54 protein-coding genes (2 of these 54 cut by a window edge) are annotated in these 57671 nt (G+C 54.8%); 28 read left to right on the top strand and 26 right to left on the bottom strand.

Translation table 11 applies throughout. The annotated features are described in order from the left end of the window. Positions 1–177, bottom strand: partial view of a LysR family transcriptional regulator gene (locus Q0835_RS07825; RefSeq protein WP_298959963.1) — the 5' portion only. Its footprint begins 738 nt before the window's first position; the window shows 177 of its 915 coding nt (coding positions 1–177); it begins with the start codon at positions 175–177; the stop codon falls past the left edge of the window. A gap of 109 nt (positions 178–286) precedes the next feature. Here Q0835_RS07825 and Q0835_RS07820 point away from each other — a divergent pair, with 109 nt between their 5' ends. The 5 genes from Q0835_RS07820 (at position 287) to Q0835_RS07800 (ending at position 5673) form a co-directional block, all read left to right on the top strand. Further along, positions 287–1414, top strand: a complete 1128-nt coding sequence (locus tag Q0835_RS07820; protein WP_298959961.1) for an enolase C-terminal domain-like protein — start codon at positions 287–289, stop codon at positions 1412–1414. Then, positions 1411–2655, top strand: a complete 1245-nt coding sequence (locus Q0835_RS07815; RefSeq protein WP_298959959.1) for an FAD-binding oxidoreductase — start codon at positions 1411–1413, stop codon at positions 2653–2655. Before Q0835_RS07820 ends, Q0835_RS07815 begins: the two co-directional genes overlap by 4 nt. A gap of 50 nt (positions 2656–2705) precedes the next feature. Beyond that, complete coding sequence (locus Q0835_RS07810) at positions 2706–3686, top strand: TRAP transporter substrate-binding protein (RefSeq protein ID WP_298959956.1); 981 nt, start codon at positions 2706–2708, stop codon at positions 3684–3686. Positions 3687–3824: 138 nt separating this feature from the next. Further along, the gene (locus Q0835_RS07805) at positions 3825–4358 is read left to right on the top strand and encodes a TRAP transporter small permease (RefSeq protein ID WP_298822506.1); all 534 of its coding nucleotides are present in this window, start codon (positions 3825–3827) and stop codon (positions 4356–4358) included. Between the two features lie 4 nt (positions 4359–4362). Then, entirely contained in the window at positions 4363–5673 is a 1311-nt protein-coding gene (locus Q0835_RS07800) for a TRAP transporter large permease subunit (protein ID WP_298959953.1), read from the top strand. Between the two features lie 86 nt (positions 5674–5759). Here Q0835_RS07800 and Q0835_RS07795 read toward each other — a convergent pair whose 3' ends face one another. Next, entirely contained in the window at positions 5760–6608 is an 849-nt protein-coding gene (locus tag Q0835_RS07795; RefSeq protein WP_298959950.1) for an enoyl-CoA hydratase/isomerase family protein, read from the bottom strand. Between the two features lie 321 nt (positions 6609–6929). On the opposite strand from Q0835_RS07795, the gene Q0835_RS07790 reads away from it, so the two are divergent. Together Q0835_RS07790 and Q0835_RS07785 are read left to right on the top strand one after the other, a co-directional pair. After that, positions 6930–7838 (top strand): LysR family transcriptional regulator, encoded by a 909-nt coding sequence (locus tag Q0835_RS07790; protein ID WP_298822502.1) that lies wholly within the window; start codon positions 6930–6932, stop codon positions 7836–7838. 150 nt (positions 7839–7988) lie between these two features. Beyond that, positions 7989–8987: an aldo/keto reductase gene (locus Q0835_RS07785; RefSeq protein WP_298822500.1), complete on the top strand. Its 999-nt coding sequence runs from the start codon at positions 7989–7991 to the stop codon at positions 8985–8987. Between the two features lie 73 nt (positions 8988–9060). Here Q0835_RS07785 and Q0835_RS07780 read toward each other — a convergent pair whose 3' ends face one another. From Q0835_RS07780 to Q0835_RS07755, 6 genes are all read right to left on the bottom strand, one after another. After that, on the bottom strand, positions 9061–10533 hold the full coding sequence (locus Q0835_RS07780) for a hypothetical protein (protein ID WP_298959947.1): 1473 nt from the start codon (positions 10531–10533) through the stop codon (positions 9061–9063). Between the two features lie 270 nt (positions 10534–10803). Further along, the gene (locus Q0835_RS07775; protein ID WP_298959944.1) at positions 10804–11580 is read right to left on the bottom strand and encodes an ABC transporter ATP-binding protein; all 777 of its coding nucleotides are present in this window, start codon (positions 11578–11580) and stop codon (positions 10804–10806) included. Then, complete coding sequence (locus tag Q0835_RS07770; protein ID WP_298822497.1) at positions 11577–12476, bottom strand: ABC transporter ATP-binding protein; 900 nt, start codon at positions 12474–12476, stop codon at positions 11577–11579. The genes Q0835_RS07775 and Q0835_RS07770 overlap by 4 nt, the downstream gene beginning before the upstream one ends. A 2-nt stretch (positions 12477–12478) precedes the next feature. Further along, positions 12479–13405: an ABC transporter permease gene (locus tag Q0835_RS07765; RefSeq protein ID WP_298822496.1), complete on the bottom strand. Its 927-nt coding sequence runs from the start codon at positions 13403–13405 to the stop codon at positions 12479–12481. Beyond that, positions 13405–14379: an ABC transporter permease gene (locus Q0835_RS07760; RefSeq protein WP_298960174.1), complete on the bottom strand. Its 975-nt coding sequence runs from the start codon at positions 14377–14379 to the stop codon at positions 13405–13407. Before Q0835_RS07760 ends, Q0835_RS07765 begins: the two co-directional genes overlap by 1 nt. A gap of 330 nt (positions 14380–14709) precedes the next feature. Further along, positions 14710–16308 carry an ABC transporter substrate-binding protein gene (locus Q0835_RS07755; protein WP_298959941.1) on the bottom strand — a complete coding sequence of 533 codons (1599 nt, stop codon included), beginning with the start codon at positions 16306–16308 and terminating at the stop codon, positions 14710–14712. Between the two features lie 216 nt (positions 16309–16524). On the opposite strand from Q0835_RS07755, the gene Q0835_RS07750 reads away from it, so the two are divergent. Beyond that, complete coding sequence (locus tag Q0835_RS07750) at positions 16525–17463, top strand: LysR family transcriptional regulator (RefSeq protein WP_298822493.1); 939 nt, start codon at positions 16525–16527, stop codon at positions 17461–17463. 65 nt (positions 17464–17528) lie between these two features. Here Q0835_RS07750 and Q0835_RS07745 read toward each other — a convergent pair whose 3' ends face one another. Next, complete coding sequence (locus tag Q0835_RS07745) at positions 17529–18218, bottom strand: SDR family oxidoreductase (RefSeq protein ID WP_298959939.1); 690 nt, start codon at positions 18216–18218, stop codon at positions 17529–17531. A 197-nt stretch (positions 18219–18415) separates the two neighbouring features. Between Q0835_RS07745 and Q0835_RS07740 the strand changes: the two genes are divergently transcribed. After that, positions 18416–19111, top strand: a complete 696-nt coding sequence (locus Q0835_RS07740) for an FCD domain-containing protein (protein ID WP_298959936.1) — start codon at positions 18416–18418, stop codon at positions 19109–19111. Positions 19112–19167: 56 nt separating this feature from the next. Here the strand turns inward: Q0835_RS07740 and Q0835_RS07735 are convergent, their stop codons facing one another. Further along, on the bottom strand, positions 19168–20940 hold the full coding sequence (locus Q0835_RS07735) for a TRAP transporter fused permease subunit (RefSeq protein ID WP_298959930.1): 1773 nt from the start codon (positions 20938–20940) through the stop codon (positions 19168–19170). Positions 20941–20995: 55 nt separating this feature from the next. Continuing rightward, entirely contained in the window at positions 20996–21952 is a 957-nt protein-coding gene (locus Q0835_RS07730) for a TAXI family TRAP transporter solute-binding subunit (protein ID WP_298822489.1), read from the bottom strand. 570 nt (positions 21953–22522) lie between these two features. Between Q0835_RS07730 and Q0835_RS07725 the strand changes: the two genes are divergently transcribed. After that, entirely contained in the window at positions 22523–23527 is a 1005-nt protein-coding gene (locus Q0835_RS07725; protein ID WP_298959928.1) for a hypothetical protein, read from the top strand. Positions 23528–23695: 168 nt separating this feature from the next. Here Q0835_RS07725 and Q0835_RS07720 read toward each other — a convergent pair whose 3' ends face one another. Genes Q0835_RS07720 through Q0835_RS07695 form a run of 6 tightly spaced genes read right to left on the bottom strand, consistent with a single transcriptional unit; the run spans position 23696 to position 29645 of the window. Continuing rightward, positions 23696–24589 carry a DMT family transporter gene (locus Q0835_RS07720; RefSeq protein WP_298959925.1) on the bottom strand — a complete coding sequence of 298 codons (894 nt, stop codon included), beginning with the start codon at positions 24587–24589 and terminating at the stop codon, positions 23696–23698. Between the two features lie 2 nt (positions 24590–24591). Continuing rightward, positions 24592–25470 (bottom strand): ABC transporter permease subunit, encoded by an 879-nt coding sequence (locus Q0835_RS07715; protein ID WP_298959922.1) that lies wholly within the window; start codon positions 25468–25470, stop codon positions 24592–24594. Beyond that, entirely contained in the window at positions 25467–26474 is a 1008-nt protein-coding gene (locus Q0835_RS07710) for an ABC transporter permease (protein WP_298959919.1), read from the bottom strand. The genes Q0835_RS07715 and Q0835_RS07710 overlap by 4 nt, the downstream gene beginning before the upstream one ends. Continuing rightward, the gene (locus tag Q0835_RS07705; RefSeq protein ID WP_298959916.1) at positions 26468–27274 is read right to left on the bottom strand and encodes a dipeptide/oligopeptide/nickel ABC transporter ATP-binding protein; all 807 of its coding nucleotides are present in this window, start codon (positions 27272–27274) and stop codon (positions 26468–26470) included. The genes Q0835_RS07710 and Q0835_RS07705 overlap by 7 nt, the downstream gene beginning before the upstream one ends. Before the next feature lie 9 nt (positions 27275–27283). After that, positions 27284–28087 carry an ATP-binding cassette domain-containing protein gene (locus Q0835_RS07700; protein ID WP_298959913.1) on the bottom strand — a complete coding sequence of 268 codons (804 nt, stop codon included), beginning with the start codon at positions 28085–28087 and terminating at the stop codon, positions 27284–27286. Next, positions 28077–29645, bottom strand: a complete 1569-nt coding sequence (locus Q0835_RS07695) for an ABC transporter substrate-binding protein (RefSeq protein WP_298959911.1) — start codon at positions 29643–29645, stop codon at positions 28077–28079. Before Q0835_RS07695 ends, Q0835_RS07700 begins: the two co-directional genes overlap by 11 nt. Before the next feature lie 193 nt (positions 29646–29838). Here Q0835_RS07695 and Q0835_RS07690 point away from each other — a divergent pair, with 193 nt between their 5' ends. Beyond that, positions 29839–30303 carry a GNAT family N-acetyltransferase gene (locus Q0835_RS07690; RefSeq protein WP_298959908.1) on the top strand — a complete coding sequence of 155 codons (465 nt, stop codon included), beginning with the start codon at positions 29839–29841 and terminating at the stop codon, positions 30301–30303. A gap of 164 nt (positions 30304–30467) precedes the next feature. Here the strand turns inward: Q0835_RS07690 and Q0835_RS07685 are convergent, their stop codons facing one another. Continuing rightward, complete coding sequence (locus Q0835_RS07685) at positions 30468–31478, bottom strand: class 1 fructose-bisphosphatase (RefSeq protein WP_298959905.1); 1011 nt, start codon at positions 31476–31478, stop codon at positions 30468–30470. A 252-nt stretch (positions 31479–31730) separates the two neighbouring features. Between Q0835_RS07685 and Q0835_RS07680 the strand changes: the two genes are divergently transcribed. Genes Q0835_RS07680 through Q0835_RS07670 form a run of 3 tightly spaced genes read left to right on the top strand, consistent with a single transcriptional unit; the run spans position 31731 to position 33777 of the window. Beyond that, a complete protein-coding gene (locus Q0835_RS07680) occupies positions 31731–32339 on the top strand; it encodes an ATP-binding cassette domain-containing protein (RefSeq protein WP_298959902.1) in 609 nt (202 codons plus the stop codon). Next, entirely contained in the window at positions 32336–33142 is an 807-nt protein-coding gene (locus Q0835_RS07675) for an ABC transporter permease (protein ID WP_298959899.1), read from the top strand. The genes Q0835_RS07680 and Q0835_RS07675 overlap by 4 nt, the downstream gene beginning before the upstream one ends. Then, positions 33139–33777 carry a glutathione S-transferase family protein gene (locus Q0835_RS07670; RefSeq protein ID WP_298959897.1) on the top strand — a complete coding sequence of 213 codons (639 nt, stop codon included), beginning with the start codon at positions 33139–33141 and terminating at the stop codon, positions 33775–33777. Before Q0835_RS07675 ends, Q0835_RS07670 begins: the two co-directional genes overlap by 4 nt. 78 nt (positions 33778–33855) lie before the next feature. Here the strand turns inward: Q0835_RS07670 and Q0835_RS07665 are convergent, their stop codons facing one another. Then, positions 33856–34548 (bottom strand): aspartate/glutamate racemase family protein, encoded by a 693-nt coding sequence (locus Q0835_RS07665; RefSeq protein WP_298959894.1) that lies wholly within the window; start codon positions 34546–34548, stop codon positions 33856–33858. A 48-nt stretch (positions 34549–34596) separates the two neighbouring features. Between Q0835_RS07665 and Q0835_RS07660 the strand changes: the two genes are divergently transcribed. Further along, positions 34597–35070, top strand: coding sequence for a hypothetical protein (locus Q0835_RS07660; RefSeq protein ID WP_298959891.1), 474 nt, complete (start codon positions 34597–34599; stop codon positions 35068–35070). Here the strand turns inward: Q0835_RS07660 and Q0835_RS07655 are convergent. After that, a complete protein-coding gene (locus Q0835_RS07655; RefSeq protein ID WP_298959888.1) occupies positions 35067–36356 on the bottom strand; it encodes a cyclic nucleotide-gated ion channel in 1290 nt (429 codons plus the stop codon). The two genes, Q0835_RS07660 and Q0835_RS07655, sit on opposite strands and share 4 nt — an antisense overlap. A gap of 214 nt (positions 36357–36570) precedes the next feature. Between Q0835_RS07655 and Q0835_RS07650 the strand changes: the two genes are divergently transcribed. Next, entirely contained in the window at positions 36571–36696 is a 126-nt protein-coding gene (locus Q0835_RS07650) for a hypothetical protein (protein ID WP_298822473.1), read from the top strand. A gap of 86 nt (positions 36697–36782) precedes the next feature. Here the strand turns inward: Q0835_RS07650 and alaS are convergent, their stop codons facing one another. Then, positions 36783–39440 (bottom strand): alanine--tRNA ligase, encoded by a 2658-nt coding sequence (alaS, locus tag Q0835_RS07645; protein WP_298959885.1) that lies wholly within the window; start codon positions 39438–39440, stop codon positions 36783–36785. A 318-nt stretch (positions 39441–39758) separates the two neighbouring features. Then, positions 39759–40829, bottom strand: a complete 1071-nt coding sequence (gene recA / locus Q0835_RS07640) for a recombinase RecA (protein ID WP_298822471.1) — start codon at positions 40827–40829, stop codon at positions 39759–39761. A gap of 316 nt (positions 40830–41145) precedes the next feature. Between recA and Q0835_RS07635 the strand changes: the two genes are divergently transcribed. Together Q0835_RS07635 and Q0835_RS07630 are read left to right on the top strand one after the other, a co-directional pair. Continuing rightward, positions 41146–42069 (top strand): carbohydrate kinase family protein, encoded by a 924-nt coding sequence (locus tag Q0835_RS07635; protein ID WP_298959882.1) that lies wholly within the window; start codon positions 41146–41148, stop codon positions 42067–42069. 105 nt (positions 42070–42174) lie between these two features. Next, the gene (locus tag Q0835_RS07630; RefSeq protein WP_298959879.1) at positions 42175–43107 is read left to right on the top strand and encodes a pseudouridine-5'-phosphate glycosidase; all 933 of its coding nucleotides are present in this window, start codon (positions 42175–42177) and stop codon (positions 43105–43107) included. 4 nt (positions 43108–43111) lie between these two features. On the opposite strand, the gene Q0835_RS07625 is transcribed toward Q0835_RS07630, so the two are convergent. Then, positions 43112–45532 carry a DUF3772 domain-containing protein gene (locus tag Q0835_RS07625; protein WP_298959875.1) on the bottom strand — a complete coding sequence of 807 codons (2421 nt, stop codon included), beginning with the start codon at positions 45530–45532 and terminating at the stop codon, positions 43112–43114. A gap of 338 nt (positions 45533–45870) precedes the next feature. Here Q0835_RS07625 and Q0835_RS07620 point away from each other — a divergent pair, with 338 nt between their 5' ends. The 4 genes from Q0835_RS07620 (at position 45871) to Q0835_RS07605 (ending at position 50222) form a co-directional block, all read left to right on the top strand. Continuing rightward, positions 45871–47076: a cell surface protein gene (locus tag Q0835_RS07620; RefSeq protein WP_298959872.1), complete on the top strand. Its 1206-nt coding sequence runs from the start codon at positions 45871–45873 to the stop codon at positions 47074–47076. 59 nt (positions 47077–47135) lie between these two features. Next, positions 47136–48062: a DUF6384 family protein gene (locus Q0835_RS07615; RefSeq protein WP_298959869.1), complete on the top strand. Its 927-nt coding sequence runs from the start codon at positions 47136–47138 to the stop codon at positions 48060–48062. A 31-nt stretch (positions 48063–48093) separates the two neighbouring features. Continuing rightward, positions 48094–49545 (top strand): hypothetical protein, encoded by a 1452-nt coding sequence (locus Q0835_RS07610; protein WP_298959866.1) that lies wholly within the window; start codon positions 48094–48096, stop codon positions 49543–49545. Between the two features lie 182 nt (positions 49546–49727). Continuing rightward, positions 49728–50222, top strand: coding sequence for a hypothetical protein (locus Q0835_RS07605; RefSeq protein WP_298822464.1), 495 nt, complete (start codon positions 49728–49730; stop codon positions 50220–50222). 122 nt (positions 50223–50344) lie between these two features. Here the strand turns inward: Q0835_RS07605 and Q0835_RS07600 are convergent, their stop codons facing one another. Then, positions 50345–50773, bottom strand: coding sequence for a VOC family protein (locus tag Q0835_RS07600; protein WP_298959863.1), 429 nt, complete (start codon positions 50771–50773; stop codon positions 50345–50347). 149 nt (positions 50774–50922) lie between these two features. On the opposite strand from Q0835_RS07600, the gene Q0835_RS07595 reads away from it, so the two are divergent. Further along, positions 50923–51516 carry a TetR/AcrR family transcriptional regulator gene (locus Q0835_RS07595; protein WP_298959861.1) on the top strand — a complete coding sequence of 198 codons (594 nt, stop codon included), beginning with the start codon at positions 50923–50925 and terminating at the stop codon, positions 51514–51516. 184 nt (positions 51517–51700) lie between these two features. After that, a complete protein-coding gene (locus Q0835_RS07590; RefSeq protein ID WP_298822461.1) occupies positions 51701–52360 on the top strand; it encodes a L,D-transpeptidase in 660 nt (219 codons plus the stop codon). A gap of 21 nt (positions 52361–52381) precedes the next feature. Here the strand turns inward: Q0835_RS07590 and Q0835_RS07585 are convergent, their stop codons facing one another. Together Q0835_RS07585 and Q0835_RS07580 are read right to left on the bottom strand one after the other, a co-directional pair. Then, positions 52382–53185 (bottom strand): SDR family NAD(P)-dependent oxidoreductase, encoded by an 804-nt coding sequence (locus Q0835_RS07585; protein ID WP_298822460.1) that lies wholly within the window; start codon positions 53183–53185, stop codon positions 52382–52384. After that, a complete protein-coding gene (locus tag Q0835_RS07580; RefSeq protein ID WP_298822459.1) occupies positions 53182–54711 on the bottom strand; it encodes an AMP-binding protein in 1530 nt (509 codons plus the stop codon). Before Q0835_RS07580 ends, Q0835_RS07585 begins: the two co-directional genes overlap by 4 nt. An 80-nt stretch (positions 54712–54791) precedes the next feature. On the opposite strand from Q0835_RS07580, the gene Q0835_RS07575 reads away from it, so the two are divergent. The 4 genes from Q0835_RS07575 to Q0835_RS07560 all read left to right on the top strand — a co-directional run. Further along, positions 54792–55337 carry a LuxR C-terminal-related transcriptional regulator gene (locus tag Q0835_RS07575; protein ID WP_298822458.1) on the top strand — a complete coding sequence of 182 codons (546 nt, stop codon included), beginning with the start codon at positions 54792–54794 and terminating at the stop codon, positions 55335–55337. A 132-nt stretch (positions 55338–55469) separates the two neighbouring features. Continuing rightward, the gene (locus Q0835_RS07570) at positions 55470–55781 is read left to right on the top strand and encodes a multidrug efflux SMR transporter (protein WP_298822457.1); all 312 of its coding nucleotides are present in this window, start codon (positions 55470–55472) and stop codon (positions 55779–55781) included. A 197-nt stretch (positions 55782–55978) separates the two neighbouring features. Next, a complete protein-coding gene (locus Q0835_RS07565) occupies positions 55979–57256 on the top strand; it encodes an MFS transporter (RefSeq protein ID WP_298822456.1) in 1278 nt (425 codons plus the stop codon). 36 nt (positions 57257–57292) lie between these two features. Further along, a protein-coding gene (locus tag Q0835_RS07560) for a PLP-dependent cysteine synthase family protein (protein WP_298959858.1) crosses the window boundary here: on the top strand, positions 57293–57671 show its start. The gene runs 662 nt beyond the window's last position; the window shows 379 of its 1041 coding nt (coding positions 1–379); it begins with the start codon at positions 57293–57295; its stop codon lies off the right edge, out of view.

Genomic DNA, 57671 nt, shown 5'->3' with positions numbered 1-57671 from the left:
TGGTTGGAGACGGCCTTTGGTCCGTTCAAACAGCTTCAAACGGGTTTGACGCTCCAATTGGGCAAGCAGATTGGAAATACCCGGTTGGGAGATGCCCAACTGCTCGGCGGCACCGGTCACGGTCCCGGTTTCAAAGATGGCGTGAAATGCCTGAAGTTGTCGAAATCTCAAAGCCATACGCGCGCCCTCATAAGCTCATGTATCACAAAAAATGATGGAGCATCAAAGTCTTTGTATTTGAAATGATGATTATCAGGCGTCACTGTCGCTATCGAAGGGGAACTTGATGGATCTTGATCAGAAGATCACGGGGATGAAGCTTTGGCATCTGTCGCTTCCGGTCCTGTCGCGCCGCGACCATGGGATCGGAACGGTGGAAGGTTCCTGTGAAATCATCGTCGTATCCCTCACCAGCGAAGGGGGGCACGTAGGCTGGGGCGAAGCATCTCCATGGTCGGTCTTCACCGGCTCTCCCGAGGCAAGCTTTGCAGCGCTCGACCGGTACATTCGTCCGCTGGTCGTGGGAAGAAGAATAGGCGACCGAGCTGCAATCATGCGCGATGCCGCGCGCGCCGTCGCCCACGCAACGGAAGCAAAAACGGCAATTGATACAGCCTTGCTTGATCTGACGGGCCAAATTCTCAACACGCCAGTCTGGGCCTTGCTGGGTGGCAGATGCCGCGACACGATCCCTTTGTCGGTTTCAATCGCCGATCCGGATTTCGACAATGACCGCCGCCTCTTGGACCGGTTGGTGGAAGACGGTGTCGGCATTGTGAAGCTTAAGGCAGGCTTTAAGGATCACACCTTTGACACGATGCGGCTCAAAGCGCTTGCCACGGACTACCCGAGACTGAACGTCCGGGTCGATTTCAATCAGGGCCTGACGATCGATGAAGCCCCGTCCCGCGTCTCAGATATCGCCGAATTTGAACCGGACTTCATCGAACAGCCGGTTCGCCACACTCAATTTGCGATGATGGCAAGACTGCGCGAGATGCTTAGAGTGCCGCTTCTCGCGGACGAATCCGTCTTCGGGCCCGAAGACATGACGCGAGCCATCCAGGAAGGCATTTGTGATGGCGTTTCGATAAAGGTGATGAAAGCCGGAAGTCTTTCCAGGGCGCAGGAAGTTGCAAAAATGGCGGCCGCCAATGGGCTGTCGGCCTATGGCGGCGACATGTTCGAGGCCGGACTGGCCCACCTTGCCGGTACGCACATGATTGCGGCGACACCGGAAATCACCCTTGGCTGCGAATTCTACCAGGCGAGCTATTTCCTGAAGCAAGACATCCTCGAGACGCCATTCCCGGTCAAGGATGGGCATGTAATCGTGCCCAACGGTCCGGGCCTCGGCATAAGGCCCGACATCGACCGTCTGAACCACACTGCTGTGACCAAGGTGGCTGCATGACCAAAACAGTCGCCATTGTCGGTGCCGGAATAGTCGGCGTGTCAACTGCGATCTGGATGCAGCGCGAGGGACACAAGGTCATCCTGATCGACAAGGCCGGCCCGGGAGAAGGAGCCAGCCACGGCAACGGGGGTGTACTCGCCTCCTGCTCCATGGTGCCCATTACGGTGCCGGGCTTGCTGCACAAAGCGCCGCGAATGCTGTTTTCTCCCAACATGCCTTTGTTTCTGAAATGGAGCTATCTGCCAAAACTCCTGCCCTGGCTGAGCAAGTATCTGTCCCATGCCAATGAAACCGATGTGAAACGGATCGCCAAGGCAGTGAGCGAGATCGTCGGCGACAGCCTTGCTGAGCATCAAGCGCTCGCAGCCGGCACCGGTGCGGAGCACTTTATCGTGCCTGCGGACTACCTCTTTCTCTATCGGGACCGCGCGCACTTTGAAGAAGACGCATTCGGCTGGTCCATCAGGGCCGACTGTGGCTTTGAATGGGAGGAGCTGGAGGGTCCCGCCGTTGCAGCCTATGACAGTGGCTATTCAGCAGATATCGGCTTTGCTGCCAGGCTTAAAAATCATGGCCGCATCACGGACCCCGGCAGATACGTCAAAGCCCTGGCAGCTCACGCGACAGCCACCGGAGCAGAGTTCATTCAGGCTGAAGTGCACCGGATAAACCGGACGGGAGATGGGCCACCTTTGCTGGAGACTAGCAATGGGCCGATCGAAGCAGATGATATTCTGATTGCAACCGGTGCCTGGTCGAAACCACTGGCCGATCAACTTGGTCTCAATGTTCCCCTTGAAAGCGAACGCGGATACCATCTGGAACTTTGGGAACCCAATTTCATGCCGCGCTCACCCGTGATGGTAGCCAGCGGCAAATTCGTTGTCACGCCCATGGAGGGACGGATCAGGTTGGCAGGTGTTGTGGAATTCGGCGGCCTGGAAGCGCCCCCTTCCAGAGCGCCTCTCGAATTGTTGAAACGCAATATCCGCGCGGCAATGCCAGACCTGACGTGGAAAAGGGAAGTGGAATGGATGGGGCATCGCCCCGCCCCTTCAGATTCCATTCCGGCAATCGGCCCCGTACCAGGTGTCAAGGGCGCCTGGCTCGGTTTCGGACATCATCATATTGGTTTGACAGGAGGACCAAAAACCGGACGTCTTTTGGCGCAAATGATCTCGGCAAAAAAAACAAATCTCGATCTGTCGCCATTTTCCGCTGCACGGTTCCAACAATAAGCACAGCAAGCAGGAACCGGCTGCAAACCCAACCAGAAGGGAGCACTAATATGAAGTTTCTAACCAAGGTACTGACAACGACAGCATTGGTCGCCGCCAGCACAATGCCTGCGCTGGCAGCAGAAAAATGGGATATGCCGATGGCATATTCGGCAAGCAACTTCCATTCCGCGACCGGCGCTGAATTTGCAAAATGCGTGACCACTGGCACTAGCGGTGAAATCGAAATTGTTACGCACCCGTCCGGCTCACTCTTCCCCGGAGCGCAAATCAAGCGCGCGATCCAGACCGGCCAGGTGCCGATCGGTGAACGTCTGCTCTCAGGTCACCAGAACGAAAACGCCCTATTCGGCTTTGACTCAATTCCGTTCCTGGCAACCTCGTTCGACGACAGCGAAAAGCTCTGGAAAGCTGCAAAACCGACCATCGAAAAGGTGCTGGCCGACCAGAACCTGACGTTGCTCTACGCCGTGCCGTGGCCGCCACAGGGTCTATACTTCAAGAGCGAAGTCAATTCCGTTGCCGACATGAAAGGTATCAAGTTCCGCAGTTACAACAACGCGACATCGCGGCTTGCCGAATTGACAGGCATGTTGCCGGTTACGATCGAAGCGGCTGAAATCAGCCAGGCATTCGCCACTGGCGTTGCGGACTCCATGGTCTCATCCGGTTCCACAGGTTATGACCGTAAGGTATGGGAATCTCTGGACTATTTCTATGAAGTAGATGCCTGGTTACCCCGCAACTACGTGATGGTCAACTCAGGCGTCTGGGACGGTGTTTCGGATCAGAACAAGAATGTCATCCGCGCTTGTGCCCAGATGGCTGAATATGCGGGCAACTGGCGTTCGAAAGAATATACCGGTTTCACTTTGCAGGGCCTGCGCGATGGCGGCATGACGGTTGGACCGGCTTCTGACCAGATGGTCGGCGAGTTGAAGGACATCGGTGTTACGATGACCAACGAATGGCTGGAAGCTGCCGGTGATGACGGCGCAGCCATCGTCGAATCCTTCAAATCGATGCAGTAACGCCACCTAGCGGACGGCCTATCCGGCCGTCCGCTGTTCCGGAAAATACCTCCTTGAATAACCTCTGAGAGCCTGGGTGCTTACCAGGGCTTGGCGGTTGTTCATGGAAGGTTATGAAAAGAACCTATTGGGGACGTTATGACAGCGCTCAGGAAACTTCGGACCGGTCTCGACTTTCTCTATCTAGCATCCGGCGTGCTCGCCGCCTTGTGCCTCATTGCGATCCTTGTCCTGATCGTCCTGCAGATGCTTGCCCGCTGGATTGGCGAAGTTGCTCCGGGTATTCCCGAATATGCAGGTTACTTCATGGCGGCGGCCTCTTTCCTGGCTTTCGCAAACGCTCTCAACCGCGGCAGCCATATCCGCGTCTCGATCCTCTTGAACGCGGTTCCGCCGGCGGTGGCGCGATGGATCGACGTTTGGTGCTTCGCAATCGGAGCGCTGGTGATGTGGTACTTCGTCTGGTTCGGCTGGCGGTTCGTCAACTTCTCCATCATGATCAACGACATCAGTCAGGGTCAGGACCGCACTCCCCTATGGATCCCGCAATCCTTCATGTTGGCCGGCGCGATTATCATGGCGATAGCTCTGACCGATCATCTCATTCATCTGCTGTTTGACGGCAAAAATCGGATCAAGCGCGATCTGGTCGACCAGAGTTTCGGGGAGTAAGGCCATGGAAGACTTCTCGATCATCATTCTTTTTATCTTCGTCCTTCTCCTGCTTCTGGGCAGCGGTGTCTGGATCGGTCTGGCGCTTATGGGCGTTGCATGGGTTGGCATGGAACTTTTCACCACCCGCCCCGTGGGTGACGTTATGCTGACCACGATCTGGTCTTCGTCCTCAAGCTGGACGCTGACCGCCTTGCCGCTCTTTATCTGGATGGGCGAAATCCTTTACCGAACGCGGCTATCGGAAGACATGTTCCGCGGCTTGAGCCCCTGGATGGCCGGATTGCCCGGCGGTCTTGTGCACACCAACATCGTCGGTTGCACCGTCTTTGCCGCAGTATCAGGGTCCAGCGCAGCCACTTTGACGACCGTCGGCAAGATGTCGATACCCGAACTCAGAAAGCGCAATTACCCCGAAAACATGGTGATTGGCACACTTGCCGGTGCAGCTACGCTGGGGCTGATGATCCCGCCCTCGCTGACACTGATCGTCTATGGCGTGACGATCAACGAATCCATTTCAAAACTCTTCTTTGCGGGCATTTTGCCGGGTCTCGTGCTCGCCTCCATGTTCATGGCATACGTGGCGATCATGTCAAAGGTGTCGAAAAACTGGAATCCGGCACCGGAACCCAAAATGAGTTTTGCGAAAAGAGTTCAGAATTCCAGGTTTCTGATCCCGGTCATCCTGCTCATACTTCTGGTGATCGGGTCCATGTACCTGGGCTTTGCCACAGCGACAGAGGCAGCGGCCTTTGGCGTGATCGGCAGCCTGCTCCTGGCCGCCAGCCAGGGGTCACTGAGCTGGAAGACCTTTGCCGAAAGCCTGATGGGGGCAACCAGAACATCGGCGATGATCGCCCTGATCCTGGCCGGTGCCGCCTTCCTGTCGCTGTCCATGGGTTTCACAGGCCTGCCGCGTGGCCTGGCCGACCTGATCGCACAAATGGAACTGTCCCGGTTCGAGCTTTTGATGGCGCTTCTGGTCTTCTACATCATCCTGGGAATGTTCCTCGATGGCATTTCCTCAGTGGTGCTGACCATGGCCGTTGTCGAGACAATGGTTCGCCAGGCCGGGATTGATCTGATCTGGTTCGGTATTTTCATTGTCGTGGTGGTCGAAATGGCCCAGATCACGCCGCCGATCGGGTTCAATCTGTTCGTCCTTCAAGGCATGACACGTCATGAGATGGGTTTCATTGCCCGGGCCAGTATCCCGATGTTCCTGATCATGGTCCTGATGGTCTTCGTACTGATCGCCTTCCCGGAAATTGCCACCTGGCTTCCGGAAAACATTCGTCAGGGCCCCGGCTGATCCCGATTGCGTCAAGTGCCGCTATTTCAGCAAAACGACAAAAGGCCACCCGCAACAGCAGGTGGCCTTCCAATTGACGCTAAAGGTCAGTCGTTGATTTCCTGAACTTTCATGACAAGTTCGTTCCAGTTGCGCTGGTTTTCAATGTCGTGTTCCAGTCCTTGCTCGTCTGCAATGGTGAAACGCTTGACAGCCGGCGTTTTGCTGGTCGCCTGATACAGCCAGTAAGCTTCGGCTTTCAGGGCCTCATCGATCGGCTTGTCTATGGATTCGTAGACCATTTGTTTGCAGGCGTTGATGGATTCAGCAGGGAATTGCGCAATACGCTTGGCCAAAGTATCCACATAGTCGCCAATCTCATCCGGTTCGAGTGCCTTGTTGATCGTTCCCATTGCTTCCGCTTCATCGGCATCGAAATCGCGAGCGCTCAAGATGATCTCCAATGCGCGGCCAAGGCCGGTTTGGCGCGCCATGCGTGAGGCTCCGCCGCCGCATGGCAAGATCCCCATACCAACTTCCATCTGCATAAATTTGAACTTTCCTCGAGCTGCAAAGCGCATGTCGAGCGCCAGCGCCAGCTCGTGCCCTCCACCGCGCGCAAAGCCCTCCAGTTTGGCAATCGTCGCTTGAGGAACCTTGCTGATGCGCTCACAAACCGACTGCAGATCGAGAAGTTGCGCTTCTTCGCGTGACACGGCTTCTGTCGACATATCCTTCAACAGTTCAGTGTCATAGTGACAAACCCAGATTTCGGGATTGGCTGACTGGAACACGACAACCTTGGTTTCACGGTCTCTTTCCAACCGCATTGCAAGACTGTTCAGATCGGCCAGCATTTCCTGTCCCTGAACATTCACGGTCCCAAAATCAAAGGTTACCGTCGCAATTCCGTTGTCCACTTTTACATCGAAGGTGGAGAAGTTTTCGTACTTCATGTGTGCGCTCCTAATCCAATTACGGTGCACACGACCCTTCATCGAAATCAGCTCCGCTAAAGTGGTCGCGTGTCACGGAGGCATCTCGTGCTCCGCAGAGCCAGAACTACACTAACCAGATTTTTCTATTAATCCGGCAAATAAATGTTTCAGTAATCGTTTCTTCAAGTTAATTAGAGTACTTGAACCGAAAAAAGCCCGGTGAAAGTCCTCATATGTCTTCTGGCAGGATCAGGTCTACGGCATTCACAGAGGTGATTGGCAGCAACCGGCGCCATACGTTTTTGTCGAACGGGAAATTGAAAAACCGGAACCAATCGAATGGATACAGAGTGTATTAGGCTGTTCGTGCTGGCAGCAGATATGCTGAATATCAGCGCCGCTGGACGCCAGCTTGGATTGGCACAGGCCGTTGCGAGTGCGCGCCTTTCAAAGCTTGAAAAACAGGTGGGTTCGGACTTGCTGCACCGGTCCACGCGAAAGGTATCCCTGTCGCTCGAGGGAGCCGAATTTCTCCCTTTTGCTCGAGAAATTCTTGCCCAGGAAGATGCCTTCTTTGCCGCGCAGGGCCACGACGGGAGGCAGGTCAAAGGGACGTTGCGCTTTGCCGCTCCAAGTTCCTTCGCCCAGCTCTTCATTGCTCCGATACTGGGTGAATTTCTCGACCGTTTTCCCGGGATCGACATTCAGCTCAAGCTGTCCGACACGCAAATGGACTTGATCGAAGGAGCTTACGATCTGGCATTGCGAAACTATGCAATTGAGGACAGCAGTCTCAGAGCCAGGAAACTCGCGGATGATCGGCGCATTCTTTGCGCTTCGCCGGACTATCTGGAACGCAACGGTTTTCCGTCTTCTCCTGATGATCTGGCAACACATCGTCTTCTTGTGTTTCGAGAAGGTCCTCCGCGCAAACTCGTTGCCGCAAAAGAAGAACCATACGCCGTATTCCCTCCCCCGAATGCTGAAAACCGCCTCACCTTCGATGACGGAACCTGTATGAAAATTTCGACTGTCAATGGAGCAGGCATTTCGATGAACTCTTTCTGGAGCGTCTATCAGGAACTGAAGCAGGGCACTCTTGTGCGCGTTCTCCCCGACTATGAAGTGCATGACAAATCGGCCATATGGCTTGTCTATCCAAAATCAAATGTCCTGACTGCAAAGGTGCGTGTCTTTATCGATTTCCTGATGGAAAAAATCGGCAGACCGCCTCTTTGGGAGCTCTAGTTTGCAGGCATCAACACTGTTCCAAAGGCTCGTTGTGCAATCTGCCGCTATGCTGAAGGAATATTCAGCCCTTGGACTTCAACGCATTTGGGCACTAAAACAACAAACTCAGATAGAATTCTCCAATTTCCCCAACACTCAGAGGGACATATGCAAAAACGCAAACTGGGTGCCGACGGTCCTGAAATCGGCGCGATTGGCTATGGCGCCATGTCCTTTTCCGACATGTATGGGCCAACCAACGAAGCCGAGAGCCATGCAGTCCTTGATGCATGTCGTGAATTGGGTGTTACACACCTTGATACGGCTAATATTTACGGTATGGGAAAATCGGAAAACGCGATCGGAACCTACCTGAAGGCCAATCCGGCAGCCCGGGACGAGTTCATCATCGCGACGAAGGCCACCATAACCAGAGATTCAGACGGCAATCGCATCTTCGACAACTCCGCAGAGCATCTTGAAGCGGAACTGGACAAGTCGCTTCAACGGCTTGGGGTCGAGTGCGTGGACCTGTTTTATGCGCATCGGCGCGACACCCGCTTCACCCCGGAAGAAACGGCAACAAATCTTGGGAGGTTGGTTGAAAAAGGCAAGACCCGCGCGATCGGCCTGTCGGAAATTGCACCTTCAACGCTGCGCCGCGCCATGAAAGCCTTTCCAATCGCTGCCGTTCAATCGGAATATTCGCTCTCCACGCGGTTCCCGGACCTTGGGCTGGTGCAGGCTTGCGCCGAACTTGGCGTTGCCATGGTGGCTTTCTCGCCTGTCGGCCGCTCACTCCTGACCGACAATCCGATCTCGCGTGAAGCTCTTGCAAACTTGCCCTTTCTAGGCGGGAACCCACGTTTCATGGAACCGAACCTGACCGAAAACCTTCGCCTCACCGAAGGCTTTCGAAAGCTTGCTGCTGAAATGGGTACGACCGCTGCAGGATTGGCCAATGCCTGGCTGCTCAGCCGCGGGCCTCATGTGATCCCGATCCCGGGCACCCGCTCAGTGAGCCATTTGCGTGAATGCATCTCCGGAGCAGACCTGACCCTTTCAGATGCGGATCTTGAACGCATCGAAGCCGTTCTGCCTGTGGGCTGGGCACATGGCGACCGGTATTCGGTAGACCAGTGGAACGGGCCCGAACGCTACTGTTGATGCATCCATGCAAAACAACCCGTCGACAGATTGCCGATCTGGCGAACGGGACGCTAACGCCAGACCCGAAAATTCACTCCCCGGCAAAGCGGTAAAGAATGTCGCCACCCATGCTCAACTCAGCGCCAGGATAAACCGTATACCCGTCACAAAGTTGGTCGAGCCGGATCATGACATCCCGGTAAAACCAGAGCCGATCCGTTGGCGGCAAAAACTTGTTCGCCAACTCCAGCGCTTGCGTGACGTCTCCCTTTGCGAGCAGCAGCTCCAAGTAAATTGTTCGATCGACCCCCAGCGGCAGATCGTCTTTGCCACTTTGAACTGCTGACGCCGCCGCCATCCAAGCCTCCCAATCGAAATCCGGTGGCAATACTGAAGGTCGCGATGGAAGACCAGTATCGGTCTCGGTCAGGTAGGGGACCATAGCCTGCCTCGCAATCATCCAATTCAAGGTGGTTTGCGCAGTATCCGCATAGTGGCGGACAGTTTTTCCCAAGCTAAAACTCGCCATCTGCTGGCGCAGATTTTCATTGCCCAAATCGTCGGACAAAAGCCCATAAAGATATACCCAAGCAGGTTCGAGCTCGGCTCTTGGCTGCAGACGCGCGGCTTCGATTTCAGCGAGAAAGTCACGAGATACACCCGCAATCGGGCCTTCGGCTCCCGTTTGATTGAAGAGAATGCTCAGCCACGCCATTCCCCCCATCTGGGAAGAAGCTCGCAGTATCTCATGATAATGCACACGCCGTTGCCGGCGCTCATCATCATCTCCGGGAACAGGAACCGGGGCGTTTTGATAATAGATCGACGCAAGATAGGTCGTCAGCTTGTCAGGCCCCGCCAGCTTTGCCAGGTCCTCTTCCTGGTGCCTCTCGAGCAAGGCATCATACTCCGACAGCTCCTGGCGCGAGCCTAGAACCATGGCAGCAACACCCAATTCCCCGGCAGCTTCCGCATTTCGGGCCAATGTCAATTTGAAGTCATCGCTTTGATCAACAACCCAGTTGTGAACGCCAAGCCCGCTGAAATACCGAGCTTCAAAGCCTTTGACCAAGTCAGGACTGTTCCGCACCGCTGTCAGCAATTCAAAGAAAGTTGCGCCAGCATCAGCCAACAGGATTTGTCGCATGACAACGGGCGAAAAATCGGCAAAGATTTCGACCGCAGGTCGATCATCCGCTTTCAAACCTTCTTCTATGCCCGATTTGGAGATCGCGAAGGCTAGCCGCACATTAGTCAGGCCCTGAGCTTGGCGTTGAGTACCAGCTTGAACGTGATCCAGAAGCTCCAGTCCGGCGGCCATGCCCAAATCGTCGTAGCGCAGCTTCAAATAGGTAGCTGCTGTTCCAAAATGCCGTTGTGAAAACCTTTTGACCCGCGGGCGCTCTGAAATAATACGATCAGCGAGGTCAAGTATGGTGGCCCTATGCGGGCCGCATGAAGACTGATCGCTTCCGCTCAGCCGCTCCTCTCCATAAACAGCATTGATACCGAACAGGAAACACACAAATGCGCCCGTCATGGCAATCTTCCGACTTATCGACATCGTCCAAGTCCTCCGTTTTGCCCACTCCCTGCGTTTATGTCTTTGAATAAAAGCCCAATTTTTCGATTGTGTTGGTTTTTCGAGTGTCTTTCAGCTCGAAGTTAGCACGTTGCCAGCGACGCGTTAAACGTCTAGCACACTACCTTACAACTGAATTCACCGCTGACGAATGGTTTTCGTCCTATGACTGCCATCTGAAGCACCACCATCGCTCATGTGCATTCAGAGCTGGTCTCAGTCCATCGAAAGGCGAAACTCATTCGGCCTTTTTCATGCAATTTCCTTGAACCCTGCCAACGCCTTGCGATCGTAACCATGCGATGCAGTCCAGAGCTGGCGCGTATATTCGTGCTTGAGATCGCCTGTGCGCATCTGATCTTCACTCATTTCCTCAACCACCACTCCGCGGTTCATCACCGCAATTCGGCTGCAAAGATGACCGACAACGGCAAGGTCGTGGCTGACCATCACATAGGTCAGGCCATGCGCCTTCCGAAGTGCCGAAAGAAGGTTCAGAATTTCCGCCTGGACAGACACGTCCAGCGCGCTGGTCGGCTCATCAAGCAGGATGACCCGCGGCTCCAGAATGAGCGCGCGCGCAATGGCGACACGCTGGCGCTGCCCACCGGAAAGCTGATGCGGATAGCGAAAACGGTATTCCGGGCCAAGGCCGACTTCGCCCAGGATTTTCAGAACCCGTTCTTCGCGTTTATCCATTCCGTGGATGATCAGCGGCTCACTTAAAGTGGCATCGACTGTCCTGCGCGGATGCAGCGAGCCGTAGGGATCCTGGAACACCATCTGCATATGTTTGCGGGAGGCAGGTGTTCGTTTGTGGGCAATTGGCTGCCCATCAATTCTGATAGTCCCGGTCCAGTGGGAATAGATACCGACCATGGCTCTCAGAACGGTTGATTTTCCAGAGCCCGATTCACCGACAAGTCCGAAACTTTCTCCTTCTGCGACCGACAGATTGAAATTCTTGACTGCTTGGATCTGGTTTTTGCCCGAACCGAAAGTAATGCTGAAGTCGTTGATATCAATCATTGCTCGAACACCCCGCTGGCGTCGCTTGGCTGCGCGAGCCAGGCAGGGTCCCGTTCAAGAACAGGCAGGTCGTCGTGCCGACCGTCAAGCCTCGGCAAGCAATTGAGAAGCCCTCTCGTATAGGGATGTTGCGCTTCATCGAGACGCTTGGCATCGAGCGTTTCCATGATACGACCGCCATACATGACAAGCACCCGGTCACAAAAACTGGAGACCAGCTGCAAGTCGTGACTGATCAGTACGAGACCCATGCCACGTTCTCGCACCATGTCATCAAGCAACGAGAGCACCTGCATCTGTACGGTCACATCCAGTGCGGAGGTCGGTTCGTCCGCGATCATCACGTCGGGATTCGTAATCAGCATCATCGCGATCATGATGCGTTGGCCCATGCCACCCGACACCTGATGCGGATAAAGGGAGTAAACCTTTTCCGGTTCACGGATGTGAACTGTGTCGAGCATTGAAAGCGCCCGCTTTTTTGCTTCCGTCCGGGGAATGTTTTCATGCCGTCGGCAGGATTCGGCAATCTGTGCGCCCACGGTCAGCACCGGGTTCAGCGAGTATTTGGGATCCTGCATGATCATGGAGATGCGCGAACCGCGAATGTTTCGCATTGTCCTGGCATTCGCGTGCATCAGATCCATGCCGCTGAACATCAGTTTTTCTGCCTCAATGCGTCCGTTGCCCGCTGTCAGGCGCAGAAGTGCCCGTCCGGTTTGAGACTTGCCTGACCCGGACTCGCCGACAATTCCAAGCCTCTCCCGGCCAAGGTCAAAGCTGACACCGCGAACGGCATGAACAAGGCCTTTGGAGGTCGAAAAGCGCACATGAAGGTCACGAACCGACAACATCGGTTCTTCGCGCAGAGGCTCCTTGTTGAAACTTCCGTTCATGATCAGTGCCCCCCTGAACTGCGCGGGTCGAGAACATCGCGCAGACCGTCGCCCAGCAGGTTGAAGCCGAGCGAGACAACCAGGATAGCGATGCCCGGAATGGTCGGCACCCACCATTGATCCAGCAGATAGTCGCGTCCAGAGGCGATCATCGCCCCCCATTCGGCGAGCGGTGGTTGCGCGCCAAGACCCAGGAAGCCGAGGCCGGCAGCGGTCAGGATGATCCCGGCCATGTCCAGCGTCAGACGAACGATTGTGGAAGACATGCACATTGGCATGATATGTGCCAGCAGGACCCGCACGCGCGACGCGCCCATGATCTGCGCTGCCAGGATGTATTCTGAGTTGCGCAGGGTCAGTGTTTCGGCCCGCGCAAGGCGCGCATAGGGCGACCAGGTCGTCAAGGCGATGGCGAGTACCGCGTTCTCCAGTCCGGGGCCAAGAACGGCGACAAATGCCAACGCAAGGATCAAACGGGGAAAGGCCAGAAAGATGTCGGTGATCCGCATCAATGTCGCATCGACAACACCGCCGAACAGCCCGGCTGTTGTGCCGATGATAAGGCCAATGGGCATCACGATGATCGACACCAGAAAGATGATGTAGAGCGTCACCCGCGACCCCCAGACAATCCTGTCGTAAATGTCCCGCCCAAGTTCGTCTGTCCCGAACCAATGCTCAGAGCTTGGCGGAGCGAGGCGATTGGAAAGCTCCTGCGTCGTCCCGTCCCCGGAGGTCAGCAGTGGAGCGAAAAGAGCAACCAGACAGAGGAAGAGCACGATGAAAAAGCCGAGCATCGCAATCGGATTGGACTTGAATGAGAGCCAGCTGATATAGGCGCGCTGGCAACGGGCCTGGAAAGCATTGTGCGGCGAGTCGGCCAGCAACCAGGACACAACGGAACTTGAGGTTTGCGTGTGCTCCGACATTATTTCGCCCTCGGATCGACGATGCGATAGAGCATGTCAGACAGCATGTTGATGAAAACGAAGGAGATACCAACGACCAGTGTTCCGCCTATCACGGCGTTCATGTCAGCGTTGAACAACGAATTGGTGATGTATTGCCCAATGCCAGGCCAGGCAAACACCGTCTCGGTCAGAACGGAACCTTCGAGCAGGCTGGCATAGGTCAGTCCGATGATGGTGATCAGCTGAACCATCACGTTCCGGAACGCGTGGTACCAGATCACCGTCCCCTCACCCAGCCCCTTCACGCGCGCCGTTAGAACATATTCCTGATTGAGCTGGTCCAGCATGAAGGACCGCGTCATGCGGGCAATATAGGCCAGTGAATAGATTGCCAGCATGGAAGCCGGCAGGATGACATGGGACAATGCATTCTGGAACACATCCCATTCGCCGGCAATCGCAGCGTCGATCATGATGACACCTGTCACCGGATCGACGATACCGTCGTAGAAGAAGTCAATCCGGCCAGGACCGGCCACCCAGTCCAGCTTGGCATAAAAGACCAGCAATGCGACCATGCCGAGCCAGAAAATCGGGATGGAGTGGCCAAGTAGACCGATGACCCGAACGCAGTGATCGATGAGCGTACCTTGGCGGACGGCAGCGAAAACACCAGCGGGAATACCTATTATCACGCCGACAACCGTTGCGATCGTGGCCAATTCCAGCGTTGCTGGAAAAAACCGCTTGATGTCCTCCAGAACGGGCTGCCCCGTCATCACCGAGTTGCCGAAATCGCCGCGCAGGACGTCACTCAGGAAGATAAGGTATTGCTGCCAGATCGGCTTGTCGAGGCCGAGCTGCAAAAACATGGCGTCATAAACTTCCTTCGACGCTCTGTCTCCGACAATGGCGACAACGGGGTCATTGGGCATGATACGCCCGATGACGAAGGTGACTGCGGTCAGACCGATAAAAGTCAGGGCCAACATTAGGATGCCGCCGCCGATTTTCCGGGCAACATTCAGATAGGGTTTGAAGTCCACTGCCGGGCGCGGTGTCGCGGCGCTATCAGTCATTCAAAAGCGCCTTTTGAAAATGGGCCCAGCAGCCTTGCCGCCACGGTTTTTCTCGGCACATTGCATCTTGACTGTACGCGTTTGGAATGAGGACGAATAGATGGTCGAGTGACAAGCAAGTTGGCAGGATCCTTGAACAAGTAAAATCACGCTCCCATGCTGCAAAAAGCGCGGGAGCGCGCATCACAAACCGTCAATGGTCCGCGCATCTTCACTCAGATGCACGAACCATCAGACCAGATCTTACTTGGTCACTGTCTTGTAGTACGCCTGGTCGGAGGTCACGCCATTGACGAAGCCTTTGACATTTGCGCGCTGACCAAATGTGCCGATCGCCTGGAACATGATGGTGAACGGAGAATCCTCCTGAACCATCTTCTGCAGCTTGGCATAGGTAGCTTCACGCTTGGCCGGATCGGATTCGGCTGCCGCCTGATCGGTCAACTCGGTCAAACCTTCTGCAGGCCAGGCGTTTCGCCATGTCAGCTTGCCGGTCAGCTTGGCTTCGAAGTCATTGTTCGGGTTATGCGCAAATGCATCGGCATTCGAATGCGGATCAGAGTAATCCGGGCCCCAGCGCGCAACGATCAATTCATGTTTGCGTGCGCGGTATTTTGGCCAGAGTGTTGCACCGTCGGACAAGATGATCTCCGAGTCGATACCGAGCTCCTTCAGGCTGGCCTGAACACTTTGAGCAACTTCCGTGAACGGTGACTTGTTCAGCGTGTCAATGGTGATTTTTGTGTCGGCGTCCAGACCGGCGTCCGCAATCAGGGCTTTCGCCTTGTCCATGTTTTGGCTGTACGGTGTATCCGTGGCTGCAGCCCACATGCCCGACGGCCAGAAGTTCTGATGGATCTTGTACTGTCCATCGAGGAACGAACCGACCATGCCGTCATAATCGACCATATATTTCAGCGCCTCACGAACTTCCGGTTTCGATAGAACCGGATGCTCCATGTTGGACGCCAGATACATCAGGTATCCCTTGGGGTAGCTCTCGGCAGAAACATCACTATTGCCGGCAAGTCCCTTAAGCTGATCAGCCGTCAATTCCATCGCAGCGTCAACGTCACCCTTTTCAAGCAGAAGACGTTGTGCGGAAGGCTCAGCCACGTGGCGAATGACGACGCGGTTCATCGCGGGTTTGCCCTGCCGATAGCCGTCAAAGGCTTCCAGCATGACGACTTCGTTGGCTTTCCAGTTCTTCAACATGAAAGGACCGGAACCAGCGGAATTGTCTTTCAGCCAAGCATAGCCCATGTCGCCGTCGACTTCGTGTTCCTGAACCTCTTTCATGTCAACTATGGATGCAACACTTGAAGACAAAAGGTTCAGTACGAGCGCGGGTGACAAATCAGCAAGAATGTTGATTTCGACGGTACCATCATCAACGGCAACGACTGCTTCGTCGACATTGTCTGCGGTCCACCCGATCTGCTTGATGATAAAGGCCGGTGTCTTGTCCAGTTTGACGGCCCGGCTCAGCGAATAGGCAACATCAGCGGCTGTGACAGGATTGCCTGAATGGAACGTCAGGCCCGGGCGCAGTTTGACGGTGATTTTCTTGCCGTCTTCGGAAAACTCGTAGGATTCTGCAATGCCGCCAACAAGTTTAGTCAGGTCGTCCGGCTCGAACAGGAACAGTCGCTCATAAATGTTTGCAACAATCCGGCTGCCGGTGAATTCAAAGCATTCGGCTGGATCGAGCGTAATCGCATCTGCCGTGTTGCGGGCAATCACAAACGTATCTGCAGGCGTCTCGGCAATTGCCGGAAAGGCGACTGAAGTCGCCAGGACTGCGGCAAGTGACAGGCCTTTCAATGGTGCTGTAAATTTCACGATCATTCCCCCTCTGGAATAATTCGAATGAGTCGGTGCCGGTATGAACCGGCGGGATCGTGTGCGGTGTCGCTTCGTTGACTGAGCAAGTTTTCCGCACCTGAAGCAAAAGCTTATATCGATTGCTTGAATTCAACCAACAGCCTTGTTATGCAAATTTTGCATAATGTTACGTGCTGCTTATTTATTCAGCAGGGCCTCAGAAGGAAAAACGATGTGGACACCAATTGGCTGGCCGACTTTCTGGTTTTGAGCAAACGGGGAAACTTTTCCCAGGCAGCAGATGAGCGCAACATCACTCAATCCGCCTTCAGCAGAAGGATCAAAGCCCTCGAAACCTGGCTTGGCACGGAACTTTTTGACCGAAGCAGTTACCCCGTCTCGCTCACGCCTGAAGGCGAAATCTTTCATGCTTCGGCACAAAACGTGCTGAGGGAACTGGAACTCAACCGCGTTGAATTCCAAAGGCGAAATTCCGCCGCCACACCGGACATTCGCCTTGCTGCCTCAACGTCTCTGGCGCTCAGCTTCGTTCCTGAGTGGCTTCACCAAATCAAACAGGGCTGCGGTGCGTTTTCCGTTTCTATAGACAGCTACGATTTCTATGAAATGGTGGAGCTGCTCGGTGATCGAAAGATGGATCTGCTGGTGCTCTATTTTAAGCCAGAGGTACCGGCATTTTTTGAGCATCAGGAATTCGATTCAATCAAACTTGGCGATGACACTATGCATCTTTGTACTGCCCTTGATGCAAACGGACGTCCCGCCTTCGACGTCGACAAGCCTCCAAGCACCGGTCTTGAATACATTGGCTACGGCCAAACCGGTTATTTCTCCAAAGTCGAAGACCTCCTGTTTTCATCAATGACTGCACAGGATCCGGCATTTGTGTGTGCGTCGCAGAGTGGGACCTGCGAATTCATGAAACGGCTTGCCCACCTTGACCAGAAGATGCTTTGGCTGCCGGCCTGCAGCGCCTATGAAGATGTTCAGGCAGGGCGGCTGGCGTTGGCCGGGAACGGTCGATACGACACCAACCTGGAGATCTGGGTCTTCAAGAAACGTGACGCACCATCGCCGCTTGTGCAGAAGATCTGGTCACACCTGAAATCAAATCCCTGTACCAGCCACCTTGAAAACTACCGGCTGAGCTGACACGGACCCAGCCCATTCCAACTTCGGAAATGGATCGTCGCCGTTGTTCGGCACACTTTGCTCAATTATCTGCCTATTGAGCGCACCGTGCTGGCGCCACCGTCGACGGCAATAATTTGTCCATTGACGAAGCTCGCTTCATCAGACGCAAGCATTGCGGCAACAGCTGCGACCTCTTCCAGGTAAGCGACCCTGTCACTGGGTGTGGCCGCTATCCAACCATCACGTGACTTGGGATCGGGCATCATGCCTCCATCGACGGCGCCCGGAGCCAGAACATTGACGCGAATACGATGTTTCGCAAGTTCTGCCGCCATTACCCGCGCCAATGACGCGACAGCGCCTTTCGAAGCAGCATAGGCACTACGCCCCGTGACACCGATCTGTCCATGGATGGAAGTTATGAAGACGATCCTGCCGCCCCTTTCCATCATGTGGGTGCTTGCCTGTTGAGCCACTCGAAACGCCCCGAGCAGGTTGGTGTTAAGGTGGCTTTCAAATTCTTCCTCGGTGAGATCGCAGAACCTTGCCGCCTTGATCATACCTGCGGCATGAACCAGGACATCCAACCCGCCCAACCGCTCTACAGCGCCTCCAATCGCTCGATCAACAGATGGCCGATGCGTGACATCAACCTTGATGAACTCGGCGATACTCGTAGCCGGAACATCCTTATCGAGGCAAACGACCTGGTCGCCTCGTTCGCATAAAGACCGCACAATGGCGCTGCCAAGTGCACCGGCACCGCCAGTCACAATGGACCTCAATGGTTTGAAACTAGACATCCCAATCAAGCATCAATCTAAATCGCTCCTGCCTGCATGGCGATTTCTCGGCACGTTGAATCATATTACGATTAGATATCGCATATTATTGAATTGTTGCAATGGCCAAACCCGTATCCTAGGCTGCCAATAGAATTTGAATGGATGGACTTGGGAGGTAACTGAACGTGCAAAAACAAGGATCAGTCATTGCTGCACTGTCCAATCAGTTACGCCTCGACATCTCTCTAGGGATAATAAAACCCGGTGTGAAGCTGAATATTGAAGGGTTGAAACGGACCTACTCAGTGTCGCACCCATCGGTCCGTGAAGCTTTGTCTCTTCTTGTTGGTGAGGGATATGTAAGCTTCGAAGAGTCGAAAGGTTTTCGCGTTCTCAATCCGTCCCGGGACGAGCTTCACGATAGCATCCGGGTCAGGGCCGAACTCGAAGCTTTGGCGCTGGATTGGGCAATTGAACGGTCAACCGTCGACTGGCGCTCAGCGGTCGTTGCCACCCACTACGCTCTGTCTGAAGTTGAGCGCCAAATGCCGACCGACCCCATGAATGCGGCTCTGGAGTGGGATGAACGCAACAAGACCTTTCATATGGCCATCGCTGGCAATTGTGGGTCACCCAAACTGATTGAACTGATCTCAGTGCAATATGATCAAAGCCGTCGTTACCGGTTGATGGCACACGCGAATGATCGCAGTGAGATGTCGAGACGCCGCTGGGTCGAAAAAAGCGCGAATGAGCACAATGAGCTGAAAGACGCAGTTTTGTCCGGGGACACAAAGACCGGCCAGAACCTCTTGCGAGGTCACATCACAAAAGCCGCTCTTCATGTGATTTCAGACACCGGATTAGCGGATGAAGCTTGAGCGAGGCAAGGCCGGCTGACCTCACTCTCAACTCAACCGGCCGCGCCACAAGGTTCTCACACCAACAAGCGAACAAAGAAGATGCCAAGTCCCACGACCAGCAGGGCCGCTCTGACCGCAAAGTTGAATTTCGAGATGATCGCGAAAGACAAACACCCGAGCCCAGCCCCCATTTGAACAAAGGCGGCCAGTGCGCCACCCAAACTCGACTTCAACGCAATGATCTCGGGGTTTGCGATCATACCAAGAGGTATGAAATAGAGGCCGATTCCGAGGGCCATCGCGCTCACTGCAACCTTCAGCCAGTTCTCGCCGATCATGCCCGATGCAATGAATACTGCGCCACACACCGGTGGTGTGATGGTCGACAAGAGTGCAAACCAGAAGACAAACAGGTGGGCCTGTAACGGTTCAAGCCCGAGATCGATCAGTGCAGGACCCGCTACTGAAACACAAATGACATAAGCGGCGGTCGTTGGTACTTCCATACCCAGAAGCAGGCACGCCAGGGCAGTCAGCAATAGCGATGGCCACAAAAGTCCACCGGAGCCTGACACGATGAATGAAGTGAGTTTCACGCCAAGTCCTGTAATGCCAAGCACACCGATGACGATGGCGGCGCAAATGATGATGGAGCCGATCATGGCGATTTGCCGGCCCGCATTGATACAGGCATTGCCAAGCCGCTCAGTGCCCAGGGTAAGATCGAACCCGGTCTTCCCGTTGAAGAGAAGAGCAAACAGGCCCACGAAAATCGCCAGGGCAGCCGAATATTGCGGTGTGAATTTCAGGGCAAACATCGAAATCAACAACACCGCAAAAGGCACAGCGAAGAAACACGACGTGATCAAGATGTCACGCCGGCTGGGGCGCTCATCGTCAGGGATGCCCTTGAGAGCGTAGCGCGTCGCATAGGCGTCGATGCCGACCCACACAGCGAAGAAGAAAAGGATCGCCGGCAAGAGAGCCGCAAACATGATGTCGGTGTATGGGACACCGGTCAGCTCGACCATGACAAATGCGCCCGCTCCCATGAGCGGAGGCATGATCTGACCACCTGAAGAGGCAACGGCTTCAACGGCAGCGGCCAGACGCCTCGGATAACCCAGCTTGGACATCGCAGGCAAAGTGACGGCTCCGGTTGAAGCGACATTCGCCGACGCCGATCCGGAAATGGATCCAAACAGGGCTGAAGACAGAACGGATACCTTTGCAGCACCGCCCTTCAGACGCCCGGCGGCGCCTGCCGCTACGTTCATGAACCCCTGCCCGGCTTCACCGGCATTGAGAACCGCCCCGAAGATTACAAAAACTGAAACCACGCCAACGGAAACGCCTGTGAGACTGCCCCACAGCCCCCCTTCAGCTATGGTAAGCGTGCCGAGAAAACTCGGCAGCGGCGTACCGGAATGACCAAACTGTCCGGGAATGTGATTTCCAAAAAGGCCGTATGCGAGCATCAGCGCAGCGACAGTCGGCAGCGGCCAACCGATCATGCGCCGCGCCGCCTCGAGCACAAGACCAAGCAGGAAGAATGCCATGACTTTCTGGCCAGTCCCTTCAAGGAAACCGTATTGATTTTTCAAATCCTGATGGTTCAACGCAATCCAGACGCAGCAACCGATGCCCAGAACCGTCAGAACGGCACCCAGGGAGGCATCGAGCCTGGACTGTGCTGAATAAAGAAACACCCAAGGCAGGATCAGCGCCAGGTGCAATGGCCTGGCGACGAGATTTGGCACCAGACCATAGAAAATCAGACCCAGGTGAGCTGCAATCATCAGCAGTCCGAGTGCGGCCCAGACGAAGTGTGAACGAGTATATGTCATGAGAAGATGTGCATAAGAGCAACGCCCGGCCAGAAAGCCGGGCGTGCTGTCTTGCTTATCGATGTGCGTCTGTCAAAGGAGCGCCGACCTCTTCGTAATAACGAATGGCACCGGGATGAATTTCCGTGGTGATGTTGGCGATCATGTCCGGGCTGATACCATTCCACCATGCCGCTGCACTGCCCAGTTCGGTCTTCTGTTCCCAAAAGGTCTTTGTGAGGAGATAGGCCGTATCGTCACTCATCGCGGTGGTGGTGAACGCCACAACCGGCAAGGACGTTGTTGAAACATCCGCATCCTGGCCTGCATAGGTTCCAGCCGGTATGGTCAAAGGCGTTCTCTTGGTTGCTGCAACCTGTTCGTCGCTCAAGGACAAGACACGCACACCTGTTGAAGCGGCCGCTTCAATCACGTTGGGAGCCGGATAAGAACCGGCAGTCACAAACCCATCAATTTGTCCGTTTTTCAACGCGGAAACAGCATTGGAAAGTTCAGAATCCGCAAGTGTGACTTTCCCTTCCAGGCCAAAAAGACCGAGGTATTTTTCACCTTCGCGTGCACCGAAAGACCCGCTGCCGAGCAAGATTGTTTTTCCTTCCAGGTCCTCAAAGGTCTCAACGCCGCTATCTGCCGATACGACAAAATGCATCGTCAGGGACGGAATTGGGAAAAGCGCGCGGATAGTGTCAAACGACGGGTCGCTCTTCCCGTCGAACATGGCTTTGCCGCCTTGTGCAAGACCGACCAGAGCCGGCGGTGTTGTGAACACATAGTCGCCACCGCGAGCGCGAACTTCCATGACATTTTGAACAGAGCCCTGGCTCTCTTCGACCGTCACAACAACTCCGCCGTCGGTGCCAGCTTGCATCGCTTCGGCAATCTGAACACCCATCTGATAGTAGGATGATGTGGTCTTTGCGGATTTGTAAGTGATCCGTTCTTGTGCAGAAACCGACGTTGCGAGCGTGACGGCAACGGATGCCAATGCCAGCGATTTTAGCAGGTTCTTCATTGTTCTCCCTCCCAGAGAAATTCAGTGGCCAAGTCTTGTTGATGTTGTTGCATGCACCAAAGCATCATATGAGATGAATATCAATCATAATATGAAACTGGTTATGACTCGTTAGAAACTCAATATACATCACAAGTGAAACGGCAATTGCAGCATCAGATCCATGACGGATTTATGCATCTTTGCATTTCCATGAATGAATAGCGTGTCTTGCCTTCGAAATCGACAGGTTCACAAGCGCTGATCTGGAATAAACACACTACTTCAAGACCGGTCACTTCTCTTAAGTCGAGGGCAGCCGCCTTCGGCCGTGACCGCATCGGGCCCGTCAACTGTGCGCACCTAACAGCGCTGCAAGCGGGAGTTCCAGGAAGGTCAATCTGAGTTGAAGAAGCTGTAACGGGTCTCTCTCAACTAGCGTGAAGACTGTATTTGTACTTGGGCCAATACAACTAAGTACTTTCAATATATACAACCCACTATTGACAAAAATAGCAGCCGACGCGTTACTATTTCGAGAAATAGCTGAGATTTGAATTTAATTATATTGGCCGATCTTCAAGGAAAACAATGCACAATAATTCACACGAATTGGACAACGCAACAATTCACGAAGTTCAACATGGCGACGAGTTGTTTAAAATTGTTCGCGAGCACTATGGGCATGGCACATTTCTTAACGACAAGCAGGGAATAGTTGACGCGGTTACTTCAAACAATCCGCACATTCGAGACATAAACAAAATCTATCCTGGCCAGCTGATCGCGCTGCCCAATATCGTTGGCGACCGACGGGCTATACCTGCGTTCACGTCTATTCAAAATCGCTGTACGCAGGAAGTAGTCGGAGAGCTTTCGCGGACGAATGGCATTACAAGAAGTATACTATCTGGCCTTGCGAACACGCCATCCGCGGCACCAAGCCTTGACGCGGCAGGCGGTATTTATGGTTCCTTCCAACGGGCTGCGTCAGGTGCAGTAAAAAACGTTGATGAACTAAATCGCCTTTACTCAGACTATAGACAGCACAGCATTTCCAAAGGTGCCTACGACCACCGTCGGATCAAAATATTAAACGCGATGGACAAAAATCTAGGTGGGTTTAGAACACATGCATTTTCAAAGAACCCGCTCGACAAGGTAAAATCATCTCGAGAAATATTGCGCTTCAGCACTTCCGGAAAAGGCGCAACACAGTCAATGACAAATGGAATCTCTCGGCTGAACAACACTGTTTCAAGGGTCAAGATTGGGGGAGGTTTACTTATTGGTTTACAGCTAGCGAGCGCTACAACCCGTCTACGAGAGGCGCAAACAAGTCAGCAAAAAACGGCTGTCGTAACGGAGACAGGGGGCTCTATAATTGGTGGCATTGCAGCAGGCGCTCTGTTTGCGGTGGCCGTTGGAACACCAGTCGGCTGGGTGGGGCTTGCTGGAGTTGCAATTGCAGGGACCGCTGGCGGACTTCTTGGAGGGGAAGTGCTGAAAGCAATAGGAAACGAAGCGCTTTTCCATGAATCCGGAGATGCTAAGTTTGAACAGGTTAGCAAGTTCTGGAAGTTTACTGGGATTTGACTTGCCTCGTTAGCGCCGGTCGAGTGCTGCCCATACCTGTTGATGAACTTATCTGGATAGGGTGCCCTGACTGTTTGATGCAGGCAATCCAAACACGTCCTAGAAAGATGATCCGCTAGCCAACGGAGATCTATGTCGTGTCGACTTGGTAGAATAAGACCTTCCACCTCAACCGGTTGAGGACGCAAGTTTTTGGCGTCCATCTTTCAGGGCGACCACGAGCGTTGCGACAACGATCAGAGCTGCAGCACCGTAAAATGCCGGAACAGGCAGGATGTCGAAGAACAGGACATCCGCAATGACCGCAAAAACAAGCGAAAGGTATTCAAATGCGGCCAGTTTGGAAACCTCGCTATATTGATAGCTGAGGGTCATCATGATGTGCGCAATACCACCCGCAAACCCTGTACAAACCAAAAGCCCAAGCTGATTCCAGCTCGGAGTTATCCACCCCAGAGGCAAGGTTGCGAGACCGGCAATAGTGCACGTCAGCGCAAAATAGAATGCGATCGCGCCTGCGTTTTCAGTCAACGCCAGACTTCTGATTTGAACCTTTGCGCCAGCTGTCAGCACCGCCATTGCGAGGGCAAGGCCGACACCGATCAGATAAGCGTTGTCCATATCGGCAGCAGAAGCCGTTGGAAGAACAAGGACAAGCACTCCAACAAAGCCGGACAGAACGCCAAACCAGCGTACACTGCTGACAACTTCGCGAAGGAAAATGGCTGCCAGCACAACCGCAAGGACAGGCGCCAGATAACCGATGATCGAAGCATGGGACAATGGCAGATATTTCAAACTGGCAAAGCTTGCGAACATGGCAAGACAGCCCAGAACACAACGTGCGACATGGCTTCCCGGACGCTTGGTTTTCAGGCCGGACGGGAATTCCCGTGTCCACATCAAAAACAGGACCAAAGGGATCAACGCGAATGCGCTGCGATAAAAAACGACCTGACCGACCGGAACAGCGTCAGAAAGCCATTTGATGAAGAGCACCATAATCGTGAAAAACACGGTTGCTCCAACCCGCAGGCCAATTCCTTTGAAATCCATGGTCATGGTCAGCCCGCCGCGGCCCCGTTGCTGCCCAGGAGGTCGCGCAACCGATCTCCGGTCAAATTGATGGAAAGGACGGCGATAAGGATCGCAAGTCCCGGAAAGATCATCAAATGAGGTGCCGTTTGCATATAAGCCTTGCCATCCAGCAACATTGCACCCCATTCCGCATTCGGCGACTGAACCCCAAATCCCAGAAAACTCAGTCCGGAAATGGACAGAATGGTTCTGGACCATGCATTGGTCCAAAGCACCAGCAGGCTTGGCGCGATATTCGGCAAGATATGACGCCATAAAATTCGGTACGAAGGCAATCCGTTCAGCCTGGCCTGCACAACGAAGTCTCGGTGCGCCAGATCAACACTGAGACTGCGCACAAGCCGCGCGAACTTCATCCAACCGACCAAAATCAGCGCCAACACCATATTGGTGGTGCTTGGTCCCAGAACACCAGCGATCGTCACCGCTGCTATCAATTCCGGAAAGGCAAAAAAACTATCGGTGACCCGCATCAGTGTCACATCGGCAGCCCGTCCGAAATGACCTGCGGCAAGACCGATTGCGGTTCCCGCAATCGCGCCGACAATAGTGACGAGAAACGCCAATCCAATCGACCAGACACCACCATAAAGCAGTCTTGCGGCAACATCTCTTCCAAGCTGATCAGTGCCAAGCCAATGGCTTGCGGACGGTGGAGACAACCTTTCCAGAAAGTTCGGCTCGTTTGGAGCGTAAGGCGACAACAAGAAGCATGCGGCAACAGCAACCAGAAAGATCAGAAGTGAAAGTCCAAGCTGGACGAGGAACCGTTTCAGATCCAGTTCCTGTTTCGACCTTTGAGCGTCCGGCGCTTCCAGAAAACCTACATCCGCCTGCACCGTCATGATCGTGCCTCACCGGAAGGAACAGCCTGTTGATGAGACCAGACGGAATTTCGCGGGTCCATAATTTCTTGAAGGAATTCAATCATTGAGTTGATGAAGACGTAGACCACCGCCGAAAACAGCACCAGGAACAGAACCATAGGGTAGTCGCGTGACAAAACGGACCCCGCCAGGAGCGATCCAATGCCGCCGCGCGCAAATGTCAGCTCGACGATGACAGCTCCCTCAAGGAGGCTGGCAATATCCAGACCGATCATGGTGAGCGCTGGAACCGCCGCGTGCCGAAAGATATGCCGCCAGAAGATTTCAGTTTCGCTCACGCCGCGCAGACGAAGCGTTTCAATGTATGGAGCTGCCTTTGCTTCGAGAAAAAACGCACGTAGAAGCCGCGTTTGTGACGCCGTGATCCAAAACGCAAGCGTGAGAGCCGGCAGCACCAAATGCGATGGCGACCCGGTTCCGTAGGCTGGAAGCCAATTCAGTTGCGCGGCAAACAGCAAGATCAGTAACAGCCCAAGCCAATAGTTCGGCATCGCCGCGCCGACTGAAGCCAGAGCAACAGACGCTCTGTCGAACAGGCTACCGGGCCGCCAGACCGCGATGGAACTCAAAGCGAATGCCAAGACCAGCCCGAGGACAAGCGCTGTCGCCGTCAACGAAAATGTTTCAGCGGCATTGGCGACAAATATGTCCCACACCGGCGTATTTGAAGCAAAGGAGTTCCCGAAGTCCCCTTGTACAAAACGATAAAGCCATTGAAAGAACTGAACAAAAAAAGGCTCGTTCAGCGAGAATTCTTCGCGAATTCCATCCAAAATTTCTGGCGGAAACCCTTGCACATCCGGGTAGCGTGCATTTGCAATCGCTGAGGCTTTATCACCGGGCGCAAAATACGTCATGGTAAAAGTGATGAGGCTGACGCCAAACAGAACACAGAGCAGCCCCGTAAGACGACGGCCCAGCGCAAGAATGAAGGCGACCACCTTCGACCTGGTATTCAGCATGGTATTGCGGCCTTCGATCCAGACACTTGCACAACGGTTTCCGGCAAACCTCCCAATTCACGGGCAGCCGCGATCAGCTCACGGCAATAGTCGCTTTCGGGAGCCTGGAAAAACATCTCAGCAGACTGATTGGCCTCGACCTTGCCACCGCGCAAAACAAGCATCTGATCAGCATAGGCAGCAGCGAAGCCGAGATCGTGGGTCACGATCACAAATGTCATGTCAAACCGTGTCTGTATCCGCCTCATTGTCGCCGCGATCTGCTTTTGTACGATGGCATCAAGCGCGCTCAGCGGCTCATCGAAAAAAACCAGGTCCGGGCGCGCAATGAGCGCGCGCGCGAGACAGGCCCGCTGCGCCTGACCCATGGAAACCTGAGCCGGACGTCGCTTTGCCATTTCCGCAGGTAATTCAACATCGGCAAGTGCCGCCGATATGGCTGCCTTGAGTTCCAGGGACTTCAGCTTTTGAGCAAAAACGCTTTCCCCGATCGAGACACCAAGCGCCAACTTGGGATTAAGGGCCGAAAGCGGATCCTGCATCACCCACCGGCTGCCGGGCAATCCCGCACGTCCCTTCCAATATTCCTTAAGTGAAATGGGGCGACCATTTTTCGGTCGGAAAGTAAGACTGTCGAATGTTGCGGGCATCAGTCCGTTCACTGCACGCAGAAGACTGCTCTTTCCCGAGCCGCTCTCGCCAACAATACAAAGTGTTTTTCCACGCGGCAGATCAAAGGAGACTTCCTCCAAAATCGGTTTACCGTGCAGTCGTAATTGCAGTTTTTCGACACGAAGCATTTGACTAAGTTATTCGGCGGCGACGGAATTTGTCGCTTTCTGGTGTGCGGAAAAGTTCCAGTTGCGATGATTTACCAGCAATTGCCCATACGTTGTTTCTGGTTCACGCAGCAATGCTCGAGTTTCACCGAATTCCACGACCTGGCCAGAAGTCATGATCGCTGTACGGTTGGCATGTTGCGCTGCCAACGCCAGGTCATGCGTAACAATCAAAAGCGCAACATCATGCTTGTGAGCATAAGCCATGACTGAGCGCAGAACCTGGGCTGCAATCAATGGATCCAATGCCGAAGTAGGCTCATCGAGGATCAGCAAATTCGGTTCGCCGAGCAGTGCCATTCCCACCAGAAGACGTTGCTGCATGCCACGGCTCCATTGATGAGGAAACCGGCCATGGAAGGAACCAAGCCCCAGCTCTTTCAGGAGCACCTGTTGCGAGGTGGAAAAATCCTTGCTTCCGGTAACGGCTCGGGCGGTTTGTCGCCATTGCCACTCGAGGCGTTTGAGCGGATCAAAACCATGGTCCGGGTTCTGTGGAACATAGGCAATGCCCTTTGGCTTTCCGGTGCGGCCTGGGGACCCGAATTCCCTCTTTACCCCATCAAACGTCAGAAGCCCGCCAACAGGTTCTGCCGGGCGTCGCAGCCCCATCAGACTGCGTAGAAGTGTCGATTTGCCTGCGCCCGAACCTCCTACGATTGCAACGCATTCGCCCTTGTCGACATCGAAACTCACATCATCAAGCACCACCTGCCGGCCGATGCGGGCCGACAGGTTCTGCACATTCAGAAGGCTTTTAGCTTCAGTCTGCAAGTGTGAGATCCGGTGTCACGAGGTAAGTCTCGGCGGGGTGGATCTTATATCCTTCCACTTTGCCGTTTCCGACCGAAACCTGAGTTTTATGAAACACCGGGATCAACGGCAGGTCTTCGTTGATGATTTCCTGAATGCGGTCGTAGTACCCTTTGCGCACCTCGTCGTCGAAGCTCTCCCGGCCCTTTTTGAGAAGCTCATCAAGCTCTGAATTGGAGTAGCCGGAAAAATTGTATCCAACTCCTGACTCAACAAGCGTACTTGGGAAGTAGTTTGGATCGCCGAGCGGTGCTGTCCCCCAGGCTTGAAGGTGCATTTGAATGTCACCCGCCTTGAGCGCTTCATTATTGGCGTCATATTCAGCCATGGAAATCTCGGACTTGATCCCGATCTGTTGCAACAGGGCCTGGGCAATTTCCAACGTCGGGCGCAGGGCAGCCCGCCCCTCATAGGAACGAATTTTCAAGGAAATTTCAACGCCTTCCAACTCACGGTTTCCATCGCCGTTCGTGTCCTTGATCCCAGCCTTGTCCAAAAGGGCGGCAGCTGCTTCTGGGTCGTAGGTCAGTGAAAGGTCGGTGTTTGCCCAGGATGCCATGGACGCGGGAAAAATGCTGTTGGCCACTTCTCCGCCGACACCGCTCAGCGAGGCTGCAACAATCGTTTCACGATCAAGACCAAGGGAAATTGCCTTGCGAAGGGCCTCATTGGAAAGAGGACCATCGGAGGTCCGGACCTGAAAGAAGAACAGCCGGGTGGTCGGGTTGGAAAATAGCTGGCCCTCCCCTTTCTCCTTCAAATTGGCAAAATCCGGCTCAGGGTAGTTGGTTACCAGATCCACGTCACCGGCTTGCAGGGCAAGTGCTGCAACGGACGGATCAGAAAGAGCGTCCATGACAATTGCATCGAGCTTTGGCTCTCCGCCCCAATAGTCTGCAAACTTCCTAGTCTGATAGGACTTTTCCGTTTCGGCAGAAACAAAAACGAAGGGTCCTGTGCCAATCAAGGGCAATTCATCGGTGCCCTCTTTCATCACCGCGGCTGAAGGCTCGGTGAGCGACCACAGGAATGCGGAATTTGGAGACTTGGTCTTGAACACCAATGTGTTCGCATTTTCCACCGTAATGGTCTCCAGGCCAAGCAGCTTTGACAAGCGAGGGTTATGGCCCGGATGACCTTCCGCATCCATTTTTTCAAACGAGGATTTGACATCGCTCGCTGTCATGGGCGTGCCATCGTGAAATTTTACGTCGGTCCGAAGCGTCAGTTTCCACTCTGTCGGGGAAACGTTTTCGAAGCTCTCGGCAAGCCTTGGCTGCATGGTCATGTCATGTGCCAGGCCAATCAGCGTTTCAGAAACGCCGGCCCGATTGCTGAGCCATCCGTTTTGACGGGCTCTGGGATCCGGCACGGTGCTCTTTGGGCCGAAAGGCACGGCAATCCGCATGTTTTTTTCAGCTGCAAGCGCTGTTTGAGCAGGTGTTGCAACAGCCATTGCTGCGATGGAACCCACGCCCAAGAGGGCAGCAATTGCAAGTTTGTTTTTCCGCTTTGGCAAAATCGACTCCAGAATAAAACATGACTGACGGATGCCACAATGCGTATCTGTTATAACATTACATTGCAAAGAAAATTTTTGAAAATTTTGATCCCTTCGGGTTATCAAAGCGCAAGCATTCAAGCCGTGCATCCCGGCGCAGAAACTGTTCCCCAAAGATTTTCAGAACACCATTCGCCAGAGATCACACGCCATGACAAAACCAACGATCAGTCCGACCACAAAAGACGACATTCCGGCACTGCAATTGATACTGGACCAGACCGGACTGTTTCCGAGCGAAATGCTCCCGGAGATGCTTGACCCATCACTGACGGAAACCTCAGAAGCCTTCTGGCTCACATGTCACGCGAATGGAAAAGCCATGGGCTTTTGCTTTGTGGTACCGGAAGAACTGGCAGAGGGAACCTGGAACATGTTGGCGCTCGCTGTTCATCCGGATCTGCAAGGCAAGGGATTTGGTACAGCACTGGTCAGAGCAGCTGAAAGTCATCTTAGGGACAACAGTCAACGCATCCTGATTGTCGAAACGTCAGGCACCGAGGGCTTTGCACCGACCCGGAAATTTTATGTCCAAAATGGCTACGAAGAAGAAGCACGCATCCGCGATTTCTGGGCGCCGGGCGACGACAAGATGATATTCAGGAAGGCGCTTTGACAAAGCACGGCCCGTCGCCAGGCACCCGGCGCGAAGCACATTGATAGTCCACCCGTCGAACCTCGATGACCTTGAGACTTTTTGCCTTGATAAGGCCAAATGACATCTGACTTGAAGTCTCAACCGCCGCGATCTTCAGTTCAAACATTTGCTTGGGACAGGTCTCAGGCCTGTTCCGCGTAGTATCTTTCGATCAGTTCAACCTCGGTTCGGCAGCCCATAATCACTGCAATGCGCTGATGATGTGACTGAGGCTGAACACCCAGGATCCGTTCTCTGCCGGTGGATGCGCGTCCTCCGGCCTGCTCGACAATGAAACTCATGGGGTTCGCCTCATACAAGAGCCTGAGCTTACCGCCTGCGTGTTCATTTTCCCTGTCGACGGGATAAAGAAAGACCCCACCCCGTGTAAGGATCCTGTGGATCTCGGCCACCATGGAGGCCGTCCACCGCATGTTGAATGACCTTTGTCTTGGGCCGTTTTCACCCTTGATACATTCCTCGACATATCGCCTGATCGTCTCGTCCCAATGACGCCAGCGGGATGCATTGATGGCAAATTCCTCGGTCGTGTCTGGAAGACACATATCCGGGAAGGTCAAGAGGAACTCGCCCGTTCCCATCTTGTGGGTGAAGCCCTGAACACCCTTGCCGGTCGAAAAGACGAGCGATGTGGAGGGGCCGTAGAGTGAATATCCGGCAAAAACCTGTTTCGTACCCTTCAGCAGAACCACATCGTTTGTCAGCGTTTCGATGTTCTGCTCAAGTTCAACGACAGAAAAAATGGAACCGACGGACAAGTTCACATTCAGGTTTGATGAGCCGTCAAGCGGGTCAAAATAAACCAGATAGTCGCCCGCTTTTGGAGCTTCCTTCAGCCAGACAACGTCGTCCATTTCTTCCGAGACGAGGGCTGCAACACGCTGACAGTTCGAGCAGTGACTGAGGAACACGTCATTTGCAATGACATCCAGCTGTTTCTGAGTTTCGCCTTGAATGTTTGACGTTTCGGTCGCGCCCAGGATGTCTAGAAACGGGCCATTGCGGATTTGGTGAGAGATTATCCGGCACGATGTCGCAATATCCTCAACAAGAAGCATCAGGTCCGGATCGAGCCCATGTTCCTTCTGCAGTTGAAACAGATATTTGCGAAGTGTCATATGTTCCAATGTCATGGACTGCCCAACTCTGAACCATATAGTTTTTATCGAACGACCGCCTTTTGAAAGTGCGGTTCGGTCTTCTCGGCCGGAGCATAGCAGCAGCTTTCCTTCACACCAGCGGGAATTGCCTCCAATCGAAAGCTGCCAATTTTAAAGTCTTGTATCTCTCCGCGCACGCCATCCCGGTCTGTTGAAACGCAGTGTGTCCGATTGCTCCTCTCCACCACCCGGGATAGGCTGAGCACTCAGGAGAGGACGTATCTGGTGCTAATCATTGACGAGCTGAAGACATCTCTGATTGGCCCAATCGACCTCACGTTGGAAGTTGGCAGCTGTACCGCCATTTCCGGTCCGTCCGGTGCCGGAAAATCTCTCTTTCTGAGAGCGATTGTCGATCTTGATGAAAACAGCGGCACAATCAAGCTGAACGGAAGAGATCGCAATACCTTCCCTGCACCCGATTGGCGGCGCAATGTATCTTATGTACCAGCGGAAAGTGGCTGGTGGTCGGAACGCGTGGAGGATCATTTTCGGCCCACCTCGGACCTTGTCGAGCTGCTTGCAGCGGTCGGCCTGGAGGAGGCTTCGGGCTGGGAGGTTTCCAGATTGTCGACAGGGGAACGTCAGCGCCTTGCTCTCGTTAGAGCTTTGCAGCTTGATCCGGAAGTCCTTCTGCTTGACGAACCAACTTCGGCTCTGGACCCGCCGTCCGTTGCCAAAGTGGAACTGCTCCTTAAAGAAAGGATCGCAACCGGATGCGCCATCTTGCTTGTCACGCATGACCCGGAGCAACCGGTCCGTCTCAAGGCCAGCTGCTTTCATATGGCAGGCGGAAAATTGCGGGAACACGACCTGCACGAGGCAGCCTCATGAGCGCTTATCATGTTCTAAGCTATTGGGATATTGTTGCCGCTTCCGTTTTCCTGCTGCTGAACGCGGTCCTTTCCATACTCCTCAATTTGGGACTGACACGCACTCTGATCGTGTCGGCATTGCGCATGACCGTTCAGCTGATCCTGGTCGGGCTGGTGTTGAAGCTGATCTTCTTTGCCGGATCGTTGTTATGGACAGTGCTGGCGGCGGCTGTCATGGGCGTCTTTGCAGGGCGTGAGATTTGGGTTCGTCAGGACCGTCGCCTCAAGGGTTTTTGGGGCCCAGGTCTCGGGGCCGGTGCGATGCTGATATCCGGCGCACTTGTTACGCTTTACGGTCTTGCCGGGCAGATCCGTCCTGACCCTGTTTGGCAACCGCAATATGCGCTCCCCCTTTTCGGCATGATCCTCGGAAACACGATGACAGGCGTCAGCCTGGGCCTTGATACGCTTCATACAGCGCTGGCCAAAGGCAAGAGTGAAGTTGAGGCTCAGCTTCTTCTCGGTCGCACCCGCTGGGAAGCGACACGCCCTTTCGCCAGGCAGGCCCTTCGGTCGGGTTTCACACCTATCATCAACGCTATGGCGGCGACGGGCATTGTGTCCCTTCCTGGAATGATGACAGGTCAGATCCTTTCGGGTGTCGATCCGCAGGAAGCAGTAAAATACCAGCTGCTGATTATGTTTTTATTGGGAGGAGCAACTGGCCTCGGCGTACTTGGGGCAACATTTGGCAGTATTTGGCGGCTGACCGACCCACGTCACAGGCTGAGGCTCGACCGGCTGAGCGGAGGAACATCATGATTGAACTCTTAGGGGCAGACTATTCCGTTTATGTCCGGTCGGCCCGGTTGGCACTTGAGGAAAAGGGCGTGTCCTACGACCTGACACCCATCGATATCTTTGCCCCTGAAGGGCCATCGTCGGCGTATCAGACACTGCACCCGTTCGGTAAAATCCCCTTGTTGAAGCACGGTGATTTTCATCTCTATGAGACACCCGCTATCCTGCGCTATGTGGACGAGGCCTTCGGCGGCCCTGCCCTGCAACCCGCGACCTCGAAGCTCCGGGCCAGGATGGCGCAGATCCAGTCTATCCTGGATGCCTATGCCTATCGGACGCTGGTCTGGGACATTTACGTAGAACGGGTGGTCAAGACACGCGAGGGGGCCCCGGCTGACGAGGTCAGAATCGCGTCGGCGCTTGGTCCGGCCCGCACCGTGCTCGCCGCCCTTGAAACGCTTTTTGAAGGGGACCCGTTCCTTCTTGGTGATCTCCCAAGCCTCGCCGACTGTCATGCCGCCCCAATGCTGTCTCTATTTGAGATCGCAGAAGAAGGAGAACTGCTTCTAAAGGGCACACCCCGACTGGCGGCTTGGCTGTCGTTGTTCAAATCCAGAGCGAGTTTTCAGGCGACCGCGCCTGTTCCGCCAGATTGATAAAGTAGCTTACGAGCCAAACGGCGGAGACCACCCTTCCAGATCTCCAAGCTGTCCAGACCGTTGATCTCAAGCCGTTCAAGACAGCGCGAAATCGAGCGCAGCCCTGGCGTGAAGCACGGTCGTATCAAAGGCCGGAATGGAAAAGTCCTCCGGTTTTAACAGCAGTCCGATTTCCGTACAGCCGAATATGACTGCATCGGCCCCACCGCTGACTTCTTTTTCAACGATATCCAAAAAGGTCTGCTTGGAATCGGCCCAGACTTCTCCCCGGCACAGTTCCTCATAGATGATCCGGTGAACCTCAGCCCTGTCGTCCGGTTCCGGAATGCGCACATCGATGCCGTGGCGATCTCGAAGGTGGCCCTTGTAAAAGTCCTGCTCCATCGTGTAGCCGGTCGCCAGAAGAAGCGGTGCCCGGCACCCCGCTTGTGTTATGGCCGGTGCCGTTGCATCTGCAATGTGGATGAGCGGCAAGGCACTGGCAATTTGAATGTCACCGGCCATTTTGTGCATCGTGTTGGTACAGATGACCAGGCAGTCCGCACCGCCTCTTTCGAGACGTTCAGCCGCGGCAATCAACATTTGTGTCGCCAGTTGCCAATTGCCACTCGCTTGTGCAGCTTCAATCTCTGCAAAATCAAACGACCAAAGCAGGCATTTAGCGGAATGCAGACCACCCAGTCGTTCACGCGTCAAGCGATTGAGCAACTGATAATAGATGGATGTGCTTTCCCAGCTCATTCCACCGAGCAAACCGATGGTTTTCATGGTAGCGTCTCGCCTGCTTTCTGAACTTCTGCCTAAACGGAGACTGCCGTGCTTGAATCAATTTCTCAAGAAATCTCTTTTTCAAAATCAAAGCAATTGGTTACGACGATTTCCGCATGTCTTGTTCTTCTGGTTTGCCTTGGCATTCAAGCGGCAGCCCAGTCTGTTTACGAACCTGCCCGTGGCACACCTGAACGCGGCGATATTCTCAATGCAGTGCGTCCGATGCTGGAAGCCCGGGTCGGGCCGCCATTGGAGTTTGTGGTCGACTGGATGCGTGCCGGCAACGGCTGGGCATTTGTTCAGGTCAGCCCGCAAAGACCGGGCGGCGGCGTCATTGATCTGAGAAGCACCACATATGCGCAGCAGGCTGAATACATGGACGGCCTCGCCACCTTCGCCCTGCTCCGTTTTCAGTACAATCGCTGGAACCTGATCGACTTTGCTGTCGGTCCAACGGACGCGTTCTGGCACGGCGACCCGCTCTATGCCCGCCTGCCCCAGGGACTGGCCCCCTACTAGGCCGGATCCTTGTCTTGTCCTGTTTGATCTTTTGAAAAGAGCTCCGGCTCCGATTCTGTTCGCGCATCCTCGCCTGCGGCAAAGACGCCTGCTTGCTGAAGCTCTTCCTCGGCGAGCTCTCCCAGAACCTTTTTGCCGGCGAGTGCCCGTTCTCGCGCTTCGTCCATGATCTTCTTGGCAAGCGCTTCATCCCGGTCCATGAGCTGTCTCAGCGCTTCAGCTTCCAGCACAAGCAGCTGACAATCGCTGTAGGCTGAAACCGTAGCCGTTCGCCGGGTCTGATTGATTAGCGCGAGTTCACCGAAGAAGCTGCCTTCGCCAAGGTATACCGTGTCGTGCGGCAGCTTGATTTCCACCTCGCCATCGGAAATGAAATACATTCTGTCGGCAACGTCACCCCGATCGGCAATGGTCATGCCCTTGCGTACGCTCTGAGCCTGAAGAAGCTTGGAAACTTCCGCAATTTCCGTTGCCTTGAGGTCTTCAAACAGAGGTACGCGGGCCACCATGGACCAGGTGACGACGAAATCCCGGCTGTGTATTTCCCTTGCAAAAGCTGACGCAATGATGCCAACCGGCAAGGCTATGAGGCCGTAACCGAGCAGCATGACGAAACTGCCGACCATCTTTCCAAGATTGCTGACAGGCACAACATCGCCATAACCAACTGTGGTGACGGTGGTGATGGCCCAATACATGCCGTGAAGAATGCTGCGGAATTTCTCCGGCTGATCGTCATGCTCGATCAGGTACATGGTGGTCGCCGCAAGCAGAATGACACCCATGATGATCATGGTTGAGCCGAGCAATGCCCGGCGTTCATTGGCAACAGCAGAGATGAGCGATCTGAGCGCGGGCGAATAGCGCGCCAGTTTGAGGAACCTTAGCAGGCGCAGGATGATGACCACCACCACTGCCTGGTTTGGCAAGAACAGCACAAACAAAAGCGGCAATGCACCAATCAGGTCTACAAGCGCATCGGGATGGACCGCATAGCGAAGACGTGCCTGGATCGGTCCGTAGCGGCGCAGCGGCGGATGCAGATCGGCCACATAGAGCCGCAAGATATATTCAACCAGAAAGACAAAGCCGCTGCCGAGTTGAAGAAAACGCAGATGTTCTCCGAAGGCCAGTCTTACGTCCGGCACGGTTTCGAATACGGCCAATGCAATATTTAAGATGATCAGGAAAACCAGAAAATGGCGCAAGGAACGAGCCGCAAGCTTTCGTTTGCCTGTGTCTTCAAGCACTTCATAGAGTGCTCGCTTGAATTCGTGGCGCGTCACCCGCGTACTCCGGTGTCTTTTGCGGTACTGAAAGAGGAATAGCCGAAGAATGGGTTCAGACAAAGCGCTCTTGCTTGCCCAGCTGATTGCTCCCCGACCACTTCACGAAGACTACGCGAAGCCGTGAGCCAAAGTGGCATCAACGTGATTGGGCAAATTTGTCGCAGCCCCCATCTTTAGAAGGGTAAGCAAAACGCTCAAAAAGGAGACAAACATGAGTATCGAGACTGACAAGGTCAGAGCTGCGGAGACCTCACCGCACCATGTCGTACTGAAAATGCTTCTGGTATCCACTCTGCTGGCAGCCGCCTCTCTTGCAGCCGTTGCAATGGTTCACTGATCTAAACCCACCTGAAGACATTATCTCATGAAAAAAGCGTGCCCATTGGCACGCTTTTTCATTTTATGCAGTTGTTTTGGCTTCTGCTACAGAGCCGACAAGTGGCTTTCAATCGCCCCAATCGCGCTTTCCGCCTTCGAACCATCGGGCCCGCCGGCCTGTGCCATGTCGGGCCGTCCACCGCCACCGCGCCCGCCAAGCGCCTCTGATCCGAGCCTCACCAGGTCGACAGCACTAACCTTGTCGGTCAGGTCTTTTGTAACCGCTGTGACAATCGCAGCCTTGCCATCGTCGGCCACGTTGATCAGGACAACGACCCCTGAACCCAGCTGAGCCTTGGCATCATCCGCCATGCCCTTCAGATCCTTGGGGTTAATGCCTTCAACCGTGCGGGCCATCAGTTTGTAGGAACCAGCATCCTTGACCGGTGCAGCTTCCGAACCACCGCCGCCCATGGCAAGTTTCTTCTTGGCATCGGCCAGTTCCTTTTCCAGCCGCCGACGCTCCTCCACGAGCTGAGCAACACGGCCGGGCACGTCATCAACAGCAGTCTTCAGGATACCGGCGACCTCCCGCAGGCGCTTGTCCTGCGCGTCCAGATAGGTCCTTGCCTCAGCACCGGTCAGCGCCTCGATCCGGCGAACACCCGCTGCAACTGCACCTTCGGAGACGAGCGTGACCAGACCGATATCGCCTGTGCGTTTCACATGCGTCCCACCGCACAATTCAAGCGAATAGGGTTTACCTTCCTTGGCACCATGCAAGGCGGTCCCCATGGAAACAACGCGTACTTCTTCGCCGTATTTTTCACCAAACAGGGCCATGGCACCTGCCTCGATCGCATCATCGACTGCCATCAGCCTCGTGTCTACCGAAGCGTTTTGAAGCACGATTTCGTTGGCATAGGTCTCGACAGTTGAGAGTTCCTCTTCGCTCATGGGCTTTGGATGAGAGAAATCAAATCGAAGCCGTTCCGACGTGACCAATGAGCCTTTCTGTGCGACGTGGTTTCCAAGGACTTCTCGCAGCGCTTCATGGACCAGGTGCGTTGCCGAGTGGTTGGCCCGGATCCCCGTGCGCCGACCGTGATCCACCTTCAACTCAAGCGCAAGACCGGGCACCAGGGTCCCTTCTTCCACTGTCACGGAATGAACAAACAGGCCATCGGCCTTTTTCTGGGTGTTCGTGACAATTGCCCTTACGCCATTCGTCTGCACCACGCCGGTGTCACCGACCTGACCACCACTCTCGCCGTAAAACGGTGTCTGGTTCAGCACCATGAAACCATTCTGGCCTGCGGTCAGTTCAGCAACCTCTGCATCCTCAGACGCAAGGCCCGCGACGACACCTTCGGCAATCTCGGTTTCATAGCCCAAAAAATCGGTCGCACCGTATTTTTCCTTCATGGCAAACCAGATCGTCTCGGTCGCCGCGCCGCCGGCACCTGACCAGGCAGCCCGAGCTTCGGCCTTTTGGCGCTCCATGGCCGTGTCGAACGCGTCCGTATCGACGGAAATATCTCTGGCGCGCAGGGCGTCCTGGGTAAGATCTAGCGGAAAACCGTAGGTGTCATAGAGTTTGAATGCTGTTTCCCCGTCCAGCCGACCACCAGCCGACAGATCCTGCGTGGCGCTGTCGAGCAGGCCAAGGCCTCGCTCAAGCGTTTTGCGGAAACGGGTCTCTTCAAGCTTCAGCGTTTCCGTGATCAGGTCTTCTGCCCGGCCAAGCTCCAGGTAGGCCCGGCCCATTTCACGAACAAGAGCGGGCACAAGCTTATGCATAAGCGGTTCGCTTGCGCCCAGAAGATGGGCATGGCGCATTCCGCGGCGCATGATCCGGCGCAGCACATAACCGCGGCCTTCATTGGATGGCAGAACACCATCTGCGATCAGGAAGCTGGTTGAGCGAAGATGGTCGGCGATCACCCTGTGACTGCCTAGCGCGTCCCCTTCCGCATCAACACCGGTCGCGTTTTCCGAGGCGGCAATCAACGCCCTGAAGAGATCGATATCATAGTTGTTGTGAACGCCCTGCATGACAGCCGCAATGCGTTCGATCCCCATTCCGGTGTCGATCGATGGGCGCGGCAGGTCGAGACGCTTTTCAGGCGTCTGTTCATATTGCATGAAGACCAGGTTCCAGATCTCAATGAACCTGTCGCCATCTTCCTCAGGTGTGCCTGGAGGACCGCCCCAAACATGGTCACCATGGTCGTAGAAGATTTCCGAGCACGGGCCGCACGGACCGGTATCGCCCATGGACCAGAAATTGTCCGAAGTCGGGATGCGGATAATCTTGTCTTCGCCAAGCCCGGCAATCTTTTTCCAAAGATCAAATGCCTGATCGTCCTCGGCATAGACCGTCACCAACAGCTTGTCCGCCGGCAGACCGTACTCCTTGGTGATCAGGTTCCATGCAAGTTCAATTGCCCGGTCCTTGAAGTAATCACCAAAGGAGAAGTTTCCGAGCATTTCGAAAAACGTATGGTGGCGCGCCGTATACCCGACATTGTCGAGGTCGTTGTGCTTCCCGCCTGCACGCACACACTTCTGGGATGTCACCGCCCGTTGATAATCGCGCTTTTCAAGACCGGTGAAAACGTTCTTGAACTGGTTCATTCCCGCGTTCGCAAACATCAAAGTCGGATCGTTCCGCGGTACCAGCGGACCGGAATCGACCACCTCGTGATCGTTCTTCTTGAAATAGTCCAGGAAGGCGGTGCGAATTTCGTTTACGCCGGTCATTCGGGTCTCACATCGGTCTGAGCCCGAAGATGCGGGCCAGTTAATTGGCTTTCTGATATCGCAGGTCCCCAGATTGGGATACCGGCCGGAAGAGCCTTTTAACTTTGACCTACAAACCTGTCCAGCAGTTGCGAAGAAGCTCGCTCAGAGAAACCGCGGATTTGCCCGTTGCCGCCGGCATTTTCAGACAGACCCGCAGGCGACTTCAAAGATGAAAAGACAAAACCCCTCCTTGATCGGCAAGGAGGGGTTCAAAATTTTGCTTATCAGACAAGATCGCGTCTGCGAACAGATGTCAGGGATGAGAGGAAAAAGATCTCAATCCTCGTCTTCTTCTGCGCCGCGTTCCGGGTCGATGATTGCTTCAGCGATAAGCCCTGCATTCTGGCGAATGGCCAATTCAATCTCTTCAGCAATTTCCGGATTGTCCCTCAGAAACTGTTTGGCATTTTCACGGCCCTGGCCGAGCCGCTGGCTGTTATAGGAAAACCAGGCACCGGACTTTTCGACAATATTGCCTTTGACACCAAGATCGATCAGTTCGCCGGTTTTGGAAACCCCTTCGCCATAGACGATATCGAATTCAACCTGCCGGAAAGGAGGCGCAAGCTTGTTCTTGACCACCTTGACGCGCGTCTGGTTTCCGACCACCTCATCCCGATCCTTGATCGCGCCGATGCGGCGGATATCAAGGCGAACCGAAGCATAGAATTTCAGGGCATTACCGCCCGTCGTCGTCTCGGGCGAGCCGAACATGACACCGATCTTCATCCGGATCTGGTTAATGAAGATAACCATACAGTTCGACTTGGAAATCGATGCGGTCAGCTTACGGAGCGCCTGGCTCATCAAGCGTGCTTGCATGCCCGGCAGACTGTCACCCATCTCCCCTTCCAACTCCGCCTTAGGGGTCAGGGCCGCAACGGAATCGATAACCAGAACATCAATTGCCCCTGAGCGCACAAGCGTATCGCAGATCTCAAGCGCCTGTTCACCCGCATCCGGCTGGGAAATCAGCAGATTGTCGATGTCGACACCGAGCTTTCTGGCATACAAAGGATCAAGCGCATGCTCCGCATCAACGAAGGCGCAAATACCACCGCTCTTCTGAGCTTCGGCAACAGTATGAAGTGCCAGTGTGGTCTTACCTGACGATTCCGGACCGTAGATCTCAACGATACGTCCGCGCGGCAGCCCACCGATACCCAGCGCGATATCCAAACCGAGCGATCCGGTTGAGACAGACTGTATCTCCACTGCGTCCCTCTGACCCATACGCATGATGGATCCCTTACCGAAGGCTCTTTCGATCTGGCTCAGCGCTGCATCAAGCGCTTTTGTCTTATCCATCTGGCTGCTTTCTACGAGACGAAGTGTACTTTGTGACATGGCTTACGCTCCTTATTCCACGATGGACGCGCTGTTTCAATGAGAGCTTTGTACACTTTTTGTTCTCATTTGACAAGTCGGCGAAACCGATTGGTATTAAAACGGAAATGCCTGTTTGTTTCCAGTATGTTCTCTGTAGAACGTTTGGAGCTAACGCCGCGTAACTATTTCATTTGCGACACCTGTGATTCTATATGCCTGGAGAATCAACCGGCCATCGGCAAGGAGTTGCCGCATCAGGTTCGATCTGTTAGCCCGCTTGTCCTGTGTCTCAACGTCCGCCACTACCGGTCGAGCTCTGGAGAAGTAATCAGGCGTGTCCCCGTCCTTCGAAAGTCCTGTTATTGCACTTGGTGCAATTCACTATGATACGATTGCGCATGGAGCTGAAGTGATCCGGCCCGAGACGTCCACGCCGGCGCGCTTCCACGCAAAACCAGGCGGAGTGGCGACGAATGTCTCTCGTAACCTTTCAAGGCTGGGTGTTCAAACCAAGCTCATCGGGACAGTTGGAGACGACGCTGCTGCGCAGATCCTCAAAGAGCAATTGGGTGAAGAAGGGATCGAACACTTCACCGTCACCAGATCGGGTTTTTCAACCGGACAGTATCTGGCGTTACATGATCCGGACGGTTCGCTGAAAGCCGCCTGCGTCGATGACCGCATCCTCTCCGAAGCGCCTGCCGACCTTTTCTCAGACATCGTTGACCGCTTGTCTGCAACGGCAGACGAAAAGACAATCTGGTTTGTCGACGCGAACCTGCCAGCCCCGATGCTTGAGGGCCTGGCGTCGCAAATCCAGACAGGAAGGCTGATGGCCAATGCGGTTTCGGATGCCAAGTCCCGGCGATTGAAACCCCTGCTCTCTCGCCTTGACTGCCTCTATCTCAATCGCGGAGAGGCCGCCGCGTTGACCGGATTGCCAGCTTCAACGGGCTCAGATGAAATTTCTTCCGCCCTCGTCGACGCAGGTTTGAAAGCCTTCGTCCTGACAGACGGACCGTCCGGCATAATCGTTTCAAACAAGGGTTTGATCACCAGACTTACACCGGAAAATACGGATGTCGTCGACGTGACCGGCGCAGGTGATGCATTGACGGCGGGCAGCCTCGCAGCAGTTTCCAAGGGGTACGCTCTTGAAGAGGCGGTGAGGTTCGGCCTGAGGGCAGCGGCCCTGACCCTTGCCAGCACGGGCGCATTGGCTGAAACACTTTCCTGGGAAGCTTTGACCGCTTTTTGACCAAACGGACAAACCAATCACTTGGCGAGTTCTCGGTGCGAGCTTATAAGAGCGTCAAACAACAAAAGGGCTCTGCGCCCATGGAAACAATAAGAGGCCTCTTCCGTGACACGCCCAAACCTCAGCACTTCAGTCAAAGACCTGCTTGTCTACAACGCAGAGGTCCGCGATGCGCTTGCCAGCGACAAACCGATCGTTGCGCTGGAATCCACGATTATCACGCACGGGATGCCCTTTCCGAAGAATGTCGAAACAGCCCGGCTGGTCGAAGCTGACATTCGTGCCGAAGGCGCAGTCCCAGCCACCATCGCACTGATGGATGGCAAGATCATGATCGGCCTGTCCGACAGCGACCTGGATCGCCTGGCTCAAGCTGAAGACGTTATGAAGTGCTCACGCGCCGACCTCACTTTTGCGCTCAGCACCGGCTGCTACGGCGCCACCACCGTTGCCGCCACGATGATGGCAGCGCATGTTGCCGGGCTGAAAGTGTTTGCGACCGGCGGCATTGGCGGTGTTCACAAGGGCGCGGAGACAACGTTCGACGTGTCTGCGGATCTCGACGAGCTTGGACGAACACCAGTCTGCGTTGTTTCAGCAGGCGCAAAGGCGCTGCTGGATATTCCCAAGACGCTGGAAGTGCTGGAGACCAAGGGGGTCCCGGTTATCGCTTTTGGCACCAGGGAACTGCCGGCATTCTGGTCTAGGATCAGTGGTCTCCAGGCGCCCTACACACTCAATTCGGCCGCTGAGATCGGAAACCTTTTGAAAATGCGGCAAAACTTCCCAGATCATGGTGGTGTCCTGATTGCCAATCCGGTGCCCTTGGCAGATGAAATACCCGGATCCGAGATGGCCGGCCATATTGACGAGGCTATCCGGCAGGCTGAGGCCCGGAATGTAACTGGAAAGGACGTCACGCCTTTCGTTTTGGGCGCAATTCTCGACCTGACGGCTGGACGCAGCCTCGACACGAATATCGCACTTGTACGCAACAACGCCCGCCTGGCAGCCCGTATCGCGGCTGAACTTGTCTAGAAGGTCAGGATGCCGGGGATGGATCAGCTTTTGCTTTTCCATCCAGGGCACTCAACACCTTGTCGATATCCTTGATATGCAGATCACGCTGGGGGATCGGGATTTCAATCCCTGATTTGCCGAATTCATTGTAGATGGCGAAAAAGAGATCCGACTGCGTCGTCAAAATATTATTGACGTCTTTCAGATAGCACCTGAGTTCAAAGTTCAAAGCATTCTCGCCAACCCCCATGAAGAGGACAAACGGCACCGGATAGCGCGCAACGGTGTAGTGTCCACGGGCCGCTTCGATCAAAATGGCCTTCACCCTCTCCAGGTCACTGCCGAATGCAACCCTGATTGGAAGCATCAATCGGCCGGACTTGTTGCTCAAGGTCATATTCTTGACCGTGCCGGCAATCAGATCCGAATTTGGAATGATGACATCATGCCGATCGAAGGTTTCTATCCTGGTCGAGCGAACGGAAATGTCGCGGACATAGCCCATATGACCGGAAACCTCGATCCAGTCCCCTTCCTTGATCGGCCGCTCTATCAGCAAGATGATGCCTGAGACGAAATTCGAGACAATGGTTTGCAGCCCGAACCCGATACCAACCGAGAGTGCCCCAGCCACGACGGCAAGGCTGGAAAGGTTCAATCCAGCGGTTGAAACCGCCACCAGAATCGCAAGCGTCAACCCGACATATCCGGTCCCGGTCACGATGGCCGTCTGCGCACCGACATCCATGCGTGTTTGCGGCAGAACCGATGTCCTCAGCAGGTTCTTCAGCCAACGTGTGATCAGCACGCCGATTGCGAAGACAACCCCAAGAACGATCAGAGAATCCAGCGACAAGCGGATATCCCCGAACTGAACACCCCCGATCAGCAATCGCCAGGCATCTGCGATATCCGTTGCCCTTGCGCCCCATGTCAGTGCGATGAGCGGCGTAAAGATCGCCACAAGTGGAACAATCAGTCCTATGGTCACCAGAATTGGTGTTGGAGCCGTGTCTTCCCGGTCGGTCGCGGTTTTCACCAGAAGCTGTGCCAGGTGGTAGAGCATGAAGCCCAACCCCAGCTGCGCGACCGTCATGATCATCGGAATGATGGCAGCCCTTGCCAGTTCCACATAACCGACGAGGGTCACACTGACTGCCAGGAACGCAGACGCCTTCATCAAGAAGGAAAGAAACAACAGAAAACCGGATTCTTGCGGTTTGACCGAAGCTTCTTCGATTTCCTCATCTTCGTCCGGTTCGGCAGTCTCTTGCGTTTGGTCGGACGCATCCGCACCTTTGTTTCTGATGATTCCCGCCAATGCCCACAACAATACGGCTGCGGTTGCAATAAGCGGCACCGACAACACCGAGATCGCGCTGTCACCGAAAGCATTGTCAAGCTGCAGCGTTTCCAGAGCGACTTCGACCATCATGAAGGCACCGAGCCCCTGGCAAAGCCGCAGGCCCAGCTTTGCCTCGCGGTCCTCGAGTTCCAACAAGCGCCAGCGGGTCAGACCTGGCGCAAACAGCGTGTGCCCCAGCCAGTTGGCGATCACCATGAAAAGTGCCACGATCGGCGCTGCCGTGAGCGCAATTCGGGCGCTGTTGGGATAAATGTCCAGAACCGGTATGACGAGGAGGATCGACAAGGCGCCGATTGCCGGTAAAACCAGGAAACTGAGATTATAGATCACAGCAAGTGCAAGCGCGCGGCCACCGCGTTCCTGGCGCTCACTCAGCTTCAATAGCAACCGATGGATGGGCATTCGCCCAACGACAATGAAAAATATGCCGAAGGCGATAAGCGCCAAAGACGTCGGCACGGTTTGTCCGAGCGCTTTCGATACGCTGGGGCGTTCCAGTTCCCCTTGTATGTCGCGCTGCAGCCGTCTCCAGAATTGGTTGATTTCCTGAAAACCACTGGTCCATGTCGCCGGTACGAGCGGCGACGGATACCGGGTCAGCAGGCTGTCGATCTTCATCGACCTAATCTGCCGGTCGACTTCCCGAATGAGCACATTGGCAAGGTTCGTGATTTCCCTTGCTTCGCGGATCGGTGCATTGGCTTCGGCCAGTGCATCCGTCAGCTCCTTGCGCCGCTCGGCAATCTCCTCAGGTTCATCCTGCCCACCCGAAGGTGGTGATCCCAGTGCCCGCAGTTGAGCGGCAAGTGTTTGCGCATCTATGCTGCCCGTTTCAACCACTCGGGAGTTTCTGTCGCGCACCTCGACAAGTTGTTGACGCAATAGCTCAAGCGTTCCGGTCGAGACAGTGCCTTGCTCCAGGGCATTTGACGCACGCTCGAAGAGATCGAGAACCGGGGGGGCAGCTGGCACCGGGTCGCTACCGGCTTCCTGGGCATAACTGGCACCCACCGACAATTGCAGTGCCAGCAGCAAAGCAACCAGCAGCGAGAAACCAAAAATTTTTATCTGTTTCATCACTTTGCCATGCCAACGCGTGCCTGTTCCGATCAAGACCGAAAGTCTTTCCTGACCACTTGTTACTGCATTCTTCTGTGGCAAAGCCATGAGCACAAGGTCACGAAGGTCACAAGGGCAAAATGCAGGAACTCTGGTCTTCGAAACATACTTGTCGCAAAAGCCGCCTATGGAAAGGATCAAACGGGTCCGGCTCGACGAATGAACTTGGCCAGTTTCCCTTGCCAACCCGTTGACAGAGCGGCGTAAGCCTGCCCTAACATGGCCCTTTACGACGTAAACAGGACGAAGCGGCGCTGGACCACAAAAATCGACGCCGTCCTTCGAGGAGGTCAAACATGACAGACGCGGCAGCACCTGAAACTCCGGAAAATGCAGCGGCGCCGGCCGGCGGGTTTTCCCCCCTTCAATATCTGGATCGCGCTCTTTCCACATTGCGCGATATCGGCATCTCACCGGAAACCGAAAGGGATGCACCGATCAATGCCCTGCTTGAGCAGATCTCCGACCTGTCGCCGGACAAGGTACTGATCATTTCACGCACTCTCGGTCAGGCCTCCAACTTCAACGAAGTGGTCCGCAACCAGGTGCAACAGATGGACATCGGTGAACGTTATGAGGAGATCACCGAGGCCTTCAACTCGATCCGCGACGATGCCAAGACGCTGGTTGACCAGCTCGCGGACGGCAAGATTTCCTTCACTGAAAATCTTTCCAACAAATGGCGTGACATGCGGCGCGGCACTATTTCGGACCGGTTCACCGACATTCGTGGAACCTACAAGGAGGTGGCCAGTGCAACCAAGGACCAGATCGAGCGCGAACAGGTCATCCTCGAAGCCTACCGTGATTTCCGCGGAGCACTGAAGCAGGCAGAGGTTACGGCGCTCGAGTTGCTGAACATGGCAACTGAAAAACTGTCGGCCGCCAAATCAGCGCTTGAAGGGTCTTCCAGTGAAGTGGAAGCCTATACCGGGGACGACCCGGCCCAGAAAGCCCGGCTTGAACTTGCGCGTGACGAAAAACTGCGCGAGATGCAGGACGAAGAAAAGAGATACCAGATTGCCAAGGATCTCTCCGACAATCTGACGATCGGTTACAATACGTCCGAAGTCATTATGGCTCGATTGGTGCAGACCACAAACGCCAAGGAGCGCGTATATGCCCAGTCGGTCAGCTTCTTTTCGACCAATGAGTCTGTTCTGACCGCTCTCAACGCTTCCTTTACGGGCATGCAAGGCCTGCACGAATCCACCGAAACGCTGAACGCCATGAAGGACGGCATCAACAAGAGCCTTGAGACGCTGGCAGAGATTGGCGACGCGGTTCAAAAGGAAGCCTTGAAAGCCGGTTACGGCCCGACCGTCGCCGCTGCTTCTGTCAAAAAGCTGGTGGACTCGGTTGTGAACTTCCAGGTCCAGTCACGTGAAATCATTACGGAAATGCGTGATATGTCGACCAAGAACTCCGAAGAAATCCGCAATGCCGTCGAAGACGGCAAAAGGCGGCTCGCCAAACTGACGGCTCAGGGCCAGGGACTTTAACACACAAGGCATCGGCAGGCCGGTGAACCGGCCTGCCCAACGCAAGAAGATTTAATCGTATGGCAGGCAAATCCGAGGCTCCGCTCGACGATCTGATGATGGCGATGGACGTGGTCGACACGCTTCGGCATGAAGAAGGTCAGGTGGCCCGCGAACTGAAGACGGATGAACGCGACACCGCTATGGTCGACCGGCTGCGTAAGGTCTATGCAGCTCAGGGGATCGACGTTCCGGACCATATTCTCAAGAAGGGTGTCGAGGACCTCAAACGCGACCGTTTTGTCTATTCACCTCCGGCTACAGGTTTTTCGCGTACTCTGGCGATGATCTATATTTCCCGCAGCACCTGGTCGAAATGGATGGCCGGGGTCTTTGCTGTTCTGGTCATTGCGATTGCAGCCTGGTATTTTCTGGTCAAGTTGCCTGAACAACGCGCAGAAGCGGATCTGCTGGCTCGCATTGACGCCCTTCCCCAAACATATTCCGAACTGGTCAGCCGCGTTGATGCGTTGACTGAAAATGCCGACATCGAAGCAGAAGCGGCCCGCATTGCCGAAGATGGCCGTCTGGCTCTGTCGGATGGCAAAAACGATGCCGCCTTCAAGGCCGAAGGCGACTTGCGTCAACTGGCAGCCAATCTGCAGGAAGTCTTTGAAGTCCGGATCATTTCACGTCAGGGCGTGCCGACAGGTATCACCCGTATTCCGGAAACCAATCCGGATAGCGAAAACTACTACATTGTCGTGGAAGCAATCGACCCGGACGGAAACATCATCAACCGCAGCATTTTATCAGAAGAAAACAGCGAAGCGATTTCAGTCGACAAATGGGGACAGCGGGTATCGCAGAACATTTATGACGCTGTGCGGCAGGACAAGCTGGAAGATGGCATTGTCCAAAACGGCAAGCTTGGCGAAAAACGCCGCGGTGAACTGAATATCAAGTGGCGCAGCGGCGTGCGGGACGGAGCAATCACCCAATGGTAGCGGCCAATCGGAAGTTGATGGGGACAAGCGTATGCTGACAGGACGTCAGACCCTGGGGACGATTGAGCAATCGCTTGCTGATTTGCGTCGTGAAGAAGCTGAACTCACCAAGCGGATAGAGCGCGCAACCCGTGCCCTGACAGATCTGCAAGAGCGTCAGAGCGAGGCTTACCGCGACCTGGCGCGTTTTCGAATGGATACAGATGCGGCAGGTGCACTGAACACCCGCCTCGACAGCGCTGCCCGTGAAGCCCGTCGCCTTTTGGACAAGCGAAACGCCGACTACAAGGTTCTGACCGATCAGCTCCGCAGCTGCGAAGCAGAGCGCGGCCAGCTTCAAAAGGAACGCTTGGAACTGGACGATGCCCGGGATGCGGCGGAAAGCCAGATGGACGAACTGATGGAAGCCATCGACGGCCGCCTGGAAAACGACAAGACCTATCTTGCTCAGCGTGAAAAAGCTGAAACCGCAGAGGCGACCGCGGAAGCTGCAGCGTCAAAGGCTGACACTTCCAAAGCGGATCGTGAGCAGAAGGGCAAGGCCTATGAGGACGATCCGCTGTTCATCTACCTTTGGCAGCGCGGCTTCGGAACCCCGGACTATAACCACCGTGGTCTCGTGCGCTCGCTGGATCGATGGGTTGCCAGGCTGATCAAGTTTGACGGAGCGCGAGCCAATTACGCAATGCTGACCGGCATCCCAGAGCGTATGGCCCGCCATGCGGAACACTGCGCCGAAATTGCCGTTAGAGAGCAGGCCAAACTTGCGGATATGAGCCGCAATGCCATGACAGATGCAGCCGGAACAGATCTGGTCGGGGCCATCGAGACCCAAAGTGAGGACATTGACCGGATCGACGTTCAGCTCGACAAACTGGATCGTCAGATCGAAACACTGTCAGCTGCGCTGACTGAGTTTTCCAGCGGCGAAGACGCGGATTTTCAGAAGGCCGAAGAACACTTGTCTGTCTCACTTCAGGCCGATGACCTGAACGACCTTTGGCGGGCCGCAATTGCGACACCCTCGCCTGAGGATGAAAAAATTGTTCAGCGTATCGAAGATCTGAAAGACAGGATTGAACAGGTCACCCGCGAAATCAGGCAGGACCGGGAGCTGCAACGCGACATCAGCCGTCGCCGGGCCGAGCTCTCCGACGTCATCAAACGGTTTCGCTCGAAGGGCTATGGAAGCTGGGAATCCACTTTTTCCGATGACAAGCTGACAACGGTTTTGCTGGGTGAATTAGTCAAAGGTGCCATAACCGGCGCGGACTACTGGTCCAGGGCTGAGCGCTCGCACAAGCGCCGCAAGCCACGCGGTCGTCGCGTTGCCTTTCCAGGCGGGTCCGGGCTTCCGAAATCCATGGGTGGATTCGGTGGCGACTTTAGCCGCCGCTCAAAAGGAAAAGATCCTTTCAAAGGAGGGTTTAAGACCGGCAAAAGCTTTGGCAGCGGAGGTTTCAAAACCGGTGACAGTTTCTAATTTTAAAAGACTGCCATTTTTGCCCATGTCCGGCCACAAGGCTTCGTTAGGAGTGTTGTGACACAGTGTTGATACAAGAATGCCATTGCTCACATGCAGTTTTATTGTGTTCAGCGATGACTTGATTTAGGTGATGACCAGGCCGAAACCCATCGGCTGCTCTATTGAATGCAGGACTGATCATGCGACATCTTCTTTTAGCCAGCCTATGCGCGCTTAGTCTTGCCGCATGCCAGTCAGGGTCCTCTCAACGTGCGAGTTTGCCCGACCAGCCCCAGCTTAGCGTTCCAGCCGGAGCACAAAGCGTAAATATAGCAGCCGATCCACCAACCGTACGCAATGCTCTGGTATCCAGTGCGCAACAACGTGGTACGGTTGTTCTTCAGGACCAGCCAAACATGGTTGTTCTGGAAAGGCCGATGACCAGTCCGAATCCTGCACTCGATTCTGAATTCGGACCGTCAGACAACGGTCAGCGTGTCATTCGCATCCGCGTCCGTTTTACCGGTACACCCTGCCAGACGCTCGCCGTTCAGGACCTTGCCGTCATAAACAACGTTCGCACAGCGCTTGAACAAAGTTTCGTGTTACCCGGTGACCCGAACACAATGCAGAGCCTCCAGGGCTTGAAATCGCGCGCCGAGCAAAACAGCTCCTGTCCTGCCGTCTCGTCCTGAGGGCTGAAAGCAATTCCAACCGAGCGGCGTGACCGGTCTCCCGGCCACGCCTTTTTGTTGCACCAAACGGCCGCTTCAAAACCGATGTGCTTGGCTTGAAATTCCGGCTTCTGAAGTCGCCGCTATGACGGCACGGCTTCAGGGGCAAATTGCTTCAGGAATTCGGGGCTTGGGGGAATTGGTTTGATAACATCGATCAGAACGCCATTCGGGTCACGAGTAATGAAGTGGCGCTGACCGAAGTCTTCATCACGTAGAACCTGCAAGATAGGCAAACCGTTTTCCTTGGCTCGTTCATAAACTGCATCAACGTCTTTCACTTCGAAATTTATCAGCATTCCGGCCGCTTTCTTGCCTCGTCCTTCTTTCGGGATTGTCTCGTGGTCCTTATCGAGAACCGCAAGATTGACACGTTCGTCTTCCTCGGATTGCAGATGAACGTACCAGTCGGCTTCGAACGCCGCCTTGAATTTGAAGTTGTCCCGATAGAACCGCGCGGTTTCTGCAACATTCGATGTCATCAGAACCGGGTAATACTGTGTGCACTTCATCTTTCGATCTCCTTGCCACGGAACCACTGCCAATCTGACCGGTGCACCGTCATGCCGACGAAAACCCGGTCATTGGAGGGGTCTTTTCAACGCCAATAAAAAGACATACAGTTTGTATGTAAACTTCAATTAACATACAGGCTGCATGTATGCAAGGAACAAAATCTCGCCGAACTCAGGCCGAACGCCGGGCCGAAACCCGCAGCGCACTCCTAAAGGCTGCCCGGGCTCTGATCGTTGAAAAGGGGTATGCGGAAACAGGAACGCCGGAAATCGTGAAGGCTGCAGACGTCACCAGAGGCGCGCTCTATCATCACTTTACGGACAAAGCGGACCTCATGCGGGCCCTCGTCCATCACGAAGCGGCTGCAATAGCGGTTGAAATCGATGCCAAGACCGATATCAGACAGTCTCCGCTCGACGCTTTCATGTCCGGTGCGAGCGCTTACTTTTCCGCAATGTCCGTGCCTGGTCGCGCAAAAATCATGTTGCTTGAGGGGCCTGCTGTTCTGGGCGTAGCGGAAATGACGGAAATTGACAAAGAGACCGGTGGCGCAACGCTGTTGGAAGGTTTGCAGCACAGCGCAAAGCACGGACACCTGAGAGGCATCCAGCTAGAGCCGCTGGCCGATCTTCTTTCCTCGGCATTTGACCGTGCAGCGCTTGCCATTGCAGCTGGAGAAAACCGAACCGCATACGAGGCAGCCACGCGCAAGCTTCTGGCAGGCATTTTGGCGGACTGACTAGCGTTTTTGTGATTTTGGAACAGCCTCTTAGGACTCGACGTTAATCAGCCATTTACCATAATTGTGTTGCTTTCGGAGACCGTTTGAGTATTCCGTTTATCAAGATTGCGGCCCGTAAAGCTGTTTTAAGATGACAACAACCGATATCCGCTGCGAGGCGGCCCCGGGAAAGGACGCGAGCATGGCGATAAAATTGAGCCGACGGAGCTTTGTTGCTGGAATTCCGCTGTTGCTGGCCGCCTGCCAAAGCAAACAGGGCGCCACGGTTCAAGCGGGTTTGACGCCTCTGTCCGACGGGACGCCTGATTATGCGACCGCCTATGCACCTGTGCGGGACGGCGGCTTTTCGCTGCCCGGCATCAAATATCAGAACTTCGACCCGAAGTACCTGCGCCAGTCGGTGTTCTATCCGTCCCAGTACCCGTCCGGTACAATCGTTGTCGATCCGAACAGGAAGTTCCTTTACCTCATCCAGCCAGGCGGGCGCGCCATCCGCTACGGCATCGGCGTCGGCCGTGCCGGGTTTGCCTGGAATGGCGAGGCGGTGATCCGTTTTAAGCGCAAATGGCCGAAATGGTTTCCACCCGACGAAATGATCGAGCGCGAACCGCGCCTGGCCAAATACAAGGACGGACAGGAAGGCGGCCCAAGCAACCCTATCGGCGCCCGCGGTCTCTATCTGTGGCAGGGCAACAAGGACACGCTCTACCGCATCCACAGCACAAACCAGCCAAGCAGCATCGGCACCAATGCATCCAGCGGCTGCATCCGCATGTGGCACCAGGACATCATCGACCTCTATAGTCGCGTTGAACTCGGCGCCAAGGTCGTGGTTCTTTAAGTCGATCGCTACGCTTCTCGCCTATTGCGCCGTCCAGCCACCGTCGACGGGGATCGTTGCACCCGTCACGTTGTGAGCTATCGGATTGCAAAGCCAAAGAGCAAGCTCACCGATTTCAGAAGGGTCGGAGGTGCGTCGTGACGGCTGCTTTTCTGCCAGCAGATCCGCAATCCCCTTGTCCCGGTCTCCGCCAAATTGTTCGGCGCGGGCTGCCACTTGTGGCTCGATGATGGCTGTCTCCGTCCAACCGGGCGCAATGCAGTTGACGGTAACGCCGCCTGCTGCCTTCCTGCCTGCCGTCGCATATTCAAGAGCAGCAACTTTGCTCATTCCCACCAGACCAAATTTTGACGCGACATAAGGTGCCTTGTTCACGGAGGCGACCAGCCCGTGAACCGATGCAATATTGATCACCCGGCCATAGCCTCTGGCTGCCATCGCCGGAAGGGTCAGTCGCATGGTATGGAAAGCTGCCGAAAGATTGACGCCGATGATCGCGTCCCAGATTGCCGGATCAGCTTCCGCAAGACTGGCGGTTTTTTGAATTCCCGCATTGTTGACGAGAATATCAGCGCCGCCCCAGCCTTCAACCTCCCCCATCATTGTCTCGATCGCGGCCACATTTCTGACATCCGCATCGAAAAACCTTACCTTAGGAGCACCGGCTTCCAGTACAGCTTCAACAGTTAATTTTGCTTCCTCATCCGTCGCCAGGCCGTGTACGCCAACTCGTGCCCCTGCCCGCCCAAGAACTTTTGCAATGGCCAGCCCAATCCCTTGCACCGATCCAGTGACAAGCGCAGTTTTCCCGGTCAGTTCGCTCATGTCTGCTCCTCCTCGTTCACTCTGTCCCGAAGCTTCGTCTTCAGAACCTTTCCGTAGTTGTTCTTCGGCAGTTCAGAAACGAAACGATACTCTTTTGGTCGTTTGAACCGTGCAATCTGATCCAGACAATGGGAATCCAGTAGTTGTGTCGTGACGCCATGATCATCGTTGCAGACAACGAAGGCCACTACGGTTTCACCCCACTCCGGGTCAACCCGGCCGACAACCGCCACTTCACGCACGCCCACATGGCTCAGCAGAGCCTCTTCCACTTCGCGTGGGTAGATATTGGAACCACCGGAAATGATCACGTCCTTGGAGCGATCCTGAAGGGTCACATACCCGGCATCGTCCATGCGCCCGAGATCTCCCGTCCACAACCAGCCTTGCCGAAGTGTTTTCGAAGTCGCATCCGGGTTGTTCCAATATCCCTTCATGACGGTAGGCCCCTTCACCACAATTTCCCCCACTTCACCGGGCGAAAGATTGTTTCCTGCCTCATCGACAATCGCAACAAGGACAGCGGACTGCGCTGTTCCGACTGAATTCAGCCGTTCTCGCCAACGCGGATGACCACGATCAGACACTTCTTCTCGTGGCAGTGCCGTGATTCCCATGGGACACTCACCCTGGCCGTAAATCTGGATGAAGCGAGGCCCCATCAGATTGACAGCCTCCAGAATGTCCGCCTCGTACATCGGTCCACCGGCATAGACGATGGTCCTGAGGCCTTTGCCGGAAAGGTTCTTCGCCTTGGCTTCGTCTATAAGCCTTCGAACCATCGTCGGGGCTGCGAACATCGACACGGAACCGATCAGAGGAGCAATCTTCAGTATCTCTTCGGCGTCGAAGCCACCGCCTTCGGGCACAACATGCCGCGCGCCCTTCAGGACATGCATGAAATTGTAGAGACCAGCCCCGTGGCTCATTGGGGCCGCATACAGGATGGCGTCCTGGGTTTTGACTTCATCCACGTCTGAAAAGTAGGTCAGCGTCATGGAAAGGATGTTTCCACACGTTATCATGACGCCCTTGGGCTTGCCGGTCGTGCCGGATGTATAAAACAACCAGGCAAGATCATCCTTTTGGAGGGCGACCGGAATTTTGTCCGACTGGGAGCAGCGCATTGCGCCAAACTCTTCACCCGACAGACTGACGATACGCACATTCTGATCGACAAGCCGTGCGAGTTGCCTGCCGGATTCCTCATCCGCAAAGACAAAAGACGCTCCGGAATTTTCGATCATCCAGGCAGCTTCTTTGACATGCAGTTTGGCGTTGATCGGGACAACCGATGCACCGATCCACCATGCGCCATAGAGGGCTTCCAGATACTCGGTCCGGTTGGCACAGTAAAATGCGACGCGGTCGCCTTTGCCGACATCTTCTTTGGACAAAGCCAAGGCGATGGAGCCGGCACGTTTGGCAAACTCGCCATAGTTGGCAGTACATGTTGTGCCGGTATGAAGCGCTGGTGCATCAGGCATTCTTGCCGCGCTTCTATAAAGCCATTCTGCCGGGTTCATTCTTGCCTCCCTATGCGACCTTTCAGATACTATTGCGAGACGTTCTGAGGAATTACGTCAATTTACCTAACGGGGAGAACATGGAAGACAGCGAGACAATCGCTTTTGAATTCGCGCCGGTCGGGCTGATTTACTCCGAAAACCGATGCATAAAGAAGTGCAACACACTCTTTGCCGAGATGTTCGGCTATTCCCGTGCTGAGCTGACTGACGCCTCTCTGTCGATCCTTTACCCCTCTTCAGAGGAGTTTTCCCGCATCGGCCAGATAGGCGCCCAGAAAATGATGGGAACCGGCCGATACCGTGACGAACGAATTATGCGCCGACAAGACGGAGAGCTGTTCTGGTGCCGTGTTCGCGGCCAGTCGCTGGATGCCGCAGAACCTTTTGCGCGCGCTGTCTGGTCCTTTGCCGACATTTCCGAAGACAGGCCGATTACCGACATGAGCGTGCGGGAACGGCAGGTGGCAACGCTTATGGTCGAAGGAAAGACCTCCAAGGAAATTGCCCGTGTTCTGGAAATCTCGCCACGAACGGTTGATATTCACAGGGCTCGATTGATGAAAAAACTTGGTGTCAGAAACAGCCTCGAACTTGTGGCACATATCAGCGGCATTCCGCTTTAGTGCCTCGAACTTGCTATTCAACATGAAAGAAATTTCACTTGAACCAGCAAGTCGGCACCCCACCTGAACAGCCGGAGGACGGCCTCCAACTTCCATCAAATCAACGGGACGGCCCGGCCAGGAGAAGATCCCATGGCTTGGATTTTTTTGCTCGCCGCAGGTTTCCTTGAAATCGTCTGGGCGTTCGCGATGAAGGAATCGCAGGGGTTCACGCGTTTGACACCAACGCTGATCATGCTTGGCGCAATGGTGGCCTCGTTCGCTCTTCTTTCGCTTTCGATGCGCAGCCTTCCGCTGGGAACCAGTTATATGATCTGGACCGGGATAGGCGCCGTTGGCGCCTTTGTGGTCGGCATCTGGTTTCTTGGCGAAACAGTAACCATCCAGCGCCTGGTTGCTGCGCTTCTGATTGTCGCTGGCATCGTAACAATGAAGCTTGCCTGAGACTGAGAAAGACTGACCTGACCGGGGCACCTCCTCTGCTGCTGCCCCGGTTGATCCATGGCAACCGCGTCGAAAGGGGTTTCATGTGCTCTGCGCTTATGCGAGCCTTCAATGCAACTCCGCCTTTCAGCCATGTCTCCCAACACGGCTAAAATCGTCAGAACCGATCAGCATTCCAAAGGCATTTGCGCGCAACAATGACCACGACAAAAGCAAAACTGCCCCCGCGTTCCATCTTCGCCGCGGCAAGCGGCAATGTTTTGGAGTGGTATGATTTCACAGTCTATGGCTTTCTGGCACCTACGCTTGCGGCCTTGTTCTTTCCCTCCGAAGACAAGTTCGCTTCCCTGTTGTCCGCCTTTGCGGTGCTTGCCGTCGGATACGCTGCCCGGCCAATCGGCAGCGTGATATTCGGGCATATCGGCGACAGGATCGGGCGCAAGACAGCCTTGATGATTTCGGTACTGTTGATGGGCGCAGGCTCGCTCGCAATTGCGCTTTTGCCAACCTACGAAGAAATCGGCGTCACGGCTGCGGTTCTGCTGGTTCTTATCCGTGTCGTCCAGGGTATTTCAGTTGCAGGTGAATACACCGCCTCCGGTGTTTTGCTGGTGGAACAGGCCCAACCCGGGCGAAAGGCCCTCACAGGGGCTTGGGTCGCCTTCGCCATGATGTGGGGCTGCGTCCTGGGCTCTGCTGTGCCTGCAGCAGTGAGCTCCATCCTGTCTCCGGAAGACATGCAGTCATGGGGATGGCGGCTCCCGTTCGCACTTGGCGCTCTGGTTGCTCTTTTCAGTGCCGTTTTGAGGCGCAGCCTGACTGAAAGCGCGCCGAACGATGCGCAAAAGAGCAAAGCCTCTCCAATCATGGAAAGTCTTCGTGATCACTGGAGACTGCTGATCCAGATGGTGCTGCTGCTGATCCCGAGCGCGGTCATCTACTTCGTTATCTTTGTCTATGCGGTCTCATACCTGACGTCGCAAATGCACTTCACCTCCGCCGCTGCGCTCGACATTACCACCGTCAACTTGATTGTCATGGCCCTGCTCGTGCCGGTTTGCGGTCTGGCCGCAGACAGGTTCGGTCAAAGATCGGTTTTTCTCGTCGGTGCAGTCGGTACGCTTCTTGTAGCCATCCCCAGCTGGTGGCTGATGCATCGACCCGACATTGGCATTGTGTTCCTCGGGCAGTTCGGCCTGACAATCACCAGCACCGTTGGATGGGCATTGTCCGTGTCGGCTTTGACGTTGATGGCGCCGGATCATTTGCGCTGCAGTGTCGTTGCACTGGGCTACAACACCTGCATGGCAATCTTTGGCGGCACAACGCCGATGATTGCAACCTATCTGGTCAACAGAACAGGCGACGATTTTGCGCCTGTCTACTATGTGATCGCCGCTGTCCTTGTGTCTTTGCCGGTTATCTGGCGGCTGCCAAAGTTGATCGGAGAAAACCGATCCGGAAGGGCGAACTAATTTCGAATTGGGCAGCGGTGATTGGGAAGGCGGATTGTGAGCACTTGGGTAAAAGAAGCGATCACCAGGATCAATGCGGACGCACATCGTTCAGCCGATACGCATCTGTTCAAACTGCCCCTGCCCTCCCTGAAGGGTGTCGACATTTATCTGAAGGACGAAAGCACGCACCCGACCGGCAGCTTGAAACATCGCCTTGCGAGATCTCTTTTTCTATATGCACTTTGCAATGGCAAGATCAGGGAAGGTACGCCAGTCATTGAAGCGTCCTCGGGCAGCACCGCTGTGTCGGAAGCCTATTTCGCAAACATGATCGGTGCCAGGTTCATAGCTGTGGTGCCCAAAAGCACCGCGCACAGCAAAATCGGACAGATCCGCCTTCACGGCGGCGAAACGTATTTTGTTGAATCGGCAC

The organism is uncultured Roseibium sp., from assembly GCF_947499295.1.
In the GTDB taxonomy this organism is placed as follows: Bacteria; Pseudomonadota; Alphaproteobacteria; order Rhizobiales; family Stappiaceae; genus Roseibium.
The sequence above is the reverse complement of the archived record's forward strand: the minus strand, read 5'-3'. Positions and strand labels throughout refer to the sequence as shown.

Coding starts and splice junctions, on each gene's coding strand:
- Q0835_RS07820 (WP_298959961.1), top strand. CDS start 287: ATGGATCTTGATCAGAAGATCACGGGGATGAAGCTTTGGCATCTGTCG.
- Q0835_RS07815 (WP_298959959.1), top strand. CDS start 1,411: ATGACCAAAACAGTCGCCATTGTCGGTGCCGGAATAGTCGGCGTGTCA.
- Q0835_RS07810 (WP_298959956.1), top strand. CDS start 2,706: ATGAAGTTTCTAACCAAGGTACTGACAACGACAGCATTGGTCGCCGCC.
- Q0835_RS07805 (WP_298822506.1), top strand. CDS start 3,825: ATGACAGCGCTCAGGAAACTTCGGACCGGTCTCGACTTTCTCTATCTA.
- Q0835_RS07800 (WP_298959953.1), top strand. CDS start 4,363: ATGGAAGACTTCTCGATCATCATTCTTTTTATCTTCGTCCTTCTCCTG.
- Q0835_RS07795 (WP_298959950.1), bottom strand. CDS start 6,608: ATGAAGTACGAAAACTTCTCCACCTTCGATGTAAAAGTGGACAACGGA.
- Q0835_RS07790 (WP_298822502.1), top strand. CDS start 6,930: ATGGATACAGAGTGTATTAGGCTGTTCGTGCTGGCAGCAGATATGCTG.
- Q0835_RS07785 (WP_298822500.1), top strand. CDS start 7,989: ATGCAAAAACGCAAACTGGGTGCCGACGGTCCTGAAATCGGCGCGATT.
- Q0835_RS07780 (WP_298959947.1), bottom strand. CDS start 10,533: ATGTCGATAAGTCGGAAGATTGCCATGACGGGCGCATTTGTGTGTTTC.
- Q0835_RS07775 (WP_298959944.1), bottom strand. CDS start 11,580: ATGATTGATATCAACGACTTCAGCATTACTTTCGGTTCGGGCAAAAAC.
- Q0835_RS07770 (WP_298822497.1), bottom strand. CDS start 12,476: ATGAACGGAAGTTTCAACAAGGAGCCTCTGCGCGAAGAACCGATGTTG.
- Q0835_RS07765 (WP_298822496.1), bottom strand. CDS start 13,405: ATGTCGGAGCACACGCAAACCTCAAGTTCCGTTGTGTCCTGGTTGCTG.
- Q0835_RS07760 (WP_298960174.1), bottom strand. CDS start 14,379: ATGTTGGCCCTGACTTTTATCGGTCTGACCGCAGTCACCTTCGTCATC.
- Q0835_RS07735 (WP_298959930.1), bottom strand. CDS start 20,940: ATGACATATACTCGTTCACACTTCGTCTGGGCCGCACTCGGACTGCTG.
- Q0835_RS07730 (WP_298822489.1), bottom strand. CDS start 21,952: ATGAAGAACCTGCTAAAATCGCTGGCATTGGCATCCGTTGCCGTCACG.
- Q0835_RS07725 (WP_298959928.1), top strand. CDS start 22,523: ATGCACAATAATTCACACGAATTGGACAACGCAACAATTCACGAAGTT.
- Q0835_RS07720 (WP_298959925.1), bottom strand. CDS start 24,589: ATGACCATGGATTTCAAAGGAATTGGCCTGCGGGTTGGAGCAACCGTG.
- Q0835_RS07715 (WP_298959922.1), bottom strand. CDS start 25,470: ATGACGGTGCAGGCGGATGTAGGTTTTCTGGAAGCGCCGGACGCTCAA.
- Q0835_RS07710 (WP_298959919.1), bottom strand. CDS start 26,474: ATGCTGAATACCAGGTCGAAGGTGGTCGCCTTCATTCTTGCGCTGGGC.
- Q0835_RS07705 (WP_298959916.1), bottom strand. CDS start 27,274: ATGCTTCGTGTCGAAAAACTGCAATTACGACTGCACGGTAAACCGATT.
- Q0835_RS07690 (WP_298959908.1), top strand. CDS start 29,839: ATGACAAAACCAACGATCAGTCCGACCACAAAAGACGACATTCCGGCA.
- Q0835_RS07685 (WP_298959905.1), bottom strand. CDS start 31,478: ATGACATTGGAACATATGACACTTCGCAAATATCTGTTTCAACTGCAG.
- Q0835_RS07675 (WP_298959899.1), top strand. CDS start 32,336: ATGAGCGCTTATCATGTTCTAAGCTATTGGGATATTGTTGCCGCTTCC.
- Q0835_RS07670 (WP_298959897.1), top strand. CDS start 33,139: ATGATTGAACTCTTAGGGGCAGACTATTCCGTTTATGTCCGGTCGGCC.
- Q0835_RS07665 (WP_298959894.1), bottom strand. CDS start 34,548: ATGAAAACCATCGGTTTGCTCGGTGGAATGAGCTGGGAAAGCACATCC.
- Q0835_RS07650 (WP_298822473.1), top strand. CDS start 36,571: ATGAGTATCGAGACTGACAAGGTCAGAGCTGCGGAGACCTCACCGCAC.
- alaS (WP_298959885.1), bottom strand. CDS start 39,440: ATGACCGGCGTAAACGAAATTCGCACCGCCTTCCTGGACTATTTCAAG.
- recA (WP_298822471.1), bottom strand. CDS start 40,829: ATGTCACAAAGTACACTTCGTCTCGTAGAAAGCAGCCAGATGGATAAG.
- Q0835_RS07625 (WP_298959875.1), bottom strand. CDS start 45,532: ATGAAACAGATAAAAATTTTTGGTTTCTCGCTGCTGGTTGCTTTGCTG.
- Q0835_RS07620 (WP_298959872.1), top strand. CDS start 45,871: ATGACAGACGCGGCAGCACCTGAAACTCCGGAAAATGCAGCGGCGCCG.
- Q0835_RS07615 (WP_298959869.1), top strand. CDS start 47,136: ATGGCAGGCAAATCCGAGGCTCCGCTCGACGATCTGATGATGGCGATG.
- Q0835_RS07610 (WP_298959866.1), top strand. CDS start 48,094: ATGCTGACAGGACGTCAGACCCTGGGGACGATTGAGCAATCGCTTGCT.
- Q0835_RS07605 (WP_298822464.1), top strand. CDS start 49,728: ATGCGACATCTTCTTTTAGCCAGCCTATGCGCGCTTAGTCTTGCCGCA.
- Q0835_RS07600 (WP_298959863.1), bottom strand. CDS start 50,773: ATGAAGTGCACACAGTATTACCCGGTTCTGATGACATCGAATGTTGCA.
- Q0835_RS07595 (WP_298959861.1), top strand. CDS start 50,923: ATGCAAGGAACAAAATCTCGCCGAACTCAGGCCGAACGCCGGGCCGAA.
- Q0835_RS07590 (WP_298822461.1), top strand. CDS start 51,701: ATGGCGATAAAATTGAGCCGACGGAGCTTTGTTGCTGGAATTCCGCTG.
- Q0835_RS07585 (WP_298822460.1), bottom strand. CDS start 53,185: ATGAGCGAACTGACCGGGAAAACTGCGCTTGTCACTGGATCGGTGCAA.
- Q0835_RS07580 (WP_298822459.1), bottom strand. CDS start 54,711: ATGAACCCGGCAGAATGGCTTTATAGAAGCGCGGCAAGAATGCCTGAT.
- Q0835_RS07575 (WP_298822458.1), top strand. CDS start 54,792: ATGGAAGACAGCGAGACAATCGCTTTTGAATTCGCGCCGGTCGGGCTG.
- Q0835_RS07570 (WP_298822457.1), top strand. CDS start 55,470: ATGGCTTGGATTTTTTTGCTCGCCGCAGGTTTCCTTGAAATCGTCTGG.
- Q0835_RS07565 (WP_298822456.1), top strand. CDS start 55,979: ATGACCACGACAAAAGCAAAACTGCCCCCGCGTTCCATCTTCGCCGCG.